The organism is Rhizobium altiplani (assembly GCF_001542405.1).
Classification (GTDB): Bacteria; Pseudomonadota; Alphaproteobacteria; order Rhizobiales; family Rhizobiaceae; genus Rhizobium; species Rhizobium altiplani.
On the sequence record NZ_LNCD01000140.1, the window covers coordinates 1 to 55308 of the forward strand.

Sequence of the window (55308 nt, forward strand, 5' to 3'; positions counted from 1 at the left end):
CTGTTCATCGGTTACCTGTTCGGCGTGCGCTCGGAGCGTCAGTTGGTGCGCGAGATCGAGGTCAACGTCGCCTACCGCTGGTTCTTGCGGCTGAAGCTGACGGATCCCGTGTTCGACGCCTCGACCCTGTCGCAGAACCGCCGCCGGCGCTTCAACGACACGTCGGTGGCCCAGGACATCTTTGATCATATCGTCAGCCAGGCGATCGCCCACAAGCTGGTCGATGGCACGGTGCTTTACACGGATTCAACGCATCTGAAGGCGAATGCCAACAAGGGCAAATACGATCTTGCGATGATCGAAAAGTCGCGGGCCGATTATTGGGCCGATCTCGACCGGGCGATCGAGGCGGAGCGGACGCTGCACGGGCAAAAGCCGCTGAAGGACAAAGAGCGTGAGCCGCAGGTGAAGGAAATCAAGGTGTCGCGCACCGATCCCGACAGCGGCTACATGGTGCGCGACGGCAAGCCGAAGGGCTTCTTCTATCTCGACCACCGCACGGTCGACGGCAAGCTTGCGATCATCACCGACACCCATGTGACGCCGGCCAATGTGCATGACAGTATCGTCTATCTCGAGCGGCTCGACCGGCAGCGGGAGCGGTTCGGCTTCGAGGTCGGCGCCGTCGGCCTGGATGCCGGCTATGCCACGTCCGGCATCGCCAAGGGGCTGGAGGACCGCCAGATCCTAGGCGTCACCGGCTATCGCAATCCGACCCCACCCAAAGATGGCATGATGCGCAAGTCGAAGTTCGACTATGAGCCCGAGACGGACGGTTATCGCTGCCCCGAAGGCCAACTGCTCGCCTATGCCACCACCGACCGCAACGGTTATCGCCACTACACATCCGACCCGGCGATCTGCCAAACCTGTCCGCTGCTCGCCTCCTGCACATCAAACACCAAGGCGGTGCGCACCATCACCCGCCATGTCTGGGCCGATGCCCGCCAGCGCACCGACGCCAACCGCCTGACCCCTTGGGGCAAGGCAATCTATAAGCGCCGCAAGGAGACGGTCGAGCGCTCGTTTGCCGATGCCAAGCAGCTTCACGGCCATCGCTATGCCCGCTTCCGAAGTCTCACCCGTGTCGCATGCCAGTGCCTGCTGGCCGCAGCCGCCCAAAACATCAAGAAGATCGCAATGGCGCTCACCAAGCCACCCAGACCAGCCATGGCATGAGGGCCAGAGACCGCCAACTTCGCCCCACCGCAGAACCCAACTTAAAACAACCAACGTCCAAAAAAACAAACCCGCCGAAAATATCGACGGGTTTGTCAGCGGTCTGAGGCCCTCCGATTGGAGGGCCTTTTTGTATTGGCGGCGATTTCTGCCGGTGGCTCAAGCCACCGCCTCCAGGCCGAGCGCGAACAATCGCTCGAGCTGCTTGATTTCGGCGGCGGTCAGCGCGATGCCGTCGGCCTCCGATTTTGCGCGCGCCGCATACCGGCGCTGCGAGGGAAGGCGGGCGCCCTGGCCGACGATGGCCTCGAACAGGGTCTCTGCCCGCGCAAACGGATTGCCTGGCCGGCCGGCGGCGAAGGCTTCCGGCGAGAAGGCGATGATCAATTCGCCATGGAAAGGGGCCAGCGTCGTCGTGCCGAGATAGTCCAGCACCTCGGGGCTTGTCAGGTCGCCGATCATGATTCCGGCCAGCAGCTCGATCATCGTCCCGATGGCCGAGCCCTTATGCCCGCCGAACGGCAGCATGGCGCCGGCAAGCGCAGCCTCCGGATCGGTCGTCGGATTGCCGTCGGCATCGATCGCCCAGCCCTCGGGCAGCGACTTTCCAGCCCGCCGGTGCAGTTCGATTTCCCCGCGCGCGGCAACCGACGTGGCAAAATCGAAGACGTAGGGCGGCTGGCCGACGCGCGGCCAGGCAAAGGCGAAGGGGTTGGTGCCTAGCAGCGGTTTGTTGCCGCCGGTCGGCGCAACGGTTGCATAGCTCGGGCACATGACCAGGCCGGCGAGGCCCTGTTCGGTCAGGGCTTCAGCTTCCGACCAGAGCGCGGAGAAATGCGTGCAGTCGTTGATGACGAGGGCTGCAAGCCCGCACGAGCGGGTGCGCTCCACGAGAGCCGGCAAGCCGAGTTCGAAGGCCGGATTGGCAAAGCCACCCTTGGCGTTGACCTTCACGATCGCGGAGCCCTCCTGCAGCATAAGTTCCGGCACCGCGTCCGGATTCACTTTGCCCGCTTTGACGGTCCGCAGCGCACCCTCGATCCTGTAGATGCCATGCGATTTGCAGGCATCCCGCTCTCCGGAGACGATCACGCGCGCGAGTGCGCCGGCCTGGATCTCGTTGAGGCCAGCCTTGCGGAAAATCGCATCGACCCGCTCCTGCAGGGCCGGTACGGTCAGGGTGGTGTTGTCGCTCATCTCGTGTCTCTCGTGAATGGCCCGGCCGCCGACGGCGATCGAGCGTTGATGTTATAAATACATAGAGTATACAAAGATCTGACATGCGCAATTCGCCTTTGGATGGATTTTCGCGTAAAGCACCACGGGCTCTCAAGAAAGGAATCGCAGATGGTCTTCACTCCCAATGGAAAACACCTCGTCGCGGGCGAATGGCTCGACGGAGCGGGTACTTTTGCATCCGCGCCGGCGCACGGTCCAGTCCACCAGTTTGCAGTCGGTACGGTAGATCTTGTCAATCGCGCCTGCGAGGCCGCCGAAGATGCGTTCTGGAGCTATGGCTACTCCACGCGCGCAGAACGCGCGGCGTTCTTGCGCGCCATCGCCGACGAGATCGAAGCCCGCGCCGAGGCGATTACCGCGATCGGTAGCCAGGAAACGGGCCTGCCGGAAGCTCGCCTGCAGGGCGAACGCGGCCGCACGACCGGTCAGCTACGGCTCTTCGCGGACCATATCGAAAAGGGCGAATATCTCGACCGCCGTCGTGATGCGGCACTGCCCGACCGCCAGCCCGCGGCACGGCCGGAAATCCGGCTTATCCAGCGCCCTGTCGGCCCGGTCGCCGTCTTCGGCGCCTCGAACTTCCCGCTGGCCTTCTCCACGGCCGGCGGTGATACCGCAGCCGCTCTGGCGGCAGGTTGCCCTGTTGTCGTCAAGGGTCACTCGGCGCATCCGGGAACCGGCGAAATCGTCGCGCAGGCAATCGAGGCCGCTATTCGCAAGACGGGTGTTCATCCCGGCGTCTTCTCGCTGATCCAGGGTGGCAACCGTGATGTCGGTCATGCACTCGTGCAGCATCCGCGGATCAAAGCTGTTGGCTTCACCGGTTCGCTTGCCGGCGGCCGCGCACTCTTCAATCTTTGCGCCGCGCGGCCGGAGCCGATCCCGTTCTTCGGTGAACTCGGTTCGGTCAATCCGATGTTCCTGCTGCCCGAGGCGCTGAAGGCACGCGCTGAAGCGCTCGGCCAGGGCTGGGCCGGGTCGCTGACGATGGGCGCCGGCCAGTTTTGCACCAACCCCGGCATTGCAGTTGTGACCGAAGGCGCCGAAGCCGATCGCTTCGTAGCCGCAACGGTCGAAGCGCTCGGCAAGGTCGCGCCGCAGACGATGCTGACGGATGGCATTGCGAAGGCCTACCAGGATGGGCAGTCACGCTTTGCAACTCGCAATACGGTCAAATCGCTGTTCGCCAGCGAGTCCTCTGGCCGCTCAGCCGCTCCGAACCTGTTTGAGACAACCGGCGCACAGTTCCTCGCCGATCACGCCCTGGGCGAAGAGGTCTTTGGACCGCTCGGCCTTGTCGTGCGTGTCCAGACGATCGATGAGATGGAGAAGCTCGCTCGTGGCTTCGAAGGTCAGTTGACGGCGACGATCCATATGGATGCAGGTGACATTGCCGACGCCCGTCGTCTGCGCCCCGTGATGGAACGCAAGGCAGGACGCGTCCTGGTCAATGGATTCCCGACCGGTGTCGAGGTGGTCGATTCGATGGTGCATGGCGGACCCTATCCGGCTTCGACCAACTTCGGCGCAACCAGCGTCGGCACAATGTCGATCCGGCGCTTCCTCCGCCCGGTTTCGTACCAGAACATGCCGGAAGATCTCCTGCCGGAAGATTTTCTCGGCTGATTCCTATCAAGGGTAGAAAAGCAAAGGGCGGCCACGACTTGGCCGCCCTTTTTTGTCGACATAACCGCTATTCAACTTATACTTTTTGCATACTTCATGTATTTTAGCATTGATTTGCGCGCGCCGAAGGGGAATAGTGCGCCTCGCTGTCAATCGACAATCCAACTCTGGGAGAGAGAATAGAATGAAACCTTCGGTCCTCGCCTTCGGCCTTCTGGCTGCCGCAACCGTTCTGACCAGCCCGGCGAAGGCCGACAAGTTGGACGACATCATCGGCTCGGGCACGCTGCGCTGCGCGGTAGTACTGGACTTCCCACCGATGGGTTCGCGCGACGAGAATAACAACCCGATCGGCTTCGACGTGGACTATTGCAGCGATCTGGCTAAGGCGCTGGGTGTAACCGCCGAAATCGTTGAGACCCCGTTCCCTGAGCGTATTCCGGCGCTGATGTCGGGTCGCGTTGATGTCGGCGTGGCCTCCACCTCCGACACGCTCGAGCGTGCCAAGACTGTCGGCATGACGGTTCCCTACTTCGCCTTCGAGATGGCGGTTACGGCCAACGAAAAGTCGGGCGTGAAGTCCTTCGAAGACATGAAGGGCAAGGTTGTCGGCGCAACCGCTGGCACTTACGAAGCGATCGCACTCGAACAACAGGTCAAGGCCTGGGGCGTCGGCGAGTTCCGTCCTTACCAGACGCAAGCCGACGTATTCCTGGCGTTGAGCCAGGGCCAAATCGATGCCACCGTTTCGACCTCGACCGTTGCCCAGGCCAACGTCAAGACCGGCAAGTTCGCCGGCATCGCTGTGGTCGGCAAGGCACCGTTCGACATCGACTACGTCTCGCTCTTCACCAACCGCGAGGAATACGGCCTGATCAACTACCTGAACCTGTTCATTAACCAGCAGGTTCGCACCGGCCGCTACGCCGAGCTCTACAAGAAGTGGGTTGGTGGCGACCTGCCGTCGCTCTCGGTCAATGGCGTTTACCGCTAATCCGCACCGTTTCTCCTGCGGCGCGAGGCATGACCTCGCGCCGCAGCTTTACGACAAGGTGAGACGGTAATGTTCAACTACACCTTCCACTGGAACCAGGCGCTCAAGGCATTGCCGCAGATGCTCGACGGTGCGCTGGTCACGATGCAGATTGCGCTCCTGTCCATGGTCATCGGACTGGCTTGTGCGATCGCGCTGACCTTGTTCCGGCTATCCGGCAACCGCATCCTTGGTGGCTTCGCCACGGCTTGGGTCGAGATCGCCCGAAATACGCCGGCGCTGTTCCAGATCTACATGGCTCATTTCGGACTCGGCAACTTTGGCATTCACCTCACGCCGTTTACCGCGCTCCTGGTTGGCATTGCCTTCAACAACGCTGGCTACCTGGCAGAAAATTTCCGCGGCGCGCTGAAGGCGATCCCGGACACGCAGACGCGCGCCGGACGCTCGCTCGGCATGACCTCGATGCAGGCCTTTCGCCTGATCGTGCTGCCGCAGATGCTGCGCGTGGCGTTTCTGCCGGCGACCAACCAGATGGTCTGGGCGGTCCTGATGACGTCGCTCGGCGTAACCGTCGGTATGAACACTGACCTTACCGGCGTGACGCAGGAACTGAATGCGCGCTCCTTCCGCACCTTTGAATTCTTCGCCTTGGCTGCCGTGATCTACTACGTCATCGCGAAGGTTCTGACCCTTGCCGCCCGGGCACTCTCCTGGCGCATGTTCCGTTATTGAGAGAGGTGAGAGATGTTTAGTACTGCCCTCACCTGGAGTGATCTGGCCTTTCTGGCGCAAGGCGCGGGAATGACGCTCGCGGTCACGGCCGTCTCGGTCGCTGCCGGAACCGTTCTCGGCATCTTCTTCGGGATGATCCGCGTCGAACTCGGACCTTACTGGTCCGCACCGCTGACCTTCGCGCTCGACGTCTTCCGCTCCGTGCCTTTGTTGATCCAGCTTGTGCTCGGAAATGCGCTGCAGTCGATCATGCGGCTTGGCTGGCCCCCATTCACGACCTCCTGCGTGGTGCTGTCGCTCTATACGGCTGCCTATTGCACGGAGATCGTCCGCGGTGGCATTTCCGCGGTGCCGCCGACCACGCGCCGTGCGGCTCGCTCGCTCGGCATGACCTGGTGGCAGGACATGCGCTATATTGTGGCCCCGCTCGCAACGCGCGTTTCGCTGCCGTCTTGGATCGGACTGACGCTCGGCGTCATGAAGGATTCCGCGCTGGTGCTCTGGCTCGGCCTGATCGAGTTGCTGCGCGCCTCGCAGATTCTCGTGACCCGGCTGCAGGAGCCGCTGTTCATCCTGATGATCTGCGGCACCGTCTACTTCATTATCAGCTTCCCCATCGCCCGGATTGGCGGGTATCTCGAAAAACGGTGGTCCCCCAATGATTGAGATTGAAAACGTCCGCAAATCCTTCGGCCCGTTGGAGGTTCTGAAGGGCATCAACCTCACTGTTCCGAAGGGCGAGGTGCTGACCATCATCGGTGGTTCCGGCTCGGGGAAGTCGACGCTGCTCACCTGCATCAATGGCCTTGAGGCCATCGACAGTGGCCGTATCGTTGTCGACGGGACGGATGTGCATGCCAAGGCGACCGACCTCAACAAGCTTCGCCGCAAGCTCGGCATCGTCTTCCAGCAGTGGAACGCTTTCCCGCATCTGACGGTGCTGGAAAACGTCATGCTTGCGCCGCGAAAAGTGCTCGGCCTTTCCAAGGCGGAAGCCGAGGCGATCGCGGTAAGGCAGCTCACCCACGTCGGCCTCGGGGAGAAGCTCAAGGTCTATCCTAACCGCATGTCGGGCGGCCAGCAGCAGCGCATGGCGATTGCGCGTGCGCTTGCCATGTCGCCAGAATACATGCTGTTCGACGAGGTCACCTCGGCGCTCGACCCACAGCTGGTTGGCGAAGTGCTCGACACACTGCGCATGCTGGCCTCCGAAGGCATGACGATGATCTGCGTCACGCACGAAATGAAGTTTGCGCGTGAGGTTTCAGACCGCGTCGCCTTCTTCCACAAGGGCGTGATGGCCGAGATCGCTCCCCCGGAAGAGCTGTTCGGTGCGCCGAAGGATCCGGAGTTGCAGGCTTTCCTCGCTGCCACCCATTGAGGCGATGATGAACGATCAAATTCAGACGGATGTCATCGTAATCGGCGCGGGGGTCGTTGGGCTATCCACTGCAATCGCGGCACAGGCAAGGGGGCTTTCGGTGGTCGTACTCGACCGGGAGGGTCCCGCTGCCGGCGCCTCGGCTGGCAATGCCGGCGCCTTCGCCTTTACCGACATCCTGCCGCTTGCTTCGCCGGGCATCCTCAAGAAAGCACCTAAGTGGCTGCTCGATCCGCTCGGCCCGCTTTCGGTGCCGCCAGCCTATGCCTTGCAGATCGCGCCATGGATGTTCCGCTTCTGGCGCGCCTGCGCGCCGGGCCGTGTCGCCCATTCGACTGCGGCGCAAACCGCGCTGATGGACCTTTCGAAGGCGGAGCTTGAGCCGTTCCTGCAGGAGACCGGCACCGTGGGCATGCTGCGCAAGGATGGCAATCTGCAGGTCTATGAGGGCGAAGCGGAACTGAAGGCTTCGCTTCCCGGCTGGAAAGCGCGGGAGGAGCATGGGATCGAGTTCCATCACCTCGATGCGGCCGGCATCAATGAGATCCAGCCTGGTATCGCGCCTCGCTTCACCCATGGCACCTTCACGCCTGGCTGGTACTCCATCGCCGATCCCAAGCTCTACACCCTTGCCCTGGCAGACCACTTCCGCGCCATCGGCGGCTCCATCGAGCGTGCGGAGGTCATCGCACTGCGTCCTGTTGATGGCGGCGTAGATGTCGTCAGTTCCGGCGGCGCTTCGCGACGGGCAGCACAGGTGGTCCTATCGGCGGGTGCATTTTCACATCAGGTGGCCCGTACGATCGGGGAGAATATCCCGCTCGAAACGGAAAGGGGCTACAATACCACGCTCCCTCCCGAGGCTTTCGATCTGCGCACGCAGGTTACCTTCGGCGGGCACGGATTTGTCGTTACCCGGCTGTCGACAGGCATCCGAGTGGGCGGCGCCGTCGAGCTTGGGGGCTTGAAGCTTCCGCCGAACTTCCGTCGATCGGAGGCGATGCTGAAGAAGGCACAGAGCTTCCTGCCCGGCCTGAAGCCTCAGGGCGGCGTCCAGTGGATGGGGTTCCGCCCATCCTTGCCGGACAGCCTGCCCGCCGTCGGTCACGCCCGCGCCACGCAGCGCGTCGTCTATGCCTTCGGTCACGGCCATCTTGGCCTGACTCAGTCGGCTGGCACCGCGCGCATCGTCGCGGATTTGCTCACGGGCAAGAAGCCGGCGATCGACATTGCATCCTTCTCACCCCAAAGATTCTGATGGAGGCGGGAGCGCGCTAATGACAGTTGGCCGCATCAGCCCCCATTGGTGAATGACTCACTCCGCTCAAGGCTTCGTGGTGAAATGAAAACCCTCGCACTCGATCGCAGCATTCTCGGCGGTACCGCGAATGGCCCCGTCATTGTCGCAAAGGAGGCATTGAGCTTCTGGGGCGGGGTCGATCCCGCTACTGGCTTGGTGATCGACGTCCACCACCCGCTTCACGGAACCCGCCTCACCGGTGGCATTCTGATGATGCCCTCGAGCCGCGGATCCTGCACGGGTTCCGGCGTACTCCTCGACCTCGTCCTGACGGGTCGCGCACCGGCCGCCCTGGTTTTTTCCGAAGCCGAGGATGTGTTGACGCTCGGCGCGCTGATCGCGTCCGAAATGTTCGGCAAGCCTCTGCCCGTCGTGCGGCTTGGGCCGGAGGCCTTCGCGGCGCTCTCGCGCGCGAAGACCGCCGAGATCAGCGATACGGCGGTTGTCGCAGACGAGGTGGAGATTCCGATCGCTCCTCCGGCAACCGCTGCGCTCGACCTCAACGATGCAGATCGCGCCATGCTTGACGGGCAGCAGGGCATCGCCCTGCAGCAGGCCATGCGCATCATCTGCGCCATGGCGGCGCAGCAGGGCGCGCGCGGCCTCGTGGATGTCACGCAGGGCCATATCGACGGCTGCATCTATGCGAGCCCCGCCAATCTCACCTTTGCGGAAAAGATGGCTGATATGGGCGCGCAGGTCCGCGTGCCGACGACGATGAACGCCATTTCCGTCGACCGCGCCAATTGGCAAGCGCAAGGCGTTCCGGAAAGCTTCGGCGACCCGGCTGCACGGCTTGCCGATGCCTATGTGCGCATGGGCTGTCGCCCGACCTTCACCTGCTCTCCCTACCTGCTGGATAGCGCACCGCAGGCGGGCGAATCGATTGCATGGGCAGAGTCCAACGCAGTGATCTTTGCCAACACCGTTCTCGGCGCGCGGACGGCAAAGCACCCGGATTTCCTCGATCTCTGCATCGCGCTAACGGGACGTGCGCCGCTGTCTGGCGTTTATCTCGACGAACCTCGTAAGGCACGACGGATCATTGATGTCGAATTGCCCGAGCGCGTCGATGACGCTTTCTGGCCGCTCATCGGTTATCTCGCAGGTCGCGCGGCGCCGGATCGCATCCCGCTTTTGCGCGGCCTAAGCTCCGCGCGGCCTTCGCAGGACGACCTCAAGGCGCTGTGCGCCGCTTTTGGCACCACGTCAGCTGCACCCATGCTGCATGTGGAGGGCGTTACGCCCGAAGCTGCCGGCTCGGCCCGCGACGATGCCGATCGGGTTGTCATCTCGCGCGCCGACATGGCTGCGGCCTGGACGGTTCTAAACGAGGGGCCGGAAGAGGTGGAACTCGTTGCCATTGGCAGCCCGCATGCCTCCCTGACCGAATGTCGAGCCTTGGAAGAAGCGCTTGCCGGCCGCAGCCGGCACGCGGATGTCACGGTAATCGTGACCGCCGGTCGCCAGGTCATCAGCGAAGCGCGCAACGAAGGCCTGTTGAAGAGATTGGAGGATGCAGGCGTGCAGGTCCTGCCCGATCTCTGCTGGTGTTCGATTTCCGAGCCTGTGTTCCCGACGCGAACCCGCTCCCTGATGACGAACTCGGGCAAATATGCCCACTATGGCCCCGGCCTTTCCGGTCGTGCCGTTCGCTTCGGCAGCCTTGCCGATTGCGTCACCGCCGCTCTGACTGGGCGCGTTCCGCCCCAGTTGCCCGATTGGCTTTCCTGAGGAGGTATCATGCACAGCACCAAGACCATCCATGTCGTTTCCGCCCATGCCGAGGGCGAAGTGGGCGATGTCATCGTCGGCGGTGTGACGCCGCCGCCCGGCGAAACGATCTGGGAGCAAAGCCGCTGGATTGCGCAAGACGGGACGTTGCGCAATTTCGTGCTGAACGAACCGCGCGGCGGCGTTTTCCGGCACGTCAATCTGCTGGTGCCACCGAAGCATCCCGACGCCGATGCCGCATTCATCATCATGGAGCCGGAAGATACGCCGCCCATGTCGGGATCGAATTCGATCTGCGTATCCACGGTGCTGCTGGACAGCGGCATCCTGCCGATGCAGGAGCCGATCACCGAGATCACCCTCGAAGCGCCCGGCGGGCTCGTCCGTGTGCGCGCCGAGTGCCGCAACGGCAAGGCCGAGCGCATCTTCGTGCATAACCTACCAAGCTTCGCGGAACGACTGGATGCGAAGCTGGAAGTCGAGGGCGTGGGTACGCTGACCGTCGATACCGCCTATGGCGGTGACAGCTTTGTCATCGTCGATGCGGCGGCGATGGGCTTCAGCCTGTCGCCCGACGAGGCCCATGACATTGCGAAGCTCGGCGTGCGCATTACCAATGCCGCCAACGCCGCGCTCGGATTTCATCACCCGGAAAATCCGGACTGGAATCATTTCTCCTTCTGCCTCTTTGCAGGTCCGGTGGAGCGTACCGCCGAAGGTCTACGTGCGGGTGCAGCCGTCGCGATCCAGCCCGGCAAGGTCGATCGCTCGCCCACGGGAACGGCGCTGTCGGCCCGCATGGCCGTATTGCACGCGCGTGGACAAATGACGCTCGAAGATCGTCTGACTGCGGTGTCGTTGATCGGCTCCACGTTCTCTGGCCGCATTCTCGGCACGACCGATGTTGGCGGTCGCCCGGCCATCCTGCCTGAGATCTCCGGCCGCGCCTGGATTACAGGTACCCATCAGCACATGCTCGATCCGTCCGACCCCTGGCCGGAAGGCTATCGGTTGACCGATACCTGGGGTGCCCGCTGATTGCCTGACCAGCCTTGAGCGGTACGGATAATCTCCGCTCAAGGCGCCTGCACACCTTTGATTGTGCAACAGACGTGGTACGCTCGCAGCATCAGCTGGGGGCAAGTCATGCGACGTCTTCTTTTCAGCATAGTGCTTGCAATCATCACCATTCTGTTCGGTCAGGTTGCTGCATTCGCCCAAACGAACGTCGAGGTCGGCGGGATCATGCCGAAGCCGAATACGGGCGATCTCGATGCTATGACCAAGATCCGCCTCGTTCGTATCCTGGTGCCATACAGCAAGACCATCTATTTCATCGACAAGGGACGCCAGTTCGGAACCGCGGTGGAGTTTGGGACGGCCCTGGAGGCCGAGCTCAACAAGGGCAGGAAAAAAGCGATCGAACACATCCGCGTCGCCTTCATTCCGACCGGGCGAGATCGATTGATTCCAGCCCTCAAGGAAGGGCTCGGCGACATCATCATGGCCAACTTGACGGTCACCCCTGCGCGGCTTCAGGACGTCGATTTCAGCGCGCCGATCTACAGCGACGCGAGCGAGGTGCTGGTATCAGGGCCATCCGCGGAGGCGGTTACCAACATCGCCCATCTGGCAGGCAAGGAAATCCGCGTCCGTCAGACGAGCAGCTACTACGAGCATCTTCTGTCGCTCAACGAGCAATTGAAGAAGGACGGAAAGCCGGAGATCCAAGTCAAGCCGATCGACGAGAACCTTGAGGACGAGGATCTCATGGAGATGGTGAATGCCGGCCTCCTGCCCTGGACGGTGGTCGATGAATACAAGGCCGACATATGGGCGAAGGTGTTCACGGAATTGAAGGTCCATCCTGATGTCGCCGTGGCCACTCATGGGCAGATCGCCTGGGCGATCCGCAAGAATAGTCCGCAGTTGAAAGCCGTCCTCGACAAGTTCGCCGAGCAGCACAAGGTTGGAACGACCTTCGGCAATCTGCTGCGCAACCGCTATTTCAAGAGCGATACGATGCTGCGGCGTGCCTATTCGCCTGCCGATGTCGATCGCTTCAAGGAACTGGTCGAAATCTTCCGCAAGCATGCGGGCACGTACTCGTTCGACTATCTGATGCTGATGGCGCAGGGCTATCAGGAATCCCAGCTTGACCAGTCGCGGCGTAGTCCGAGGGGCGCCGTCGGCGTGATGCAACTGCTTCCTGCCACGGCGGCGGGCAAGGAGATCGGCATAACCGGCATCGCCAAGAGCGAGGATCTCAATGTCGAGGCCGGCGCGAAATACCTGCGCTATCTGGTTGAAGTCTCCATCAAGGGGGAGGGTGTTTCGCCGCGTGACCAGCAGCTGATGGCGTTTGCCGCCTACAATGCAGGTCCGGGAAATCTCCGGAAGTTTCGCGCCAAGGCAAAGGATATGGGGCTCGATCCCAATGTCTGGTTCGGAAACGTCGAGAATGCCGCAGCTGCCATCGTCGGCCGGGAAACGGTCCAATATGTCAGCAACATCTTCAAATACTACATCGCCTACAGCCTGCTGATGGAGCGGGTCGAAGCACAGCGCGCCTCGATGAGCACGACCACACCTGCCAAGAACTAGCGACTATGCCTTCGGTGTCGAATAGGTCAAACGGCCCGCTGGAAAACGGGCGGGCCGTTTGCAGTTCTGTCGATGCCGGCTTACCGGTCCATGTGATAGCAGGCGGCGGTTTGCTCGGGCCTGACCTGCTCCGTTGGCGGCATCTCCGTGCGGCAGATGTCCGTGGCCTTCCAGCAACGCGGAGAGAAGACACAGCCGGGCGGCGGATTGAGCGGCGAGGGCGGGTCGCCCTGAAGCCGGATACGCTGCCGGTTGCGTGCAAGCTTCGGATCGGGCACTGGCGCGGCCGAGAAGAGCGCCTGCGTGTAGGGATGCGCCGGGCTGTCGAACACGGTGGCGCAATCGCCAGCCTCGACCACCTTGCCGAGATAGAGCACCAGCACATCGTCTGAGATCAGACGTACGACCGAAAGGTCGTGGCTGATGAAGATCAGCGTCAGCCCGAACTCCTTGCGAAGCTTGCGCAAGAGCGTGATGACCTGCCCCTGGATCGACACGTCGAGCGCCGAAACCGGCTCGTCGCAGATGATCAGCTTCGGCCGTGTTACGACTGCGCGGGCAATGCCGATGCGCTGTGCCTGGCCGCCCGAGAACTCGTGCGGATAGCGGTTGATCATTTCAGGCACGAGGCCGACGGCACCCATGATCTCCTGTACGCGCGCCACGCGTTCCGCTTTTGTAAGCTTCGGCTCGAAGACGGTGAGCGGTTCGGCGATAATGTCGCCGACCGTCATGCGCGGATCGAGGGAGGCAATCGGATCCTGGAAGATGATCTGCATGTCGCGTCGAGCCGCGCGCATTTCCTCATCCGACAGGTCGAGCAGATTGCGCCCCTGCCAGAGAATGCGGCCTTTCTGCGATTTCAACAGACGCAGGATCGAGCGGCCAAGTGTGGACTTGCCGCAACCGGACTCTCCGACGATCCCCAGCGTCCGGCCTTCTCTGAGGTCGAAGCTGACATTGTTCACCGCAGTCAGCGTCATCGGCGGTTTGAAGAAACTCTTCGACGGAATTTCGAACTGGGTGGTGAGGTTCTCGACCCTTAGGAGTGATCGTTCAGCCATGGTTCAAAACCTCCTCGCGGCGGGGGAAGGGATGGAAGCAGGCCGCGGAATGGCCTTTCGCCAACATCTCAAGTTTCGGCGACGCGTCGATACAATCGTTCTGGACCATGGGACAGCGCGGCGAGAAGCTGCAACCTTTCGGCAGGTGCTGCAGATTGGGCGGGCGGCCTGGAATGACGGCGAGCTGATCGACGTCCTGGTCCGGCCGCGGGATCGAAGCGTGCAGCGCAGCGGTATAGGGATGCGCCGGTACCTCGAAGAGCTCATCGACTGGCGCTTCCTCGACGATCCGCCCGGCATACATGACGGCCACGCGATCCGCGAGGCCCGCGACGACGCCCAGATCATGCGTGATCATGACGAGCGCCGTGTTCATTTCCGCCGTCAGGTCGTTGAAGAGATCGAGGATCTGCGCTTGGATCGTCACGTCAAGCGCCGTCGTCGGCTCGTCGGCAATGAGCAGCTTCGGTTTCGTCAACAGCGCCATGGCAATGACGATGCGCTGGCGCATGCCGCCCGACAGCTCGTGCGGGTAGAGGCTGAAGCGCCGCGTCGGGTCGGGGATACCGACGCGCTTCAGCATATCGAGCGCCTCGTTGGAGGCAGCCCGCGCGGTGAAGCCGCGGTGAACCTCAAGCTGCTCCGTCAATTGCCGGGAAATCCGTAGAGACGGATTGAGCGCGGTCATCGGGTCCTGGAACACCATGGCCATGTCCTTGCCGCGGACATGGTCGAGCTCGCGCGGCTTTAGCGCCAGCACGTCCTTGCCCTCGAGTAGTGCTTGGCCGCTGGTGCGGCCGTTCTTGGCAAGCAGACCCATGACGCCGAGGAAGGTCTGGCTCTTGCCCGAGCCGGACTCGCCGACGATTGCCACGCGCTCGCCGCGCCGGATCGACAGGTTCATGTTCGAGACGGCCTTCACCTCGCCATCCGGCGTCGCAAAGGTGATCGAATAGTCCTTCAGTTCGAGAAGCGTATCGTTTTTGGTTTCGTGTTGCATTCTATCGATCCTTCGGGTCGAACGCATCGCGCAGGCCGTCGCCGATGAAAAGCAGGCTCATCAGCAGGGCGACGAGGAAGCAGGCCGGGAAGGCCAAGAGCCACGGCATGCTTTCCATGGCGTCGGTGCCCTCGGCGATCAGCGTCCCGAGTGATGTCAGTGGTTCCTGAACACCGAAGCCGAGGTAGGACAGGAAGCTTTCGGTCGCGATGATTTCAGGAACGGTCAACGCGGCGAAAATCACCACTGGGCCGACCAGGTTCGGAATGATGTGCTTGAGGATGATCTTGAACGGTTTCTGGCCGGATGCACGTGCCGCCTCGATGAACTCGCGCTGCTTGATCGAGAGTGTTTGCCCGCGCACGATACGAGCCATGGTCAGCCACTCCAGCGCGCCGATTGCCGCAAATAGCAGGTAGACGTTTCGGCCGAACACCACCATCAGCAGGATGACGAAGAGGATGTAAGGCAGCGCATACATGATATCGACGAAGCGCATCATGAGCGCGTCGAGTCTGCCGCCGATGTATCCGGAGATCGCTCCATAGAGCACCCCGATGACCACCGAAACGATCGTGGCAGTTGCCGCAACCGCAAGCGAGACGCGGGTGCCGTAGAGCACGCGCGCAAGCAGGTCGCGGCCATTTGGATCTGTTCCGAAATAATGGCCGCTTTCCATATCCGGCGGCATGCGGAACGCCGCCCAATCCGGTTCCTCGTAGTCGAACGGGATCAGGTACGGGCCGATGAATGCGACCAGTATCAGGAGCAGCAACACGATGATGGCGACGACTGCTGCCTTGTTGCGGGAGAGGCGACGCAGCGCATCGCTGGTCAGCGAGCGGCTCTTGTGCGAAAGCCCTTCGGCCTCGAGAAGCTCGGCCGCGAGCAGCTCTCTCTTTGCTGGATTGAGGATCATCGGTTTCTCACTTTCGGATCGAGCCATGCATAGGCAATGTCGACGAGAAGGTTCAGAAAGACGATCAGGACCATGTAGAAGATGACCGTGCCGAGAACCATGCCGTAGTCGCGGTTCAGCGCTGCGTTGACGAAGTAGCGGCCGATGCCCGGCAGTCCGAAGATGCTCTCGACAACCAGCGAGCCGGTGAGAAGGTAGCTTGCCGCCGGACCGAGATAGGAAACGACAGGCATCATGGCGGGCTTTAGCGCGTGACGAATAACGGTTAGCCGTGGGCCGATGCCCTTGGCCTTTGCGGTGCGGATGTAATTCTGGTTCATCACCTCGATCATCGAGCCGCGGGTCATGCGCGAGATGCGGCCCGCATGTGGCAAAGCTAGCACAACGATCGGAATGACGAGATAGCGGAACGAGCCGTCACCCCATCCGCCGACAGGCAGCCAGCCGAGATGGATACCGAAGACCAGCTGCAGGATAGGCGCAATCAGAAAGTTCGGAAGAACGAGGCCAACGAGAACGAGCAGCCCGAGGAGGTAGTCAGGCGCTTTATTCTGATAAAGTGCCCCAAGACAGCCGACTGTCACGCCGATAAGGATGGCAAAAATGAAGGCGAGGCCCCCGATCGTGAACGTGTAAGGCACGCCGATCATGATTTGCTGGGCAACGCTGAAATCTTCGTTGGCGAACGACGGGCCTAGATCGCCCTTCAACACGTCGAAGACGTAGATCAGGTATTGTTCGATCAGCGGCTTGTCGAGATTGTAGTGAGCCGCGAGGTTCTTCAGGATCACCGGCGGCAATGGCCTCTCGCCATCGAACGGGCCGCCGGGAGCAAGGCGCAAGACAAAAAAGCTGAGTGTCACGGCGATCCACATCACGGGGATCGTCGACAGTAGGCGACGGAGTGCATATTTGATCATGGTCGTGGATCGGCCCTTCCCACATTCAGCGGGAAGGGCCGGTGTTCCTTATTCTTTGACCGACAGCCAGCGCGTGCGATGGATGTCCTGAATATTGTCGACGAAGCCCTGGACCTTCGGCGAGACCACGTTCTTCGAGACATAGTAATAAAGCGGAATGGCGGCGCTGTCGTCGAGCGCAAGCTGTTCGGCCTGCTTGAAGATTTCGGCGCGCTTCTTCAGGTCGGTTTGAGCGTTCGCTTCCTTGACGAGCTTGTCGAAGTCGGCATTGCTCCAGCGGCCATAGTTCATCGAAACGCCGGAAACGAGTAGACCCAGGAAGTTATCAGGATCGTTGTAGTCCGCGATCCAGCCTGCGCGGCCGATTTCGACCTGACCGTGCTGCATCTCGTCATAGTGGACCTTGGTTTCGGTGTTGTAGAGCTCGATCTGTACGCCGAGCGGCTTCCACATCGAGGCGATCGCCACAGCTACGCGCTTGTGGTTGTCATTGGTGTTGTAGCGGAGCTGTGCCTTCAGCGGGTGGTCAGGTCCGAAGCCTGCTTCCTTGAGCAGCTTTTTCGCCTCTTCCACCTTTTCCTTGTAGGGCATGTCCTTCCAGCTCACATAGGCCGGCTCACCATAATTCGCGGTGCCCGGCGGTACCCAGGAATAGGCCGGCAGTTCGCCGGTGCCGAGGATCTTCGGGCCGATGACTTCACGGTTGACGGCCATCGAGAGGGCCTGACGAACGCGCTTGTCGTCGAACGGCGGCTTCGTGGCGTTGAGGACGTAGTAGTAGCTGGCGAGGAACGGCGTGACATGGGCCTGGCCCGGCAGGTTCTTCTTCATCCATTCATACTGATCCGTCGGGAAGTCGGTCATGATGTCGAATTCGCCGGCGCGAAAGCGCTTCAGAGCCGCTTCCTGATCCTCGAGCGTGAAGAACTTCACGCCATCGATCTTCAGGTCCTTCTCGCCGTAGTACTGGTCGTTCTTGACTGTCGTGACGGACGCGCCCGGAATCCACTCGGTTGGCTTGTACGGGCCGTTGGTGACGATGTTGCCGATCTTCACCCAGTCATTGCCCTTGGCTTCAACCACATGCTTCGGCAGCGGATAGGCGGTGTAGTGCATCAGCGAATTGATGAAATAGGGGGTCGGGTTCTCAAGCGTGATCTCGAGCGTCTTGTCGTCGATCGCCTTGACGCCGAGCTGGCTGAAATCGGTGATTTCGCCCTTGTTGATCTTTTCCGCGTTCTTGATGGTGAATTGCAGATAGGCGTATTCCGCGGCGTTCTTCGGATCGACAAGGCGCTGGAAGGCGAAGACGAAGTCGCCGGCCGTCACCGGCTGCCCATCCGACCACTTGATGCCGTCGCGAAGCTTGAAGGTATAAACCTTGCCGTCCTGCGAGACGGTCCAGCTTTCAGCCTGTCCCGGGATCGGATCGTCCTTCGGGTCTTCGGTGACGAGGCCCTCGAAGATGTCGCCAGCAATGCGGTTCTCATAGTCGCTCGACAGCTTCTGCGGGTCGAGGGACTGCGGGTCGCCGCCATTGTGGATGTTGAGTGTCGCGGCGTGCGCGGTCACGGCCAGCAGTGAGCCAAGCACGGCTGAAGCCAGGAATTTTTTCGTGAGAAAGTTCATATGGGGGCCACCTTTCTAGGCTTTTCGCCTTTATTAGTCGTTTGTTCCCATGACCAGTTACGTTCAGGTCAGCGCACAACCTATCGTAAAGGCTTGCCGTTGCAAGTCCCCAAATGAAGCAGCGAGCGACACTCCTTGCCGCCGCGATAATTTCTAGTCTGTAGCCGCTCGGCCCGCCGCAGAAGGAGGGATTTCGCCCGTGCTGTGCCGTTTCGTACGATGGGCAAGCTTCAATGCATTCAATCAATGATTGCAAATACCGAGAGTAGCCGGCTCATCTTTTGATGCCTTTGCGGCGAATTACGTTGACTATTCAATGACCGATAGGGTCGTTTGCGACATCTTGCCGCCGTCTGTTTTTGAAATGCTGCGTTGTCCCGCGATTTCGGGGAACGACTGGATTAGGTGGCACCGGTCTTCGCCCGTGGCTTGCAGACGCTGACGGAAAACGGTGCGTTGATTCTGGTCGACAAGCGGGCCGGGGCGGAGGTGGGCCAGTGTGCACTCGATCCAAAGGTCGCTATCGCTTGGTCGCTGCCAGTGGCGCGAATATCCGCGCGATCATGGCTTTCCGATTCCTAGGAGGCGATGCCGGTTTGCCTGCCGCCGACAGTTTGACGCCGCGCCGCCTGCCGCTAGATTGAGTATGACGAAGGGAGGTCGCGATGACCGAAGTAAATCTACCTTGGACCGGTGGCTGCCGATGCGGCCGCGTGCGATTGAAGATCCGCGCAAAGCCGCTTTTGACCATGGCGTGCCATTGCACAGGGTGCCAGAAGATGTCGTCGAGCGCCTTTTCGCTGAGTGCCGCGATCCCGGCGGAGGCCTTCGAAATCACCGAAGGAGAGCCCGTCATCGGTGGGCTGCACGGCGTCGAGGCGCACCACTATTTCTGCGGCCACTGCATGACCTGGATGTTCACGCGATCGGACGGGATGGATTGGTTCGTCAACCTGCGTCCGACGATGCTGGACGATCCGCGCTGGTTCCGGCCGTTCATCGAGACCTGGACCCGCGAAAAACTGCCCTTCGCCGAAACCGGCGCGGTCCGCAGCTACGAGGCGCTGCCGTCGATGGACGCCTATCAAGGGCTGGTGAAGGAATACATGGCCTGCAGTTGAGGCAGCGCGGGATCAAAAAGCCCGGCCATGCTCGTGCGCCGGCCGGGCTGAAATGATGCTTTTATTCGTCGCCCATCTTGAGCGCGGCGATGAAGGCTTCCTGTGGAATCTCCACCTTTCCGAACTGGCGCATGCGCTTCTTGCCTTCCTTCTGCTTGTCCAGAAGTTTGCGCTTTCGGGTGGCGTCGCCGCCGTAGCACTTGGCCGTCACGTCCTTGCGCAGCGCCGAGATGGTCTCGCGGGCAATCACGTTGCCGCCGATCGCTGCCTGGATTGGGATCTTGAACATGTGCTTCGGGATCAGTTCCTTCAGCCGCTCGCACATGTCGCGGCCACGCTTCTCGGCAGACGCGCGGTGGACGAGCATGGAGAGCGCATCGACAGGCTCTCCATTGACGAGGATCGACAGCTTGACGAGGTTACCTTCGCGGTAGCCTTCGAGGTGATAGTCGAAGGAGGCGTAGCCCTTCGAAATCGACTTCAGCCGGTCGTAGAAGTCGAAGACAACTTCATTGAGCGGCAACTCGTAGGTCACCATTGCGCGGGTGCCGACATAGGTGAGTTCCGTCTGGATGCCGCGACGATCCTGACAGAGCTTGAGAATGCCGCCGAGGTAATCATCAGGCGTCATGATCGTCGCCTTGATCCAGGGCTCGCGGATCTCGTCGATCTTGACGACATCGGGCATGTCAGCCGGATTGTGCAGTTCGCGCTCGCTGCCGTCGGTCATCGTCAGCTGGTAGACGACCGAAGGCGCAGTGGCGATCAGGTCGAGGTCGAATTCGCGCTCAAGGCGTTCCTGGATGATCTCAAGGTGCAGCAGGCCAAGGAAGCCGCAACGGAAGCCGAAGCCGAGTGCGGCCGATGATTCCATTTCGAAGGAGAAGGAGGCATCATTCAGGCGAAGCTTGCCCATCGCCGCGCGCAGATCCTCGAAATCCGCGGCATCGACGGGGAAGAGACCGCAGAACACGACCGGTTGTGCCGGCTTGAAGCCCGGCAAGGCCTGCGCCGTTGGGCGCTTGTCCTCGGTGATGGTATCGCCGACGCGCGTATCGGCCACTTCCTTGATGGAGGCGGTGATGAAGCCGATTTCGCCAGGCCCGAGACTGTCGACATTGACCATCTTTGGCGTCAGCACGCCGACGCGTTCCACCTGGTACTTGGCGTCCGTGCCCATCATGCGGATCGTCTGGCCCTTGGTCAGCACGCCGTCGATGACGCGGACGAGGACCATGACGCCGAGATAGGTGTCGTACCAGCTGTCAACGAGCAGCGCCTTCAGCGGTGCCTTTTCACCGCCGGAGCTCTTCGGCGCCGGCAACTTCTGAACGATTGCCTCGAGGACATCGGGGATGCCGAGGCCGGTCTTTGCCGAAATCAACACGGCTTCCGAGGCATCGATACCGATCACTTCCTCGATCTGTTCCTTGATGCGATCAGGTTCGGCGGCCGGCAGGTCGATCTTGTTGAGGACGGTGACAAGCTCGTGGTTGTTGTCGATCGCCTGGTAGACGTTGGCGAGCGTCTGGGCTTCCACGCCTTGGCTGGCGTCAACGACGAGCAGCGAACCTTCGCAGGCCGAGAGCGAGCGCGAGACCTCATAGGCGAAGTCGACGTGTCCGGGCGTGTCGATCAAATTCAGGATATAGGTCTCGCCATCCTTGGCCTTGTAGTGCAGACGCACCGTCTGGGCCTTGATGGTGATGCCGCGCTCGCGCTCGATATCCATGTTGTCAAGCACCTGCTCGGACATCTCGCGCTCGGCCAGGCCGCCGGTCGATTGGATCAGGCGGTCGGCAAGCGTCGATTTGCCGTGGTCGATGTGGGCCACGATCGAGAAATTGCGGATATGGGAAAGCGGAGTCGTCGAATTGGTGCTCATGCGCGCCATATAGCAGCGCCGACCCTTGCCGCAAAGCGGAAAAGCAGGGGTTCGTTTACGATAAGTCGCCGTTTCGCGGACCGAAACATGATACTTGATTCTATTATCAGATCGTGAAATTCTATTATAAAAGAAAATCGGATCCAATGATGGAACAAGAACTCGAAACGGCGATCGGCCTTCGCATCCGCAGACTGCGGATCGAGCGGAATTTGACGCTGGAAGACCTGGCCAACGCCTCCGGCGTCAGCCGGGCGATGATCTCCCGCATCGAGCGCGGCGAAGCGAGCCCGACGGCCCCGCTCCTCGCCAGGGTTTGCGCAGCGCTCGGCCTGTCGCTGTCGGCCTTCTTTGCCGAGGACGGCGAGGTCTCGCCGCTGTCGCGCCGTCAGGACCAGCAGGTCTGGCGGGATCCGGAGACCGGTTACGTCAGGCGCTCCGTCTCGCCGCCGGGAGCCGCTTCGTCTGTCGATATCGTCGATGTCGAATTCCCGCCAGGCGGTCGCGTTAGTTTCCCGCCGCACGCGGCCAGCAACGGCATGACACAGCATGTCTGGCTGTTCGATGGCGAAATGGAAATGACGACGGGCGACACCGTCTACCGACTGCTGCCTGGCGACTGCCTGTTCATGCCGGTCGGCGAAGGCCATGTTTTTCATAACCCCGGCAACATTCCCGCCCGCTATTGCGTCGTACTCGATCGGCGCGGGCGCTAATTCATTTCAGGAGAAAAAGTGATGACAGCTACGATCCGCCTTCTTGATGCGGCAGAAGCCCATGCGGCGATCCCCGACCTCTGCGACGTGCTGACCGATTGCGTCAACGGCGGCGCCTCGGTCGGCTTCATGCAGCCTTATGGCAACGCGGATGCCGAGCCTTACTGGCAGGGCGTCGCCGATGCCGTCGCGTCCGGTGCAACGCTGCTCCTCGTGGCGGAGATCGACGGCAGAGCCGTTGGCACGGTGCAGGTCGGTGCCGCACAGATGCCGAATCAGCCGCATCGCGGCGATCTGAAGAAGCTGTTGGTGCATCGCTTGGCCCGGGGCAAGGGCCTTGCACGTCTGCTGATGGATGCTGCGGAACGAGAAGCCGCCGTCCGCGGCAAGACGCTCCTCGTGCTTGACACGGCAACCGGCAGCGATGCCGAGGCGATCTACCCCAGGCTGGGCTGGGAGCGGGTCGGTGTCATCCCGGATTATGCGCTGTGGCCGGAGGGCGGCCTCTGCGCCACCACATTTTTCTACAAGCGTGTCGCCTGAAGTGGCGCTCAGGCGGGTTTGGCCTGGGGCGCGTCGAGTGCTGGATTGTAGAACAGCGACAGCGTCAGGCTCTTGGCGATGCGTTCAGCGGTCGTCATGAACCAGGCCTTGGCCTCAGGGTTCGGCGCGATATCGCTGAGCGTCGCGGAAAACAGTGCCAGCCATTGCGGGAAGAGATCGGGCGTCAGGTTCGCGACGCCCGTGTGCGCCTGCACCGGCTTGCCGCCATAAGCGCCGTTGCGAAAGGCAATTGATGACCAGAAGCTCTTCATCTTCTGCATATGGTCGGGCCAGCGGCCGGAAAGCCGGGCATCAAACACGGGTCCAAGCGTCGCATGCTGCAGCACACGGGCGTAGAACGTCTCGACCAACCGATCGATGAACGCCTCGTCGACGCCCATCGCCGTCATCTCGGCTTCGGCACGCTCGCGTATGGCGGCGACATGTGCCGCGCGGCCCTGAATTTCTGTATCCATCGTCAACTCCGGCGCGTCGCAATCCGCGACAGCGCTCATATAGGCCATCTGCGTCTCGAGATGAAGGGACCGCGACGCAAGGCAGCATTGCGCGTCAGTAGCCGCTTCTGTCTTCGCTTCGGGGATCGTCCGCCATCCTCTCGCGATAGATATCACCCTGTCGCGCCTTGAGCCGCCACGGTCGGGCCTTCTGCAGCGGAATGTCGTATGCCGGGTCGTCTCGGTTCAACACCGCGGTTGCCAGGCCTGGTTCGGGAGTGGCAGCACACTGCGCCACCCATTTTCCATCCGGGCCGATGATGCTGGCCGGCCCCTTGGCGGCCTTCTGCGCCGGCGTTGCAGCGCCGATCCAGATGCAGTTCAGCCCCGCATGCGCGCGCAGCGCAATCTGGAAATATTCGGGAATGCCATAGGAGGAGAAGAACACGGCATCGACGCCGAGATTGGCATACTCCTGGAATACCTCCGGAAACGTAGCTTCGATGCAGATCGCGCAACCGAATCGGTAGCCGTTGATATCGAAAGTGATCGGCGCGGTGCCGGGAGAGTACCAGCCGCCAAGTTCGCTGTTTGACAGAAACCTCTTGTCATAGCGGGTAAGCAGCGCTCCGGTTTCGGAAAAGACATACAGGCTGTTGTGCGGGGGGTAGCCCTCTGCCAGCCGATGTGCTCCGCCGACAACCGCAAAGATGCGAAGATCACCACAGAGATCGGCGATTGCCCGAAGCTCGGCCTCCTGCTGCCGCCAATCGAAGCTGGCCCAGTCCTCGGGATGCAGGATCTGCGATTTCGAATATCCCGACAGTGCGCCTTCGCAGAAATTGATGACCCGCGCGCCATCAGCAGCGGTAGCCGCAATCATGCTCCGGATTGTTCGGCCATTCGCGGTAATGTCAGGCGAAACGATGGTCTGTGCTGCGGCTATCTTCAACGGCGCACCTCTCGCGATTCGGCCCGCATTTTTCAACTATTCGACGCTATTTGGAACCGCAAATTGGCGACGATGAAGGTGCACGGGGCGAAGCGCGTTAAGGGGCGCCGACAGCGCGCAGCACGCCGATCAGCGCCTTTCCATCGGTGAAATAGGGATCGCCGCCACCGTTGCGGCCGGTCCTCGTGGCGCCGATGCCCGCGATCTCGTAAGTCGACGACAATTGCCCGGCTGCCTGAAGATCGCCGATAACAAGATCTCGCTCAGCGTCGACATCAGGCGCGATGTGATGGGTGATCTGGCCGGTATCGTGGCTGAAGCCTACCCCGCGATCAAAACTCGCCGATCCAAGCCACAGCGGTTGCCCATCTGCACCGCTGTTCTTGGTTTGCCAGAAACGGACGTGGTGGCGCTCGTCGGCGCTCTTGCCCACGGCCTTTTCAAATGCCAGATCCTGCTGGCGGCCCTCGAACAGCAATGGGCTCACGGGAGCGTCGAGGTCGGGCCGATCGAGCACGACGCTCAAGCCGATTTCGGCTGATGTCCGCAGCGTGATCTTGTCGGCCGGGTCCCACCCAGCCGATGCAAACGCCCGAAGCACGTTCTCCTTCGAACCGACGAGCCCAACATTGATGGGGTCGCCGGGAATATCCTGCTTGGTGGTCGTCACCATTGGACCGAATTCCGCAATACGGCTGGCGTCGCGATGGATCCATATTTCGGGAATGAGGAAATAAGTGACAAGCAGATAGGCGACCAACAAGACCGCCACACCGCCGATCGCCATCCGTGTTTTCGTCAAACGTCTCATCGAAGTCCCCCCAACCTCGGCGTCATCATACGATTCTCCGGTCATGTGGCCAACATCCAGGTGCGCACCCATGCATCATCGGCATCCCGACTACACCCGCACCCTTGCCATCCGGCCCCGTTGCGCTTAGCTCTCGGGCACCACGAATCCGGATATCGAATGCCGCACAAGGTCTCCCTGTCCCGTCTCAAGCTGACCGACTTTCGCAACTACGCGTCTGTCTCGCTGTCGCTCGACGGTCGGCATGTGGTGCTGACGGGGGACAATGGCGCCGGCAAGACCAATCTGATGGAGGCCGTATCCTTCCTGTCGCCTGGCCGCGGCCTGCGTCGTGCCACCTATGGTGATGTCACCCGTGTCGGTGCGACGGCCGGATTTTCGATCTTCGCGGAGCTCGATGGCATGGACGGCGAGGTGGAAATCGGCACGGGTGTCGATATCACCGACGACAGCATTTCCCGCCGCCTGCGGATCAACGGCACGCCTGCAAAGTCGGCCGATGAACTGACCGACCATCTCCGTCTCCTGTGGCTGACGCCCTCGATGGATGGCCTCTTCACCGGTGGTTCGTCCGAGCGCCGCCGTTTCCTTGATCGGCTCGTGCTGTCGCTCGATCCGGCCCATGGCCGCCGTGCCAGCGATTTTGAACGCGCCATGCGCAGCCGCAACAAGCTGCTCGACGAGCGTCGCTTCGATCCCGCCTGGCTCTCCGGCCTCGAGCAGCAGATGGCAAGCCTCGGCATTGCCATGGCGATGGCACGCGAGGAGATGCTCGGTCTTCTTGCCCGCCTGATCGACGAGACGCACGAAACCTCGCCCTTTCCTGCCGCAACGCTGGAGCTCGCCGGCTTTATGGATGGTCAGTTCTCGCGCCCCGCCGTTGATCTTGAGGATGACTATTCGGCTATGCTTGCCGAGAGCCGCTACCGCGATGCCGCGGCCGGCCGCACGCTCGACGGCCCCCATCGCGCAGATCTGCTTGTCCGCCACCGGCAAAAGCAGATGGAAGCATCGCGCTGTTCCACCGGCGAGCAGAAGGCGCTGCTGGTCGGACTGATTCTTGCCCATGCCCGTCTGGTCGCCAATCTCACGGGCCATGCGCCGATTCTCTTGCTTGATGAGATTGCCGCGCATCTCGACGAAGGCAGGCGTGCTGCGCTCTTCGACCTCATTGACGCGCTCGGCGGCCAGGCCTTCATGACAGGCACGGACTGCGCCATGTTTTCCGCTCTCGGCGAGCGCGCGCAATTCTTCACCGTTGCCGATGGAAAGGTTTTCGAATGACCGATGCCGCTTCCCCCTCAACCAAAGGCCATGCTAGCATCGCGCCCATGGAACCGCTCAGCCCGGAAGAAATCGCGCGATATCAGCGCCATATCCTGCTTCCCGAGATCGGTGGCGCAGGCCAGCAGAAACTGAAATCCGCCCGCATGCTTGTCATCGGTGCCGGTGGGCTGGGAGCGCCGGTCCTGCAATATCTCGCAGCCGCCGGCGTCGGCACGCTCGGTATCGCCGATGACGACCGCGTTTCGCTTTCCAACCTGCAGCGGCAGGTGATCCACGATTCCGGCACGATCGGCGAACTGAAGACGCAGAGTGCCGCCTTCGCGATTGCAAGGTTGAACCCGCACGTCAACGTGATCCGCTTCGAAGAGCGCTTCTCGCCTGACACGGCGCGCCGCCATCTCTCAGGCTTCGATCTGCTGATCGACGGCTCCGACAATTTTGATACGCGCTATACGGCGGCCGACGCTGCCGAGACTGCGCAAATCCCCTTGGTGACAGGCGCGGTTGGTCGCTTCGATGGCTCCGTCACAGTGCTCAAGCCCTACGAGACGGCGGAGGATGGCACACCGAACCCAACCTATCGCGATCTCTTCCCCGAGAAGCCGCCGGCTGGTCTGATCCCGGCCTGTGCGGAGACCGGCATCATCGGTGCGCTGACCGGCGTGATCGGCACGCTGATGGCAATGGAAGCGATCAAGCTCGTCACCGGCACGGGCGAACCGCTGATTGGACGGCTGCTGCTCTATGATGCGCTTGCCGCCCGCTTCGACACGATCCGCTACAAGAGGCGTCGCCAGAAACAGAGCCCGGCGTCATGAACATCATTCGGATCGATGAAGACTTTCAACGCTGGGAGGAGTTGCTGGCGCTAGTCCTGTCGTCGTTCGCCTATATGAACGACCGGATCGATCCGCCATCCTCCGCCTTGAAGCTCACGCCGACGACGCTTGCCGATAAGGCGCGTTCTGAAATCGCCTATGCGGCAATGGAAGGCGATGCTTTATGTGGCTGCGTCTTTCTGCGACCAGAAGAAGCCTGCCTCTATGTCGGCAAGCTGGCGATCGCGCCCGACGCGCAGGGCCGGGGTATCGGCCGTCGGCTGCTGGCGGTCTCGGAAGAGGTGGCGCGGTCCCACTCCCTGCCATCACTGAGGCTCGAAACGCGCATCGAGCTTGTCGAAAACCACGATGTCTTTATCCGCTGGGGATTTGAGAAGACCGCTGAAAATGCCCATCCCGGATTCACCAGGACGACATCGATCGAGATGCGCAAGCCTGTTCCGGCCTAGCGGCCCGGCAGCACGCGGTTCGGCGGGCGATGGCCATCGATAAAGGTGCGGATGTTGATGATCACCTTGTCGCCCATGTCGATGCGGCCTTCGATCGTCGCCGAGCTCATGTGCGGCAGAAGTACGACCTTGCCTTCATTTGCGAGCTTGACGAGCTTCGGATTGACCGCCGGTTCATTCTCGAAGACGTCGAGACCGGCGCCCGCCAGCTTTCCCTCCCGCAGACTCTTGATCAGTGCCGCTTCGTCGATCACGTCGCCGCGGGCGGTGTTGACGAGGTAGGCCGTCGGCTGCAGCAGCGCCAGACGGCGGGCCGACAACAGATGGAACGTTGCCGGTGTCGAGGGGCAATTGACAGAAACGATGTCGACGCGGGCGAGCATCTGGTCGAGGCTCTCCCAGTAGGTCGCCTCCAGCTCATCTTCGGTCGCCGGGTTGACGCGCTTGCGGTTGTGATAGTGGATCGAGAGGCCGAAAGCCTTGGCGCGGCGCGCAACGGCGGTGCCGATCCGCCCCATGCCGACGATGCCGATGCGCTTGCCGTGGATCCGTCGCCCGAGCATCCAGGTTGGCGACCAGCCGGGCCACTCGCCGGGATGGTCGGTCAGCACCCGCGCGCCTTCACCCAAGCGGCGCGGAACGGCGAGGATCAGCGCCATGGTCATGTCGGCGGTGTCTTCGGTCAGCACGTTCGGCGTATTGGTGACGGTGATGCCTTTGCGAGCCGCCGCCTCGACGTCGATGTGATCGGTGCCGTTCGAGAAGCTGGCGATCAATTTCAGCTGCGGCCCGGCCTCCTCGATCACCGTGGCATCGATCCGGTCGGTGACGGTCGGAACGAGCACGTCGGCGCTTTTGACGGCGGCGATCAGCTCGGCTTTGGAGCGCGGTGCATCGTCGATATTGAGTTCCGCGTCGAAGAGTTCGCGCATGCGCGTCTCGACCGCATCGGGCAGCTTCCGCGTGATGTAGACCTTCGGTTTTTTCTTCGTCGTCATGTGCGCCGGCGCTAACTTGTTCAGAGGTCCTTAACCAAGACGCGGGATAATTTTCCCGTTCCGGGGAATTTCTACCAGACCCGCGCGCGAAGACAAACAAAACTCGCTCAGCGTGCGCAGGAATGTCGAATTCCCGGAATCAGGCAGCAGTCCTGCCCTCCTCTGAGCAAACGGAAGTCCCATGCATAGCAAAGTCCTGAAATCTTGCCTCGCCCTTGCGATCGGTTTCGTGCTTTCTGCGGGAACGGCTGAAATGGCCTCCGCACAGGCGGCAAAGGGACCGAGTGGCCTGCCGCTGCCGCGCTTCGTCACGCTCAAGTCCAAGCGCGTCAACCTGCGCATCGGCCCTGGCACCGACTATGCGGCCTCATGGATGTATCTGAAGGCCGGCCTGCCGGTCGAAATCATTCAGGAATACGACAACTGGCGCCAGATCCGCGATGCCGACGGCACCGAGGGTTGGGTCAACCAATCGCTGTTGTCGGGCTCGCGTGCGGCAATCGCCGCCCCATGGATGAAGGGCAAGGGTAAGTCTGTCTACGTCAACATGCGCCGCGATGCCCAGCCGTCGGCAAGCGTCGTCGCCAAGCTCGAGCCCGGCGTCATGATGAACATCGGCGAGTGCAATGGCGACTGGTGCTTTGCCAAGATAGACGGCGCCGAAGGATGGGTGGCGCAGTCGGAAATCTGGGGCGCTTATCCAGGCGAAGCCTTTAAATAAGGTTCGCCTGCTTGCCGGCCTCGGCCAGCGACTTCATCGGCCGCGGGCCGATCTGCTGGATCACGATGCCAGCCGCGAGGCAGCCGAGCTTGCCGCAGTCTTCCAGCGTCCGACCCTGTGTGTAGCCATAGAGGAAGCCGGCGGCAAAGAGATCGCCCGCGCCTGTGGTGTCGACCAGTTCCCTGATCTTGATCGCATCCACGTAGAAGCGCTCGCTGCCCTTGAGAATCACGGCGCCGTTCTCGCTCATCGTTACGGCCGCGATCTTGCAGTCCTTGGCGATAAGGATCAGCGCTTCTTCGAAGTCGTCGGTTTCATAGAGCGCCAGCGCTTCCTGACGATTGGCGAAGACGATGTCGACGGTGCCGGAGCGCATCAGGTCGAGGAATTCGCCGCGATAGCGGTTGACGCAGAAGCTGTCGGAAAGCGTCATCGACATCTCACGGCCGTTCTCGTGGGCGATACGGGCGCATTCGCGGATCGCTTCCTTGGCGCGCGGCGGATCCCAGAGGTAGCCTTCGAAATAGGTGACCTTGGACTGGGCGACGACCTCGGCCTCGACGTCTTCGGGCCCGAGCTCGACGCAGGCGCCGAGGTAGGTATTCATCGAGCGTTCGCCGTCTTCGGTGACAAAGATCATCGAGCGCGCGGTCGGCGGGAATGTCCCCTTCGGCTGTGTCTGATAGTGAACACCCTGCGCATGGATATCGTGCGCGAAGATTTCGCCGAGCTGGTCTTCCGCGACCTTGCCGAAATAGGCGGCCTTGCCGCCGAAGCTCGCCACACCCGCGGCCGTGTTGCCGGCGCTGCCGCCGGAAGCCTCCACCGCCGGTCCCATGCGCGCATAGAGAAGTTCTGCGCGCTCGGCATCGATGAGGTTCATCGCGGCCTTGGTGATCTCATTGTCAATGAGGAACTGGTCGTCGCAACGCGCGATGATATCGACGATCGCGTTGCCGACAGTCAGAACATCGAATTTGGTCATGAAAGGGAAGGTCCCGGGTTAGGTGATAGCCGGTGACCGGTCTTAGCGAATTTTCGCCGCATGGAAAGCGGAAATGCCGCTGGGCCGTCTATCTCATCGCAAAAATGCACTGTGACGGGTCAAATGTCGCCGGCCGCCCCCCGTGACCGCGGCGTTCAAAAGGCGCGTCTCAAGCAGCGGCAGCATAGATCAGGTCGGGCTTTACGAGCCACTCGTTCTTGCGCAAGGCAGTGACATCGAGCCTGCCACGTCGATCGCGACGGGCAATTCCAACGAAACGATAGCGGCTGCCCCTGGTGTCGACTACGCGAGCGGGGATCGGTGTGCCGTCGATATGGCCGATAACCGGTCCGTCGGAACGTGCGCCATTGAGGAAGAAATACTCATGGGGGAGGTTCCTGCTTACCATCCTACTATCTTTCGTCGTTTGGTCGTGTGCCCTGCGCAACCTCGCGGGCGCGCTTTTCGCCGTCGGGGCTGGCTTTCTCCAAATGAAAGTCGCTTTTTGATGGCGACCCTGGAAAAAGACGACGTGTTTTCTTGATCTCCACGACAAATGGCTTCCATTGGGGATGCATGTACGTTTCCTGCTGGTTGGCAAACAGGTCACGTGAATATGCCCTCGACGGGCGGCCGGGGTTCGTGACCTCTCGTCACAGGATGCGGACAAAGCCATAGCCGTTCCATTCGGACGACGGGCCTCCGACATTAGAATCTCATATCATCTGATAAGGGCGCATGGCCGACGGCGGCGAGCTAGTGTTCGATCTGCTGCTCTGCCACGGTGCTGGCGATGATCTGATCGGAACCCTTTGCATAGAGCGGGAGCGTCAAGGTGATCGCCTCGCTGCGCCCGTTGATGGTGGCGGTATATCGCTTGTAAACGCGATCCTGCCCTTGCTCTTCACCCGCCGAGACAGCGTTCACCTTCTCGACCAGCGCTTTCTCGAAAACATCCGCGTCGACGTCCCCCAGTGCCACCGTGCAGCCTTCGACGGTTTTGCCGCCGACATCCGCCCGCGAGACCACCAGCGCTTGAAAGCTCTCAGCTTCGCCGCCGCTGACGATCCATCCTTCCAGCGCTTCCGGATTCTCCATCGGGGTGAAGGTCAGCGCCATATCCTCTGCCATCGAAGGCCATTCGTCGGCTTTCGCACGCTCAGCCGTGCGCTCGAAGTCCGGGCCAGAAGAAACGCAGCTGTCGTAAAAAAATGAAAGTTTGGAACTCGCGTCATCGGCAAATGATGGCCCGGCGGCAAAGAGAATGACGAGGCCGGCAGCCAAAGTACGCTTCATGTCGTCTCCGAGCGGCGGAGTCAGTGCGGCCCTTCGGCCGCACTGACCGTTTTCAAACTTGCCGGACATTGTCGGCAGACGTTCTGCCGGTTCGACGGTCCTGAGCGACTTCGAACGCTATGCCCATTCCTTCTTTCACGGTGTCGATCCCGCCTCGTTGAGCGGCCGTGATGTGAAGAAAGACGTCGGTACCGCCGTCATCCGGAGTGATGAATCCGAAGCCCTTGTCCTGGTTGAACCACTTGACTTTACCTGTTGGCAAAATTTACCCCCATGTTGGTCTCCCCAGCCGGCATCGGACATCGCACGATTTTGCCCGTGGGCACAAGAGCATTTGAAAATACAGCGGGACACCGCGTTGCTCTGGTGGCCGTGGCCGACTTCTGAGCTTGCGCATGCCAAGACGACACGGTTGCGTCCCACCTATACGCGTGCGGCTGGTGGTCCCTCGCATTTCATATAGCGGGAATCCGTCATCCGCATGTCATTTCCCCGTCCTATAAGCATCCTCAACGACATTGGCATGAGCGGCTTCCGAGCGGCAGCCAATGAAGAAGGGAATGACGCCCTTCGACGATACCGGAGTGACGCTGACCACGGATGAACTGGCAGCATTTCAGACCGGCTATCCGGCAGGACCGGATGCGGAAAAGCGGGCAGAGCCCGCTTTTTTTGCTTTTATGCTTTGCCGGTTTGTCATCACGGCCGTTTTGCTGCTAGGCATGCTTATTCCCTCGCAAGGCAGCCGCATTGAATGTCAGCCATCATCTTCGACGTCCTTCCCATCTTTATCATGATCCTTATCGGCTGGCTGACCGTGAAACTACGGCTGATGAAGGCGGAGATCGGCGATGCGCTGAGCGAGTTCGTCTTCAAGATCGCCGTGCCGCTGTTGTTGTTCCGCACGATCGCCAACGCCGATTTTCACGGTGCCTCGCCCTTCCGTCTCTGGATCGCCTATTTCTCGGGCGTCGGAGTGACTTGGGTCGCGGCCCATATCGCCGCGACGCGCTTCTTCGGGCGCGATGACCGCATTGGCGTGCTTGCCGGTGTATCGTCAGCCTTCGCCAACACCATCTTCATCGGACTGCCGCTCGTTCAGCGCACGGTCGGTGACAAGGGGCTCGTGCCGCTCTCGATTCTGATCGCGGTCCATCTGCCTGTGATGATGATTATCGGAACCATCCTGATGGAGCGCGCCGAGCACAAGATCGCCGGCAAGAAGGAGCGCAGCATCGCCAAAGTGGTGCGCCAGATCGCCCACAATCTCGTCAAAAACCCGCTGGTGATCGGCTTGGCCGGCGGTGCTGCCATGCACCTGTTAGGGCTCACCATGCCGGGACCGGTAGGCGCCATAATCGATCAGATCGCCGGTGTCGCCGGGCCGGTCGCGCTGATTTCGCTCGGCATGGCGCTTGAGAAATACGGCATTTCAGGCAACGCCGGCATCGCCAGCGTCACCTCCGCCTTCAAGTTGTTGCTGTTGCCGGCCTGCGTCTGGGCGGCGAGCCATCTGGTCGGGCTTGCCAGTGACTGGACGGCGGCCCTGGTGCTGATTTCGTCGGTTCCAACGGGCGTCAACGCCTGGCTGATCGCCAACCGTTTCGGTGTCGGCCACAGCCTGGCAGCTTCGACGATCACGCTAACGACGGCGCTTGGCGCCATCTCCGTTTCGTTCTGGGCCTTTTTGCTCGGCGGCTAGGCAAAGAAAAAGCCCGGCGCCAGCCGGGCTTCGATTTTCGTCTGGAACCGAGCAGCTACTTACTGCGTCGCGCTATCCGGTGCGTTCGGATCCGGAAGCGGAACCGGCGAATCGGCCAGCGTGTGAAGGTAAAGGATGACGTTGGCGCGATCCGTGTCCTTCGGGAGACCGGCAAAGCCCATTGCCGTGCCGGCAACGTACTTCTTCGGTGCTGCCAGGAAGTGGTTCAGATGATCGAAGGTCCACTTCTCGCTGCCGCCCTTGGAGAAGTCCTTCATGCCCGACGAGTAGGCAAAGCCTTCATGCGTGGCGATCGGACGATCGACGAGACCGAAGAGGTTCGGACCAACCTTGTTCGGTCCCCCCTTGGTCGCGTCATGACAGGCCTGACACTTCTTGAAAACAGCCTCGCCAGCCTTGGCGTCCGCCTTTGCAAGTAGCTGTGCGATCGGAACGGCTGCAGCCGGTGCGGCCTCGCCGCCACCAGCGGCAGCGGCCTCTTCGGCGACGATCGCGAAACCTTCCTTCTCCGGGCTCTCCGAATGAAAGATTCCCTCCGACGCGATGGAGACGGTCATCAGAACGAAAACCGTTCCGAGCAGTGCCCCCACAGCCATATTCACGTATGAATTCATCTGCAATGCTCCCCTTGCAGCCGGCAGACATAAAACCGGACCATCTTGAAATCGCGCGGAACCTATGTCTTTTGGCTATTCGTTGCAACAGTCTAAATGGCCTGTTGCGTGAGACTTTTTGACACCTTTCCGCCCGGATTAGAAGGCCCGAACAATGACCAGTCCAAATTTAGATGACGTGCTCGTGCTGATCCCGGCCCGCATGGCATCGACCCGTCTTCCAGGCAAGCCGCTCGCCGATATTTGCGGGCTGCCGATGATCGTGCAGGTGGCGCTGCGGGCGAAGGAAGCCGAAATTGGCCGCGTCGTTGTCGCGGTTGATGACCAACAGGTCCATGATGTCGTGGCCGCGGCAGGCTTTGAAGTCATCATGACCAGCAAGGACCATCAGTCCGGTTCGGATCGCATTTACGAGGCGCTCATGAAGGTGGATCCGGAGGGGAAAGCCAAGTTCGTCGTCAACGTGCAGGGCGATCTGCCGACGATCGAGCCGGAAACCGTTCGCGCCGCGCTGCGCCCGCTGGAGGATCCGAGCGTCGACATCGCAACACTGACGATCGAGATCGAGGACGAGGCCGACAAGACGGCACCGCATATCGTCAAGGTCGTCGGCTCGCCGATCTCGGAAAGCCGCCTGAAGGCGCTCTACTTCACCCGCACGACGGCACCCTACGGTGATGGACCGCTTTATCACCATATCGGCCTCTATGCTTACCGCCGCTCGGCCTTGGAGCGTTTCGTTACGCTCGGACCATCGGTCTTGGAAAAGCGCGAGTCGCTGGAGCAGCTGCGCGCGCTGGAAGCCGGCATGCGCATCGATGTCGAGATCGTTGACACGGTTCCGCTCGGTGTCGATACTCCCGCCGACCTTGAAAAGGCGCGGCGCATTCTCTCCGCAAGAACGAAGTGACGGATTTTCCATGAACATCACCACCAACAGGATCGCCTTCCAGGGCGAGTTCGGCGCGAACTCCGACATGGCGTGCCGTGACATGTTTCCGACCATGGAGCCGCTGCCGTGCCAGACGTTCGAGGATGCCTTCGTGGCGGTCGAGAACGGCGATGCCGATATCGGAATGATCCCGATCGAGAACACGATCGCTGGCCGCGTCGCCGACATTCATCACTTGCTGCCGGAGTCGCGCCTGCACATCATCGGCGAGTATTTCATGCCGATCCGCTTCCAGTTGATGGTGCTCCCGGGCGTCACCAAGGATGAGATCCGCACGGTTCACAGCCACATCCACGCCCTTGGGCAGTGCCGCAAGATCGTGCGTTCGCACGGCTGGAAGCCGGTGATCGCTGGCGACACGGCAGGTGCTGCAAAGCTCGTCATGGAAACCGGGGACCGCTCGATGGCGGCGCTGGCGCCGCGCCTTGCCGCCGATCTCTACGGTCTCGACATCGTTGCCGAGAATGTCGAGGACACGGAAAACAATGTCACCCGCTTCGTCATCCTTTCACGCGACGAGGAATGGGCGCATCGCGGCTCGGCCGAGGAGAAGCTCGTCACGACGTTTGTCTTCAACGTCCGAAACATCCCGGCCGCACTCTACAAGGCGCTTGGCGGCTTTGCGACCAACACCATCAACATGACCAAGCTGGAGAGCTATCAGCTCGGCGGCAAGTTCGTCGCAACGCAGTTCTATGCTGACATTGAGGGTCACCCGAACGATCCGAATGTCCGGCGTGCATTGGAGGAGCTGCGCTTCTTTTCCGAGAAGGTGCGCATCCTCGGCGTCTACAAGGGCCACCCAATGCGGGGCCAACTGCAGAAATGAAAAAGGGCGCCCTTCGGGCAGCGCCTTCGGGCGCCCTTTTCTTTGTGATTTACTTGTCCGGCTCACACACCCGCAGGCGATGGCCGTCCGGGTCGAGCACGACGAAGGTCGGGCCGAAATCCATGTCCGTAAGGTCCTGCGCGATCGGCAACTGGCGCTTGCGCCAATCCTCGTAAAGCGTCGACACGCCGTTCTCGCCGGGAACCATGAAGGCGATCTCGGCGCGGCTGCCCGTAGCGGACGGCTGCGGGGTAACCTTGCTCAGCCGCCAGAGGCCGAGCGTGAAGCCGCCATCAAGCGCGAAGGCGACAAAGTTCGGGGCTTCGGCGACAGGCTCTCGGCCGAGCAAGGACCGGTAGAAACCGGCACTTGTGGCCGGGTCCTTGACGTAGAGAATGATGAGGTTCGGGCTGTTCATCGGGTCGTCCTCGTTGTGACAGGGTGGCAGGCGAAGGAACGCCGCTGCCTCGTTGGCAGCGGCGGCGGTCGGTCATGCGTCTTGGGAGTTGTGTCGTGTGCGACTAGCCTTCGTGGCAGGGGCTGCCCCAATCGACGAAGCCGAGATCGCGTTTCTTCCACTCGGGCATGGTGTCCGGATCGAGGCGCGAACACCTGCGATGCGCCATCTGGCGCGACGCGTTCAGCATCATGCGCAGCAGCGTGGATTGCGGATATCCTGTATCGGAAGAGGTCTCGTCGACAGCATGGTTGCCGCGCGTAGATCGGCTCAGGTTCAGGGTCATCATCATCGGTCCTCCTATTGGATTGGTACCGATAATAGCGCTGACCACTGTCAGTTTATGGCAGTAGTGTCGCGGTCAGGATGCAATATCTTGCTGGCCTCGCCATTCCTTGAGCAGGACCGCGCGCCGGCGCGGATAACGGCCGTCCTGAGGGATCATTTCGACGATCCGGTCGGTGCGGAAGTGGCGGTAATCCTGACGCAATTCGCACCAGGCAACGACAACCCGCACCTGCTCGAAATAGCTCAGCGCGAAAGGCCAGATATTGCGGACGGAGACGGTTCCGCCCTCATCCGAGTAGGTCAACTTGAGGATTCGTTCGGCGCGAATCGCCTTGCGAATGGCACTGAGATCAGCCTTGTCGGCAACGGGCGGTCGGAGATGGACGAGCAGCGTCGAGGTCTCGATCTCGTCTCGCATCTCCTGCGGCAGCACGTCGGCGATCTTGGCGAGGGCATCGGCGCCGGCGGCGGCAAGGCGTGGATCGGCGGCACGCGCAACCCATCGCGAACCGAGGACGAGCGCCTCGATCTCGTCCTGCGAAAACATCATCGGTGGCAGCATGAAACCCGGCTTCAACACGTAGCCGAGACCTGGCTCTCCTTCGATCAAGGCGCCCTGTGCCTGCAGGCTCGAAATATCGCGATAAAGCGTGCGGATGCTGACGCCAGTTTCGGTGGCAAGCACAGCGCCGCTGACCGGCCGGCGATAGCGCCGCAGGGTTTGCAGCAACGTTAGAAGGCGTTCGGAGCGTGCCATGTCTGGGCCTCGTTCTGTCAGGCCTTATTGCTTTTCCACTCTATCCAATCGCGCATCAGCCGATGGGCGATCGCCCCCTTGGGCGGTGGTGCCTTGCCGGTCACGCCGGGGCGTTCAAGCATCTCAAGCGTTTCTTCACGCGTGAACCAGCGGCAGTCCTCCAGCTCCTGGGTATCGTACTTGACGTCCTTGGACTTGGCTTCGGCGAAGCAACCAAGCATCAGCGTATGGGGCATCGGCCAGGGTTGCGAAGCGTGATAGCGGATCCGTCCGGTATGAATTCCGGATTCTTCCAGCGTCTCACGGCGCACAGCGTTCTCGATCGTCTCACCCGGTTCTACGAAACCGGCAAGACAGGAATACATGCCCGGAGCGAAATGCGGGCTGCGGCCAAGAAGGCAGAGGTCGCGCTCCTCGTCGATCGTGAGCATGATGACGACGGGGTCGGTGCGCGGGAAGATTTCATGTCCGCAGGCTGTGCAGACGCGCTTGTAGCCGCCGATATGGATCTCCATGGTAGAGCCGCAGCGGCCGCAGAACTTGTTGTCGCGGTTCCAGCGGATGAGGCTCGCTCCCTGCGCAAACTCCCCGAGTAGAACCTCGTCGATCAGCATCTCGCGAAATAGCGAACGGCCATCCGAAGGTTTGTAATGGCTGGCCAACTCTTCTTCCGGAACACCCACCGGCACGGCAAGGCGCGGCTCCCCGGTTTTTCGATAGCCGAGCAGGACGGTCTCATCCCAGTTGGGCCGCAGGTCCTTCAGCTCGTAGCGTGCAAACAGCGGATCAAGCACCTGCCCGTCATGCTTCAAGACCAGCTTGTCGCCGGCAAAGGCGAAGATATGCGTTCCTTCCTTGGCAAGCGCCTTGTCGACGGATGTCTCGTCGCGATGTTCGGAATCACGGATCAGGTCATTGGCTGCGAAGGCAGTCAGGCTACTGGGTTCCGGATGCGGAACATCCGAATCGAAAAGCGAACGGCTCATGATGAAAGGGCTTCCCGCAACTTCTTTATAAGGTCATCTCTCTTATCCGCCGCGTAAGGTTCAGCCTTGCCAAAACCCCAGACGGGATTTGGCCAATTGGCATCGCCTTCGAAGCGGGCAATGACATGAACATGAAGCTGACGGACGATGTTGCCAAGGGCCCCAATATTGATTTTTGTGGCGCCGGTGATCTTCTTCAGGGCGGAGGCGACCATCTCCGTCTCGAATGTCAGCAACACCTGATCGAGGGGCGTCAGTTCGAAGACTTCGCTGATACCCGTTCTGCGTGGCACGAGAATCAGCCACGGCCAGCGGGCGTCCTTCGACAGCCTGAGATCGCAGAGCCCGGTCTGAATAACTCGGTCGCTATCGCTCTCCAGCCGACGGTCGAGTTTGAATTCGTCCAACAGGCATTCCTCCATGTTTTCCTGAGGCTAGCAGTTTTTTTTGAGCTTGGCTTGCTTTTGATGGCGATATTGCCGATATGTGCATCCGGGAGGTTGGTGGTGGACGAGCCACTCGCCAACCGGGTCAGGTCCGGAAGGAAGCAGCCCTAACGAGCCCGGCACGGGTCATCGTGCCAGCCTCCCACCTTTCTCTCCATTCTTGCTCGGGCAGTCCGGGTGATAAGCAGGGCGATGAGCGACACCGAGCGACAGTCACAAGATGCCGCCTCGACGGGCACCGGATACCGGGTGCTGGCACGCAAATACCGCCCCAAGGATTTCACGGATCTGATGGTCGGCCAGGAGCCGATGGTTCAGACCCTGACCAACGCCTTCGAGACCGGCCGTATTGCCCAAGCCTACATGCTGACCGGCGTGCGCGGGGTCGGCAAGACGACGACCGCCCGCATCCTCGCTCGCGCGCTGAATTACAAGACCGCTGACATCGACAAGCCGACGATCGATCTGCGGATCCCGGGTGAGCATTGCCAGGCGATCATGGAAGGCCGGCATGTCGACGTCATCGAGATGGACGCTGCATCCCACACGGGTATCGACGATATCCGCGAGATCATCGAGCAGGTGCGCTATCGCCCGGTTTCGGCGCGCTACAAGGTCTACATCATCGACGAAGTGCACATGCTCTCGACACAGGCCTTCAACGGCCTGCTGAAGACGCTCGAAGAGCCGCCGGAGCATGTGAAGTTCATCTTCGCTACCACCGAAATCCGCAAGGTCCCGATCACCGTCCTGTCGCGCTGCCAGCGTTTCGACTTGCGCCGCATCAGTGCCTCCGATCTCGTTGGGCTCTTTGCCACGATCGCATCGAAGGAAGGCATCGAGGCGGAGCCGGATGCGCTGGCGATGATTGCCCGTGCCGCCGAAGGTTCGGCGCGCGACGGTCTCTCGCTGCTCGACCAGGCGATCGCCCATGGCGGCGGCGCGGTGCTGGCGGAAACGGTGCGCGGGATGCTCGGCCTTGCCGACCGCGCCCGCATCGTCGATCTCTTTCATCATATCGTAAAAGGCGATGTCGCAGCAGCGCTCGGCGAATTCGAAAGCCAGTATGAAGCCGGTGCCAATCCCGTTGCCGTGCTGACCGATCTCGCCGATTTCACGCATCTGGTCACGCGGTTGAAATACGTGCCGGATGCCGCGAACGATCCTTCGCTCAGCGAAATCGAACGTACCAAGGCCGCCGAATTCGCGCAGAGCGTGGCGGTAACGACGCTGTCGCGCATCTGGCAGATGTTACTGAAGGGCATTCCGGAAGCCGAAGGCTCCTCGCGCCCGGCCGGCGCCGCTGAGATGGTGCTGATCCGACTGACACATGCCGCCCATCTGCCGGCGCCGGAAGATGCCGCCCGTCGCCTCGCGGAGTTTTCCGAGACGAACGGTGGCGGCCGTCCATCCGTCCCATCGGGCAACGGCGGTGGCGGCGCAACGGTGAACTATCAAGGCAATCTGGCGGCACGATCGACCGAGTCGATCCCGCGCCCGCAGCCCGCCGGCCCGACCGCGATGCTGCGCGCCGTCCCTAATCCCGACCCGCAGAACGTGCCGGTCGGCCGCGTCGAGACGAAGCCGGCCGAGGCGCCGAAACCACTGGTTTCGGTAAACTCGATCACCGATATCGCCAATCTGGCCGGTGAAAAGCGCGATGTGAAGGTCAAGGCGCTCGTGCGCAACTTCGTACGCCCGGTTCGCATCGAGCCCGGCCGCCTCGACGTCAATCTGACCGAAGGCGCCCCCGGTACGCTGCTGAACGAACTGGCTGTCAAGCTCAAGGACTGGACAGGCATCCATTGGATCGTCAGCCTCAGCCGCGAGGAAGCTCAGCCGACGATCGTCGAGGCCGAAGCCAACGCCAAGGCGCAGCAGGTCAGCGACGCGCGCCAAGATCCGGATGTGGCGGCGATCCTCGCCCAGTTTCCGGGCGCCAAGATCATCGACGTCCGCGTAAGGGCGCCCGAGCCGGATGAGGAAGAGGAAGTCAAGGCGCCTGCCGCTGCCGAATCCGAAGAGGGCGACATCTTGCCCGGCGACGACATAATTTTCTAGAGTATCGAGAAGGAGCGAGACGATGCGCGACATCATGGGCATGATGGGCAAAGTCAAGGAAATGCAGGCCAAGATGGAGAAGATGCAGGCGGAGATCGCCGAACTCCAGGCGGAAGGCAAGTCGGGTGGCGGTCTCGTCACCGTGATCCTCAATGGCAAGGGCGAGATGCAGAGCCTGAAGATCGACCCGTCCCTCTTCAAGGAAGACGATGTCGAAATCCTCGAAGACCTGATCGTGGCCGCGCATAAGGATGCCAAGGACAAGGCGGAAGCCGCCGCTGCCGAAAAGACCAAGGCGCTGACCGCCGGCCTGCCGATTCCTCCCGGCTTCAAGATGCCGTTCTGACCAGCCGGTAGACCAAGAGAGCGGTGTCAGCTGCGCTGGCATTGCTTCCGTCACGCAACAGGAGGATTGCCGATGACGTTGACCAGTCTGTTTGTCTTTGCCTGCGCATTGTTCGTGGCCGCCGGCTCTCCCGGTCCGAGCGTTGCCGCACTCGTCGCCCGGGTGATTTCCAAGGGCGCCCGTGACGTTCTGCCTTTCCTGTCAGCTATGTGGCTCGGCGAAGCAATTTGGCTGACCTGCGCCGTCGCCGGCTTGGCGGCGATCGCCGAAACCTTCCACTATGCCTTCGTTGCCATCAAGTGGCTCGGCGTCTGCTACCTGCTCTATCTTGCCTGGAAAATGTGGTTCGCCTCGCCCGATAGTGATGGCGAAGCGTTGCCCGAGGCGCAATCACCCACAAGGCTTTTCCTCGCCGGCATGACGGTGACGCTCGGCAACCCGAAGATCATGATGTTCTACATGGCGCTGCTGCCCTCGATCATCGACGTTCGCGGGGTAACGATCGTCGGTTGGGCAGAACTCGTGGCCACCATGCTCTTCGTGCTGATCTTCATCGACTTCAGTTGGACGCTGCTTGCTGCCAAAGCCCGGCGGTTCCTGAGGAGCCGTCGTGCTATTCGCGCGGCCAACCGCGCCAGCGCCGGAACGATGGCCGGTGCCGCTTTGGCGATCGCGATGCGCTAGGCTATCGCTGTGACACATGCCGCCTGGGAGCTGGTGGCGGTGGTGCCGGCGGCACCCAGGTCAGGATCATATTGGCAACGCCTGCCGCGATGTTGAGACCGGACGTGCCCTCAGCCGAGACAGGTTGCAGAGCAATCGAGCCCTCGAAACCGCCGATCAGGACATTCGCCCCGACGCCGAGGCCGACCGTCGCATTGGCTGCGACGCCGGAGTAGCTGCCCTGCAGGGCGCCGTCGAGCCGGTTTGTCGGCGCGTAGACGAGCCAGATCAATCCGCCGCCGGCGAGAGCGCCGATATCGACACCAAACTTGGTGATCGTGCCGGTGTAGCGTTCGCTTGGTCGATCGGGCGAGGACGGCGTGAATATGCAGTTTAGCGTCCGTTTCGAGCCGATGATGACGCCGAATCCGGGAGAAATATCACAGCCCAACGAGCCGACCTTGACGCGGGCTGCAGCCGGCGTTGCTGATAGGAAGGTAGTGGCCGTTGCGGCGATGACTGCCGCCGCGATAAGTCTTGCGATGGACATGCGAGCCTCCTTCGATTTGCACCCCGTGGATGAAAAACTAGGAGGCTCCTTCTCGTCAGCAAGTGGCAGCCGTTGAAATCACCTCAGAGGTGGTTTCGCGCCAATTTCATCAGTTCGCGACCGAAGGGTTTGGTCGGCTCCCCACGCAAGACGAGCGAGGTGGTGACCGCACCATAGCGCGCGATGCTATCGACGATGACTTCAAGCTCGGAGGGCGAGGGGACGAGGACCTTCAAGACGAAGCAATCCTCTCCTGTCAGCCTGAGAACTTCGATGATCTGCGGCATGTCGGCAAATTGCTTGAGGCAGGTGCGGATATGTTCGTGGGTGGTGCGTAGCCGGATCACGGCCATCATGCCCAGCCCGAGCGCCGCGGTATTGATACGGGCGCCGTAGCCTTCGATGATCCCCCGTTCCTCCAGGCGTTTCAGCCGCTCGGAGGCTGCCGGCTGCGACAGGCCGACCTTGCGCCCCAGCTCGGAAACGGAAATGCGCCCATCAGCCTGCATGATCTCGATAATCGTCATGTCAGTTGGGTCGAGTTGTCGGCTCATGAAATCGGCCATGAATGTCCGCCTTTAATCTATCGGCTGAGCGATGACTTTGCCGATGATTTCTTATGTCATTTGCGGACCCTCTCGCGCAACTTGTCCGTCGAGCAACAGGAAGGAAGCGATGAGAGAAATCATCACGGTGCCCGGCATTGGCGGGTCTGGCGAAACCCACTGGCAGTCCCGATGGGAGACGGCCGACCGTCGCATTCGGCGCTTTTCACCCTCGAGTTGGGATCAGCCGGACCTTGAGGACTGGATTGAGGCGCTGGACAGGGCAGTCGGACAGGCGCAGGCCGAACCGCTTCTCGTTGCCCATAGTCTCTCTTGCCTGCTGGTGGCGCATTGGGCACGGCGGGCCAGGCATCGCGCCAGCGGCGCCTTGCTCGTAGCGCCGCCGGACCCGCGCGCCGCAGCCTACCCGCCGGAAGCAGCCGGCTTTGCCGAAACACCTCTCGGGGCGCTTCCGTTCCCCTCGCTTGTCGTAGCCAGCAGCGACGACCCGTACGGTTCGCTCGACTACGCACGTGCCAGGGCTGATGAGTGGGGTAGCCAATTCACAAATATTGGTGCCCACGGTCACATCAACGGAGCCAGTGGGCTTGGCGATTGGCCGGAGGGACGGGCGGCTTTGGCGGCCCTTGAGGTGCGCTTGCGCTAGGCGCCGGCCTGCACTTCCAGAATATTCCGAAGTTTGTAGTGGATCGGAGCCGCCAGATAGCGGTTGCGATCTTGGGCGGCGAGTGTCTTGCCAAAGGTGGCGATCATCTCCGGCATCGTAACCTTTTCGCCGTCATAAGGCTGATAGTCGACCGTTGATCTGGCGGTGATTGCTCCACCGTGAAGCACCCGGCAATAGATGCCCGGCCGGGCAGCTCGCGCGTAGCGCTTGGCGAACCGCGGGTCACCCATCCGGGCGGCAAAGGTCGCACAGGGAATGCGCGCACTGGTAACCTCCAGAACAAGATCGCCGGCTATGAATCGATCGCCGACCGAAACGGTGCGGTTGTCGAGACCGTCGATCACCAGGTTTTCTCCGAATGTGCCTGGCACGATCGGCCGCCCAAGCTCTTTCGACCACCAGTCGAGCGTCAGCGACCCCTCGAGATAGACGGCCTGGTCGACGCCGCCATGATGCTTCCGGTTGCAGATCGCATCACCGACCACGCCCTCCGCATCGACGAGCACGCTGCCGGTGATGGGATGCTTGTAGATGCCCGTCTTGTAGCTCTTGCCGGGCAGCCGCTCGGTACTGCCGATGCAGACGGCGAGGATTTTCATCAAGCGGCGCTCCCAACATGTTTCCGTTTTTGCAGCATATGGGCTAATAACCGCTCATGGCAAAGCGAGTCACCGGCCCCGAAATCGAAAAACTGATCCAGCTTCTGGCAAAGGTCCCCGGCCTCGGTCCGCGGTCCGCGCGCCGCGCTGCCTTGCATCTCATCAAGAAGAAAGACCAACTGCTCGGCCCGCTGTCGAACGCGATGGGCGAGGCCTACGACAAGGTCAAGATCTGCTCTCTCTGCGGCAATGTCGATACGGTAGATCCCTGCACGGTCTGCACGGACGACCGGCGCGACCATTCCGTCATCATCGTCGTCGAAGATGTCTCCGACCTATGGGCGTTGGAGCGCGCCGGCGCGCTGAACGCCGCCTATCATGTCCTCGGTGGCACTTTGTCTCCCTTGGATGGCGTCGGCCCGGATGATCTCAACATTCGCGGCCTGATCGAGCGCGTCACGGCCGGCGGCATCCGCGAACTGATCATCGCGGTCAACGCCACCGTCGAGGGGCAGACAACAGCACACTATATAACCGACCAGCTGACCGGACTGGACGTCAAGATCACGCGCCTTGCCCATGGCGTCCCGGTCGGTGGCGAACTCGACTATCTCGATGAAGGAACGCTGCAGGCGGCGCTCAGAGCCCGCACGGCAATCTAGGGGGAAGCATGAGCAAGCGCATTTTCGGGCGCCTCTTGATCGCGACGGCGGCACTGCTGGCACTGTCAGGCCCGCCGGCTTTTTCCGCTTCCAAGGCCGATGTTGAAGCGCAGTTCGAAAAGTGGGTCAGGGCCGATCTCTGGCCGGAGGCGCAGCGCAATGGCATTTCCGAGAAGGCGTTTCAAGCAGCCTTTGCGGGCGTCGAGCTGAACTGGACCTTGACCGATCTCGCCCCTCCCGGCTTCCCACCTGCCAAGGAGCAGAAGCAGACGCAGGCCGAATTCTCCTCGCCCGCGCCGTACTTCAACGAGGATCGGCTGAAGCGGCTGGGGAGCACCGGCCGCGGCTTTGCCGCGCAATATGCCTCGACGCTGAAGAAGATTGAAAAAGCCTACGGGGTTCCCGGCTCGATCGTCCTTGCCGTCTGGGGGCGCGAAACCGGCTTCGGGGCTGCCAAGATCCCGAATTCCGCCATCGAGGTGCTGGCGACCAAGGCCTTTATGTCGACGCGCAAGGACATGTTCCGCACCGAATTGCTCGCCGCTCTGCATATCATCGATCGCGGTGACGCGACGCCGGCCGAATTCAAGGGGTCATCTGCCGGCGCGCTCGGACAGCCGCAGTTCATGCCGACCAGCTATCTGAAATATGCGGTCGATTTCGATGGCGACGGCCACCCCAACATCTGGACATCGGTTCCCGATACGCTTGCCTCTATTGCGAACTTCCTTGCCCAGAAGAGCTGGCAGCGCGGTCGTGGCTGGGGATACGAAGTGAGCATCCCCGATGGCGTATCCTGCGCGCAAGAGGGGCCTGACCTCGCCAAGCCCGTGTCGCACTGGGCCTCACTCGGTATCACGCGCATATCAGGCAAGGCTTTCCCTTCCGGCGAGGGCAAGGCGTCCGGCATGATGCTCGTCCCTGCCGGGCGCGACGGTCCGCAGTTTGTCGTCACGCCGAACTTCTACGTGCTGAAGGAATACAACAACTCCGACCTCTATGCGCTTTTTATCGGCAACCTGGCCGATCGCATCGCCTATGGGTCCGGGGCTTTCCAGGGGCCTTGGGGCGATGTCGGCAAAATGCTGCGCTCCGACGTCGCGACGATGCAGAAGGCGTTGGAGAAAAAGGGATACGACGTCGGCGGCTCCGATGGTCTCCCCGGTTACAAGACCCGCCGTTCCATCGGCCAGTGGCAGGAGAAGAACGGCTTGACGCCGACCTGCTATCCCGAGGCATCGATGATCGGAAGGTTGAAGTAGCTAGAGCCTAGAGGTTGCGCTTCAGCCCCTCGTGGCTCGCGACAAATCCCAGTTTCTCGTAGAAACGGATGGCATTGCGCCGTGATTTGTCCGAGGTCAGCTGTACCAAACCGCAACCGCGCTCGGCGCAGCGTGCAACAGCCCACTCAATGAAATCGGAGCCTAGGCCCGTGCCACGCGCGCTCTTGGCGACGCGCACGCTTTCGATCTGCCCACGCCAAACACCTGTTCGGGACAGGCCGGGAATGAAAGTCAGCTGCAAGCAGCCAAGGACGCGATCGCGCCCATCCACCGCGACCGCCAGCAGCTGATTGGCGTCGGCTTCGATGGCATCAAACGCAGCGACATATCTCGCATCCGGCGGATCCGAAACGATTTCGCGCGCGCTGCCGAGGTCGTCCTCGGCGAGCAAGCCAATGATATCAGCCAGATCCGAACGGCGCGCGGGGCGGAAGGAATGCATGTCTTGCCTCAATGATGCAGGTCGATCGGTGCCTTGTAGAAGACGTCATCGTTGGGCGGAATGGCCTGGCGCTCGATCAGTCGATGCACCTGCGGCAGTTCTTCGCCTCGGTGGAGCGCCCGCAACTGTTCGATATTTTCCGCATCGGCCTGCGTGCGGCGCTGATTGTGCCTGATGTATTCGACCCAGGTCGGCGCGTGGTAGGTCTCCGTCCACCGGCCCGGTTTTTCGAGATCGCGCATCAGCGCCCAATTGCGCGCGCCGTCGCGAATGCGGATGCGCCGCCGCTCGCCCATCAGGGCCAGAAAGTCGGCAATGTCCGCGTCTGCGATTTCGTAATCGATCTGGACGACGATTGGACCGCTGCGCGGCGTGATATCGAGGCCGAGCGCCGGTTCGATGAAGCGGTTCAGCGGGTCCAGGTTGAGCGAGGCAAAGGCCGGCATGGCAAAGCGCAGGCCGATGACGATGCCGAAGAGCATGACGAAGGCCGAGATGAGCAGGGCATTGGCAACGCCATAGCGGTCGGCTGCCGCGCCCCAGAGCCAGCTGCCGCCGGCAATGCCGCCGAAGGTCACCGTCTGATAGAGCGACAGGGCGCGGCCGACGACCCAACGCGGCGTCGACAGCTGCACGATCGTATTGAACAGCGAGAGCGCCAGCACCCAACATGCGCCTGCGATCACCAGCCCGGCACAGGTCAGCGCGGCAATCGGACTGGAGGCGGCGATCACTGCGCTCAGCGCAAAGCCGGTAAAGGAAATCCGCACGATCGCCTCGCTCGAAAAGCGTTCGCGCAGCCGGTCGTTCAGGATAGCCCCGCCGATGGCGCCGATGCCGAAAGAGCCGAGCATGAGACCGTAGGTCAGCGGACCGCCGACAACAAGGTTGATCGCCACGATCGGCAGCAGTGCAAGGATCGAGCTGGCGCTGATCCCGAAGACGAGCCCGCGCAGCAGCACCTTTTGCAGGTTGGGCGACATCGACACGTAACGAAGGCCGGCAAAGACGGCGCTGCCGAGCGTCTCCCTCGGGAGGGTCGAGGCCGGCGGGGTCGGCTTCCAGCGCCATAGCGCATAGATCAGCGCGAAGTAGCTCAGTGTATTGACGGCAAAGGCTGCAGCCGCGCCGGCAGCGGCGACGATGGCGCCGCCGATCGCGGGTCCGACACTGCGGGTGATATTGAAGCCGACGCTGTTCAACGTCACCGCACCCGGCAGATCCACGCGCGGCACCATGTCGCCGACCGAGGCTTGCCAGGACGGGTTGTTCAACGCCGTGCCGCAGCCGATGAGGAAGGTGAAAAAGAGGAGCAGCCAGGGCGAAAGCCAGCCGAAGTAGGCGGAGATGCTGAGCACGGCCGAAACCGCAAACATGAAGTATTGCGCAATCAGCATCACCCGGCGGCGATCAAAGCTGTCTGCAAGGGCGCCCGATGCAAGCGAAAAGAGCATGATTGGCAGTGCCGTCGATGTCTGCACGAGCGCAACCATATTGTCCGATGCCGTGATGGTCGTCATCATCCAGGCGGCGCCGACCGCCTGGATCAGTCCCCCGAAGTTCGAAGCGAGGCTTGCAAACCAGATCCTTCGGTAGGTTTCGTGCCGTAGCGGCGCCAGTGTCGACGAAGTGTAAGGCACGATCCCTCCCGATGACGGTCCTCGGAGCCAATATATGCTGAATGACGCCGCTGGCTACCTCGGGCGCCCGTTAGGCCGAAGGTTGGCGACGGACCTTGCAATTTTTTGAAAACGGGCCTATATGGCTCTCAAATCTTGATCGTTTTGATGAAGAGTGGGCCGCAAGGACCCGCTCTTTTTTATTACCGCGATCATCCAAAAAGCATGAAATTGCGAGGAGCGTATCGCTTGTCGGATCCGACGAAAGCAGACAATGAACTTGAGCCGCGGCTGATCACCGAGACCGGTCTCGACCAGCGCCTTGCCGACATCGTCGAGCCTGTGCTCATCGACCTTGGTTATCGCCTGGTCCGTGTACGCATGCTCAACCAGAACGGCGCCACCATGCAGATCATGGCCGAACGTAATGATGGAACGATGGATGTCGAAGGCTGCGAAGAGGTCTCGATGGCCGTTTCTCCGGTTCTCGATGTGGAAGATCCGATCGATAGAGAGTATCATCTCGAAGTGTCTTCGCCGGGTATCGACCGCCCGATGGTGCGGAAATCCGATTTCGTGCGCTGGCAGGGACACCTTTTGAAGTGCGAAACGTCGATCATGGTCGGCAACCGCAAGCGCTTCCGTGGCAAGATCGTTGCGACCGACGCAGACGGTTTCACGCTCGAGCGTGACCAGGTTTCCGAGGGTGAAGAGCAGAATATCGTTATTCCGTTCACGGCTCTCGCCGATGCAAAGCTCATTCTGACCGACGATCTGATCCGTGATGCCCTGCGCGCCGACAAGCTGGCGAAGGCAGAGGCCGCGAACCAGAACGAAGCGGAAGACGAAGAATAACCGATCAACTTGTGGCTCCAGGGACGGGAACCCGGGACGCCAAGACGGAGAGATAAGACAATGGCAGTCAGTGCGAACCGGCTCGAACTTCTGCAGATCGCAGATGCAGTGGCGCGCGAAAAGGTCATCGACCGCGAGATCGTACTTGCCGCAATGGCAGACGCGATCCAGAAGGCAGCGCGCTCCCGCTACGGCACCGAGTCCAACATCCGCGCCGACATCAACCCGAAGACCGGTGAAATCCGTCTTCAGCGTCTGCTCGAAGTTGTCGACAAGGCCGAAGACTATTCGACCCAGATTCCACTTGAGCTGGCCCGCGACCGCAACCCGGATGCAGCCCTTGGCGATTTCATTGCCGATCCGCTGCCGCCGATGGATTTCGGCCGTATCGCTGCTCAGTCCGCCAAGCAGGTTATCGTTCAGAAGGTTCGTGAAGCCGAGCGCGACCGCCAGTTCGACGAGTTCAAGGATCGCGTCGGCGAAATCGTCAACGGCACCGTCAAGCGCGTCGAATATGGCAACGTCATCGTCGACCTCGGCCGCGGCGAAGGCATCATCCGCCGCGACGAAATGATCCCGCGCGAGAACGTCCGCTATGGCGATCGCGTCCGCGCATACGTATATGATGTTCGTCGTGAACAGCGCGGCCCGCAGATCTTCCTGTCGCGCACGCATCCGCAGTTCATGGTCAAGCTCTTCACGATGGAAGTGCCTGAAATCTACGACGGCATCATCCAGGTGAAGTCGGTTGCCCGCGATCCGGGTTCGCGCGCCAAGATCGCCGTGATCTCGAACGACAGCTCGATCGATCCGGTCGGCGCCTGCGTCGGTATGCGCGGTTCGCGTGTTCAGGCCGTCGTCGGCGAACTCCAAGGCGAAAAGATCGACATCATTCCGTGGTCGCAGGACCCGGCGACCTTCGTCGTCAACGCCCTGCAGCCGGCTGAGGTCGCCAAGGTCGTTCTCGACGAAGATGCAGAGCGCATTGAAGTCGTGGTTCCGGACGAGCAGCTGTCGCTGGCCATCGGCCGCCGCGGCCAGAACGTCCGCCTGGCATCGCAACTGACTGGCTGGGACATCGATATCATGACGGAAGCCGAGGAATCCGAGCGCCGTCAGAAGGAATTCAACGAGCGCACCAATCTGTTCATGGATTCGCTCGACGTTGACGAAATGGTCGGCCAGGTTCTGGCGTCGGAAGGCTTTGCGGCAGTTGAAGAACTGGCTTACGTCGATCTCGACGAAATTGCCTCGATCGACGGTTTTGACGAAGACACCGCACAGGAAATCCAGACGCGCGCCCGCGAATATCTGGAGCGCCTGGAAGCCGAAATGGACGAGAAGCGCAAGGCGCTCGGTGTTTCCGACGAACTGCGTCAGATCGACGGCATGACCGCTCAGATGATGGTCGCGCTCGGCGAAGACGGCATCAAGACGATCGAGGACTTCGCCGGCTGCGCCGCTGACGATCTCGTCGGCTGGAGCGAGCGCAAGAACGGCGAGACCAAGAAGTTCGAAGGCCTGTTCTCCAAGTTCGACGTTTCGCGCGTCGAGGCGGAGCAGATGGTTGTCCAGGCCCGCCTCGCGGCTGGTTGGATCACCGAGGAGGACCTCGCAAAGGACGCGGAAGCTGAAGAAGCTCCCGAGGCCGAGCAGGAAGTATAATGTCCGCGCGTGAGCCGAGCGTCTCTCCTGAGGACGACGATCTTGCAGGATATGACGTGAATGGTCGCATGTGCATCGTGACGCGCGAAAGCGGATCGCAGGATGAGCTGATCCGCTTCGTTGCTGCTCCTGATGGGACTGTGGTCGCCGACCTGAAGCGCCAGCTTCCGGGACGCGGCTGTTGGGTCAAGATCGATCGCTCGCTGGTCGACAAGGCCGTGGCGAAGAAGCTCTTTGCGCGTGCCTTGAAGGCGGATGTGAAGGCGGCAGCCGAGCTCGGCGAAACCGTCGATACGCTGCTCGTACAGCAGCTGATGCAGATGATGAACATGGCTCGCAAGGCGGGGCAGTTCGTTACCGGCTCCGCGAAAGTGGATGCCGCAGTCAGGAGTGGAGCCGCGATCGCCGTGTTCCACGCAACGAATGCCGCCGAAGATGGCGTGAGAAAAATCGACCAGGCCCGCAAGGCCTGGCACCTCGGAATGGAGACCGAGGAGGAAGTACCTTCCTACCGTCTCTTCTCGGAGAGCGAAATGGAAGGCCTGATGGGCCAGAACGCTTTTATCCATGCTGCAGTGCTTGCAGGGCAGGCGGGTGAGGGTGTAGTGAAGCGCGCAAAGATGCTCGAACAGTACCGCAATGGCGGTCAGTCCCGGGCAGCGGGCGGCGCTGGCCGGCAAAAACAATGATGCGGTCACCGGACTTGTCCGGTCCCCAGATCATTGATCGACATATTTGATTGACAGGGCCTGATGACGTCATCGCTCCCTGTCCGAAGGAACGGGAACGAATGACCGATAGCAATGACGACAAGACACTGAACGGACCGGGCAAGAAGACTCTGACCCTGAAGCCGTCGGGCATGAGCCAGGGCACCGTGCGCCAGGATATGGGCCGCGGCCGCACCAAGGCGGTCGTTGTCGAGACCCGCAAGCGGCGTCCGATGCGTCCGGAAGACGAGCGCCCGATTACGCCGGGCACTGCGGCGGCGCCCGCCCGTGCCGCCGAGCCGGCCCCGGTCGCGCATCAGCCGCGCGCACCGCAGGCCCCTGCCCCACGCATCCATCCGTCCGGCCAGCAGTCACGTCCGCAGCAGCCGTCTTCGCAGCCGCGCCAGCAGGATCGTCCGCGTCCGGTAGTCTTGAACCACCTCTCGCCGGAAGAAATGGATGCCCGCCGGCGCGCGCTTGCCATGGCACAAGTTCGCGATGCCGAGGATGCGGTTCGCCGCGCCGAGGAAGAAAAGCGCCGCGCTGCCGAAGAGGCTGTGCGCCAGGCCGCGGAAGCCGAAGAGGCTAAGCGTCGCGCTGCCGAAGAGGCTCAGCGCGTTGCCGAAGCTGCCACGGCCGTTGCAACTCCCGCACCCGCTGCGGTCGAGGCGCGCACTGAAGCGCCGCGTGTTCAGGCCCAGACTCCGCCCGCACGCCGCCCCGATGCGGCGCCGTCCGCGGCTCCGGCGAGGCCGTCTCCGGCCGCGGCCGCAGCGCCGGGCGCTCGTCGCCGTGACAGCGAAGATGAGGACCGCGGCGCCCCGCGCGGCGTTCCCGCTCGTGGTCGCGTCGTACGCCCGGAACCGGCAAAGCCGGTGACGACACGTCCAAAGACCGACGACGAACGTCGCCGCGGGAAGCTGACGATCGGTACTGCCGGCGTCGACGAAGATGGCACGGCACGTGGCCGTTCCATGGCCGCCATGCGCCGCCGCCAGGAAAAGTTCCGCCGCAGCCAGATGCAGGAAACCCGCGAAAAGGTTGTTCGCGAAGTCATCCTGCCGGAGACCATCACCATCCAGGAACTGTCGCAGCGCATGTCCGAACGTGCGGTCGACGTTATCAAGTACTTGATGAAGGAAGGCCAGATGATGAAGCCGGGCGACGTCATCGACGCCGACCTCGCTGAACTCATCGCCGGCGAATTCGGCCACACCGTCAAGCGCGTTTCGGAATCCGACGTCGAACTCGGTATTTTCAACGTTGCCGACGAAGAGGGCGATCGCGTTTCGCGTCCGCCTGTTGTGACCATCATGGGCCACGTTGACCACGGCAAGACCTCGTTGCTCGATGCCATCCGCCATGCCAACGTGGTTGCCGGCGAAGCTGGCGGCATCACGCAGCATATCGGCGCCTATCAGGTCGAGCAGAACGGTCAGAAGATCACCTTCATCGACACCCCCGGCCACGCCGCCTTCACGGCGATGCGTGCCCGTGGTGCGCAGGCGACCGACATTGCGATCCTGGTCGTTGCCGCTGACGACAGCGTCATGCCGCAGACGATTGAATCGATCAACCACGCCAAGGCCGCTGGTGTTCCGATCATCGTGGCGATCAACAAGGTCGACAAGCCGACCGCCGATCCGCAGAAGGTGCGCACGCAACTCCTGCAGCACGAAGTCTTCGTGGAATCGATGGGCGGTGAAGTTCTTGACGTCGAAGTTTCCGCCAAGACGGGCCTGAACCTCGACAAGCTGCTGGAAGCCATCCTGCTGCAGGCCGAAATCCTGGACCTCAAGGCCAACCCGAACCGCACCGCGGAAGGCACGGTCATCGAAGCCCAGCTCGATCGCGGCCGTGGATCGGTTGCCACCGTTCTGGTTCAGAACGGTACGCTTAAGCCCGGCCAGATCATCGTTGCCGGCGATGTCTGGGGTCGTGTCCGCGCCCTCGTCACCGACAAGGGCGATCATGTCAAGGAAGCCCCGCCGGCCATGCCGGTCGAGGTGCTCGGCCTTTCCGGCACGCCGCAGGCAGGTGACAAGTTCGCCGTCGTCGAAAACGAAGGCCGCGCCCGCGAGATCTCGGAATATCGTCAGCGCCTCGCTCGCGACAAGGCTGCCGCCCGCCATTCGGGCCAGCGCGGCTCGCTGGAACAGATGATGACGCAGCTGCAGTCCGCAGGCGTCAAGGAGTTCCCGCTGGTCATCAAGGGCGACGTGCAGGGTTCGATTGAAGCGATCGCCGGCGCACTCGAAAAGCTCGGTACGGACGAAGTTCGTGCCCGCATCGTTCACTCGGCTGTCGGCGGTGTGACGGAATCGGATATCTCGCTTGCCGAGGCATCTGGCGCCGCGATCATCGGCTTCAACGTCCGTGCGAACGCACAGGCTCGTACGCTGGCAGAGCGCCAGGGCATTGAAATCCGCTACTACAACATCATCTACGATCTGGTGGATGACGTGAAGGCAGCGATGTCGGGCCTGCTGTCGCCAGAGCGTCGCGAAACCTTCCTCGGCAATGCCGAGATCCTCGAGGTGTTCAACATCACGAAGGTCGGCAAGGTCGCGGGTTGCCGCGTTACCGAAGGCAAGGTCGAACGTGGTGTCGGCGTTCGCCTCGTCCGCGACCACGTCGTCATCCACGAAGGCAAGCTCAAGACGCTCAAGCGCTTCAAGGATGAAGTCTCGGAAGTGCATTCCGGCCAGGAATGCGGTATGGCTTTCGAGAATTACGAAGACATCCGCGCCGGCGACACGATCGAGTGCTTCCGTGTCGAGCACATCACCCGTACGCTCTGATCGTGTGATATTGGAAATTTGGACGGGCGCCGGATCAACTGAGGCCGGCGCCCGAACCTTTTGAGGCAAAGAAAAATGGCAACAAGACCAACAACCTCCGCACCTTCGCAGCGCATGCTGCGCGTCGGCGAGCAGGTTCGCGCCGCGATCACGCAGGTTCTGCAGCGCGGCGAAGTGCGCGATGACGTGATCGAGAAGACCGTCATTTCCATCTCCGAAGTCCGCATGTCGCCCGATCTGAAGATCGCGACGGCCTATGTGACGCCACTTGGTGTGACGGATCATGATGCGGTGATTGGCGCGCTGAACCGCAATGCAAAATACATTCGCGGCCGCCTCGGGTCCCAGCTTCGGCAGATGAAGTACATGCCGGAGGTCCGCTTCCGCGACGATACGAGCTTCGACAATTACAAGAAGATCGACGAGTTGCTGCGCTCGCCTGAGGTGAGTCGCGATCTCGATCACGGCGATACCGAAGAAGAATAGTAGAAGAGACTGATGTCCAAACCACGTAAACCGAAGGGCCGCCCGATCTCGGGTTGGCTGATCCTTGATAAGCCGGTCGATTTCGGCTCCACCGAAGCCGTTTCCAAGATCAAATGGCTGTTCAAGGCGCAGAAATGCGGTCACGCCGGCACGCTTGACCCGCTGGCCTCGGGCATGCTGCCGATCGCCCTTGGCGATGCGACGAAGACCGTTCCCTACGTGATGGACGGTCGCAAGATCTACGAATTCACCGTGACCTGGGGCGAGGAGCGCGCAACCGACGATCTTGAGGGCGATGTAACGCAGAGCTCCGACAAGCGCCCGAGCGAACAGCAGATCCGCGACCTCCTGCCGAAGTACACCGGTGTGATCAGCCAGGTTCCGCCGCAGTTTTCCGCCATCAAGATATCAGGCGAGCGCGCCTACGATCTGGCGCGCGACGGTGAGGCAGTGGAAATCCCCTCTCGCGAAGTCGAGATCTTTCGCCTGACGCTGCTGTCCTGCCAGGATGCCAATACGGCGCATTTCGAAGTCGAATGCGGCAAGGGTACCTATGTGCGTGCGCTGGCGCGCGATTTCGGCCGCGAGCTCGGCTGCTATGGCCATATCTCCGGCCTGCGTCGCAGCTTTGTCGCGCCCTTTGCCGAAGAGACCATGATACCGCTTGCCGATCTCGTCGCGATCGAGGCAGTCGAAGACGCGGACGAACGGCTTGCAGCGCTGGATGCCCTGCTGATCGACACCAGCGAAGCGCTCTCCTCACTGCCGCACCTCGTTGTCAATGACGACCAGGCGCATCGTTTGAAGATGGGCAATCCGATCCTCGTGCGGGGTCGCGATGCGCCGGTTGCCGAAAGCGAAGCCTATGCCACGTCCCGCGGCAAGCTGATCGCGATCGG

The 55308-nt window shown here is 61.5% G+C and carries 59 protein-coding genes and 1 other RNA gene (1 of these 60 only partly in view); 34 read left to right on the forward strand and 26 right to left on the reverse strand.

Annotated features, from left to right (window positions below; translation table 11 throughout):
- The coding region (locus tag AS026_RS35075; RefSeq protein WP_062371485.1) for an IS1182 family transposase at nt 1–1179 on the forward strand (1179 nt) is incomplete at its 5' end.
- Nucleotides 1180–1338: 159 nt separating this feature from the next.
- On the opposite strand, the gene AS026_RS35080 is transcribed toward AS026_RS35075, so the two are convergent.
- Nucleotides 1339–2376 (reverse strand): Ldh family oxidoreductase, encoded by a 1038-nt coding sequence (locus AS026_RS35080; RefSeq protein ID WP_062375505.1) that lies wholly within the window; start codon nt 2374–2376, stop codon nt 1339–1341.
- A gap of 150 nt (nt 2377–2526) precedes the next feature.
- Here AS026_RS35080 and AS026_RS35085 point away from each other — a divergent pair, with 150 nt between their 5' ends.
- The 9 genes from AS026_RS35085 to AS026_RS35125 all read left to right on the forward strand — a co-directional run bounded on the left by AS026_RS35085 (nt 2527) and on the right by AS026_RS35125 (nt 12792).
- Nucleotides 2527–4044: an aldehyde dehydrogenase (NADP(+)) gene (locus AS026_RS35085; protein WP_062375507.1), complete on the forward strand. Its 1518-nt coding sequence runs from the start codon at nt 2527–2529 to the stop codon at nt 4042–4044.
- A 184-nt stretch (nt 4045–4228) separates the two neighbouring features.
- Nucleotides 4229–5038, forward strand: a complete 810-nt coding sequence (locus AS026_RS35090; RefSeq protein WP_062375510.1) for an ABC transporter substrate-binding protein — start codon at nt 4229–4231, stop codon at nt 5036–5038.
- Between the two features lie 69 nt (nt 5039–5107).
- Nucleotides 5108–5773, forward strand: a complete 666-nt coding sequence (locus tag AS026_RS35095; protein ID WP_062375512.1) for an amino acid ABC transporter permease — start codon at nt 5108–5110, stop codon at nt 5771–5773.
- A 12-nt stretch (nt 5774–5785) separates the two neighbouring features.
- Nucleotides 5786–6439 carry an amino acid ABC transporter permease gene (locus AS026_RS35100; protein ID WP_018859737.1) on the forward strand — a complete coding sequence of 218 codons (654 nt, stop codon included), beginning with the start codon at nt 5786–5788 and terminating at the stop codon, nt 6437–6439.
- The gene (locus AS026_RS35105) at nt 6432–7154 is read left to right on the forward strand and encodes an amino acid ABC transporter ATP-binding protein (protein ID WP_018859738.1); all 723 of its coding nucleotides are present in this window, start codon (nt 6432–6434) and stop codon (nt 7152–7154) included. The genes AS026_RS35100 and AS026_RS35105 overlap by 8 nt, the downstream gene beginning before the upstream one ends.
- A 7-nt stretch (nt 7155–7161) precedes the next feature.
- Nucleotides 7162–8412 (forward strand): NAD(P)/FAD-dependent oxidoreductase, encoded by a 1251-nt coding sequence (locus tag AS026_RS35110; RefSeq protein ID WP_062375515.1) that lies wholly within the window; start codon nt 7162–7164, stop codon nt 8410–8412.
- Between the two features lie 84 nt (nt 8413–8496).
- Complete coding sequence (gene lhpI, locus AS026_RS35115; RefSeq protein WP_062375518.1) at nt 8497–10188, forward strand: cis-3-hydroxy-L-proline dehydratase; 1692 nt, start codon at nt 8497–8499, stop codon at nt 10186–10188.
- Nucleotides 10189–10197: 9 nt separating this feature from the next.
- Nucleotides 10198–11226, forward strand: a complete 1029-nt coding sequence (locus tag AS026_RS35120) for a trans-3-hydroxy-L-proline dehydratase (protein ID WP_062375520.1) — start codon at nt 10198–10200, stop codon at nt 11224–11226.
- 108 nt (nt 11227–11334) lie between these two features.
- Entirely contained in the window at nt 11335–12792 is a 1458-nt protein-coding gene (locus AS026_RS35125; protein ID WP_062375522.1) for an MltF family protein, read from the forward strand.
- Between the two features lie 80 nt (nt 12793–12872).
- Here AS026_RS35125 and AS026_RS35130 read toward each other — a convergent pair whose 3' ends face one another.
- The 5 genes from AS026_RS35130 to AS026_RS35150 are packed head-to-tail and all read right to left on the reverse strand — an operon-like array spanning nt 12873 to nt 18324.
- Nucleotides 12873–13856, reverse strand: coding sequence for an ABC transporter ATP-binding protein (locus tag AS026_RS35130; protein WP_018859743.1), 984 nt, complete (start codon nt 13854–13856; stop codon nt 12873–12875).
- Entirely contained in the window at nt 13849–14856 is a 1008-nt protein-coding gene (locus AS026_RS35135; protein WP_025659705.1) for an ABC transporter ATP-binding protein, read from the reverse strand. Before AS026_RS35135 ends, AS026_RS35130 begins: the two co-directional genes overlap by 8 nt.
- Before the next feature lies 1 nt (nt 14857).
- Nucleotides 14858–15775: an ABC transporter permease gene (locus AS026_RS35140; protein WP_062375524.1), complete on the reverse strand. Its 918-nt coding sequence runs from the start codon at nt 15773–15775 to the stop codon at nt 14858–14860.
- The gene (locus AS026_RS35145; protein WP_018859746.1) at nt 15772–16695 is read right to left on the reverse strand and encodes an ABC transporter permease subunit; all 924 of its coding nucleotides are present in this window, start codon (nt 16693–16695) and stop codon (nt 15772–15774) included. Before AS026_RS35145 ends, AS026_RS35140 begins: the two co-directional genes overlap by 4 nt.
- A 48-nt stretch (nt 16696–16743) precedes the next feature.
- The gene (locus AS026_RS35150) at nt 16744–18324 is read right to left on the reverse strand and encodes a peptide ABC transporter substrate-binding protein (protein WP_018859747.1); all 1581 of its coding nucleotides are present in this window, start codon (nt 18322–18324) and stop codon (nt 16744–16746) included.
- A gap of 665 nt (nt 18325–18989) precedes the next feature.
- Here AS026_RS35150 and AS026_RS35155 point away from each other — a divergent pair.
- On the forward strand, nt 18990–19445 hold the full coding sequence (locus tag AS026_RS35155; protein ID WP_018859749.1) for a GFA family protein: 456 nt from the start codon (nt 18990–18992) through the stop codon (nt 19443–19445).
- A gap of 61 nt (nt 19446–19506) precedes the next feature.
- Here AS026_RS35155 and lepA read toward each other — a convergent pair whose 3' ends face one another.
- On the reverse strand, nt 19507–21339 hold the full coding sequence (gene lepA / locus AS026_RS35160; protein WP_062375527.1) for a translation elongation factor 4: 1833 nt from the start codon (nt 21337–21339) through the stop codon (nt 19507–19509).
- A gap of 140 nt (nt 21340–21479) precedes the next feature.
- Between lepA and AS026_RS35165 the strand changes: the two genes are divergently transcribed.
- Nucleotides 21480–22046 (forward strand): helix-turn-helix domain-containing protein, encoded by a 567-nt coding sequence (locus AS026_RS35165; RefSeq protein WP_062375810.1) that lies wholly within the window; start codon nt 21480–21482, stop codon nt 22044–22046.
- Between the two features lie 21 nt (nt 22047–22067).
- Nucleotides 22068–22589: a GNAT family N-acetyltransferase gene (locus AS026_RS35170; RefSeq protein ID WP_062375530.1), complete on the forward strand. Its 522-nt coding sequence runs from the start codon at nt 22068–22070 to the stop codon at nt 22587–22589.
- Between the two features lie 8 nt (nt 22590–22597).
- Here AS026_RS35170 and AS026_RS35175 read toward each other — a convergent pair whose 3' ends face one another.
- The 3 genes from AS026_RS35175 to AS026_RS35185 all read right to left on the reverse strand — a co-directional run bounded on the left by AS026_RS35175 (nt 22598) and on the right by AS026_RS35185 (nt 24807).
- Nucleotides 22598–23065, reverse strand: a complete 468-nt coding sequence (locus tag AS026_RS35175) for a group III truncated hemoglobin (RefSeq protein WP_025659710.1) — start codon at nt 23063–23065, stop codon at nt 22598–22600.
- A gap of 94 nt (nt 23066–23159) precedes the next feature.
- Nucleotides 23160–23996, reverse strand: coding sequence for a carbon-nitrogen hydrolase family protein (locus AS026_RS35180; RefSeq protein ID WP_062375532.1), 837 nt, complete (start codon nt 23994–23996; stop codon nt 23160–23162).
- Nucleotides 23997–24093: 97 nt separating this feature from the next.
- Entirely contained in the window at nt 24094–24807 is a 714-nt protein-coding gene (locus AS026_RS35185; RefSeq protein ID WP_025659712.1) for an LssY C-terminal domain-containing protein, read from the reverse strand.
- Between the two features lie 159 nt (nt 24808–24966).
- Between AS026_RS35185 and recF the strand changes: the two genes are divergently transcribed.
- The 3 genes from recF to AS026_RS35200 are packed head-to-tail and all read left to right on the forward strand — an operon-like array spanning nt 24967 to nt 27382.
- Nucleotides 24967–26091, forward strand: a complete 1125-nt coding sequence (recF, locus tag AS026_RS35190; RefSeq protein WP_062375535.1) for a DNA replication/repair protein RecF — start codon at nt 24967–24969, stop codon at nt 26089–26091.
- Nucleotides 26088–26912 (forward strand): molybdopterin-synthase adenylyltransferase MoeB, encoded by an 825-nt coding sequence (locus AS026_RS35195; protein ID WP_025659714.1) that lies wholly within the window; start codon nt 26088–26090, stop codon nt 26910–26912. Before recF ends, AS026_RS35195 begins: the two co-directional genes overlap by 4 nt.
- A complete protein-coding gene (locus tag AS026_RS35200) occupies nt 26909–27382 on the forward strand; it encodes a GNAT family N-acetyltransferase (RefSeq protein WP_025659715.1) in 474 nt (157 codons plus the stop codon). Before AS026_RS35195 ends, AS026_RS35200 begins: the two co-directional genes overlap by 4 nt.
- Here AS026_RS35200 and AS026_RS35205 read toward each other — a convergent pair.
- Complete coding sequence (locus tag AS026_RS35205) at nt 27379–28380, reverse strand: 2-hydroxyacid dehydrogenase (RefSeq protein ID WP_018859759.1); 1002 nt, start codon at nt 28378–28380, stop codon at nt 27379–27381. The genes AS026_RS35200 and AS026_RS35205 overlap by 4 nt on opposite strands.
- A 181-nt stretch (nt 28381–28561) precedes the next feature.
- Here AS026_RS35205 and AS026_RS35210 point away from each other — a divergent pair, with 181 nt between their 5' ends.
- Nucleotides 28562–29101, forward strand: a complete 540-nt coding sequence (locus tag AS026_RS35210) for an SH3 domain-containing protein (RefSeq protein WP_018859760.1) — start codon at nt 28562–28564, stop codon at nt 29099–29101.
- Here the strand turns inward: AS026_RS35210 and AS026_RS35215 are convergent.
- The 4 genes from AS026_RS35215 to AS026_RS35230 form a co-directional block, all read right to left on the reverse strand.
- Nucleotides 29094–30086: an adenosine kinase gene (locus AS026_RS35215; protein WP_062375537.1), complete on the reverse strand. Its 993-nt coding sequence runs from the start codon at nt 30084–30086 to the stop codon at nt 29094–29096. The genes AS026_RS35210 and AS026_RS35215 overlap by 8 nt on opposite strands.
- Nucleotides 30087–30255: 169 nt before the next feature.
- The gene (locus tag AS026_RS35220; RefSeq protein ID WP_062375539.1) at nt 30256–30495 is read right to left on the reverse strand and encodes a hypothetical protein; all 240 of its coding nucleotides are present in this window, start codon (nt 30493–30495) and stop codon (nt 30256–30258) included.
- 347 nt (nt 30496–30842) lie between these two features.
- A complete protein-coding gene (locus AS026_RS35225; RefSeq protein WP_062375814.1) occupies nt 30843–31382 on the reverse strand; it encodes a hypothetical protein in 540 nt (179 codons plus the stop codon).
- 52 nt (nt 31383–31434) lie between these two features.
- Complete coding sequence (locus AS026_RS35230; RefSeq protein ID WP_018859764.1) at nt 31435–31644, reverse strand: cold-shock protein; 210 nt, start codon at nt 31642–31644, stop codon at nt 31435–31437.
- Between the two features lie 286 nt (nt 31645–31930).
- On the opposite strand from AS026_RS35230, the gene AS026_RS41835 reads away from it, so the two are divergent.
- Nucleotides 31931–32179 (forward strand): hypothetical protein, encoded by a 249-nt coding sequence (locus tag AS026_RS41835; RefSeq protein WP_144443511.1) that lies wholly within the window; start codon nt 31931–31933, stop codon nt 32177–32179.
- Nucleotides 32137–33084: an AEC family transporter gene (locus AS026_RS35235; protein WP_018859765.1), complete on the forward strand. Its 948-nt coding sequence runs from the start codon at nt 32137–32139 to the stop codon at nt 33082–33084. Before AS026_RS41835 ends, AS026_RS35235 begins: the two co-directional genes overlap by 43 nt.
- A 59-nt stretch (nt 33085–33143) precedes the next feature.
- On the opposite strand, the gene AS026_RS35240 is transcribed toward AS026_RS35235, so the two are convergent.
- Entirely contained in the window at nt 33144–33719 is a 576-nt protein-coding gene (locus AS026_RS35240; RefSeq protein ID WP_018859766.1) for a c-type cytochrome, read from the reverse strand.
- 154 nt (nt 33720–33873) lie between these two features.
- Between AS026_RS35240 and AS026_RS35245 the strand changes: the two genes are divergently transcribed.
- Nucleotides 33874–34629: a 3-deoxy-manno-octulosonate cytidylyltransferase gene (locus AS026_RS35245; protein ID WP_018859767.1), complete on the forward strand. Its 756-nt coding sequence runs from the start codon at nt 33874–33876 to the stop codon at nt 34627–34629.
- Nucleotides 34630–34639: 10 nt separating this feature from the next.
- A complete protein-coding gene (locus AS026_RS35250) occupies nt 34640–35500 on the forward strand; it encodes a prephenate dehydratase (protein WP_025659718.1) in 861 nt (286 codons plus the stop codon).
- A 49-nt stretch (nt 35501–35549) separates the two neighbouring features.
- Here AS026_RS35250 and AS026_RS35255 read toward each other — a convergent pair whose 3' ends face one another.
- The 5 genes from AS026_RS35255 to AS026_RS35275 form a co-directional block, all read right to left on the reverse strand.
- The gene (locus tag AS026_RS35255; protein ID WP_018855404.1) at nt 35550–35918 is read right to left on the reverse strand and encodes a VOC family protein; all 369 of its coding nucleotides are present in this window, start codon (nt 35916–35918) and stop codon (nt 35550–35552) included.
- Nucleotides 35919–36021: 103 nt separating this feature from the next.
- On the reverse strand, nt 36022–36249 hold the full coding sequence (locus AS026_RS35260; RefSeq protein WP_062375540.1) for a hypothetical protein: 228 nt from the start codon (nt 36247–36249) through the stop codon (nt 36022–36024).
- A gap of 69 nt (nt 36250–36318) precedes the next feature.
- Nucleotides 36319–37002, reverse strand: a complete 684-nt coding sequence (locus AS026_RS35265; protein ID WP_062375541.1) for a helix-turn-helix transcriptional regulator — start codon at nt 37000–37002, stop codon at nt 36319–36321.
- Between the two features lie 17 nt (nt 37003–37019).
- Nucleotides 37020–37988 (reverse strand): NAD(+) diphosphatase, encoded by a 969-nt coding sequence (gene nudC / locus AS026_RS35270; RefSeq protein WP_018855401.1) that lies wholly within the window; start codon nt 37986–37988, stop codon nt 37020–37022.
- Complete coding sequence (locus AS026_RS35275; protein WP_025659719.1) at nt 37985–38395, reverse strand: HIT domain-containing protein; 411 nt, start codon at nt 38393–38395, stop codon at nt 37985–37987. The genes nudC and AS026_RS35275 overlap by 4 nt, the downstream gene beginning before the upstream one ends.
- 88 nt (nt 38396–38483) lie before the next feature.
- Here AS026_RS35275 and ffs point away from each other — a divergent pair.
- The 4 genes from ffs (at nt 38484) to AS026_RS35295 (ending at nt 41525) form a co-directional block, all read left to right on the forward strand.
- An RNA gene (gene ffs, locus AS026_RS35280) (signal recognition particle sRNA small type) lies at nt 38484–38580 on the forward strand.
- Between the two features lie 46 nt (nt 38581–38626).
- The gene (locus tag AS026_RS35285) at nt 38627–40495 is read left to right on the forward strand and encodes a DNA polymerase III subunit gamma/tau (protein ID WP_062375542.1); all 1869 of its coding nucleotides are present in this window, start codon (nt 38627–38629) and stop codon (nt 40493–40495) included.
- A 22-nt stretch (nt 40496–40517) separates the two neighbouring features.
- Nucleotides 40518–40841, forward strand: coding sequence for a YbaB/EbfC family nucleoid-associated protein (locus AS026_RS35290; protein WP_018855398.1), 324 nt, complete (start codon nt 40518–40520; stop codon nt 40839–40841).
- A gap of 72 nt (nt 40842–40913) precedes the next feature.
- On the forward strand, nt 40914–41525 hold the full coding sequence (locus tag AS026_RS35295; protein WP_018855397.1) for a LysE family translocator: 612 nt from the start codon (nt 40914–40916) through the stop codon (nt 41523–41525).
- 1 nt (nt 41526) lies between these two features.
- Here the strand turns inward: AS026_RS35295 and AS026_RS35300 are convergent, their stop codons facing one another.
- Together AS026_RS35300 and AS026_RS35305 are read right to left on the reverse strand one after the other, a co-directional pair.
- Nucleotides 41527–42054: a DUF992 domain-containing protein gene (locus AS026_RS35300; RefSeq protein ID WP_018855396.1), complete on the reverse strand. Its 528-nt coding sequence runs from the start codon at nt 42052–42054 to the stop codon at nt 41527–41529.
- An 83-nt stretch (nt 42055–42137) separates the two neighbouring features.
- Nucleotides 42138–42620 carry an Lrp/AsnC family transcriptional regulator gene (locus tag AS026_RS35305; protein ID WP_082728672.1) on the reverse strand — a complete coding sequence of 161 codons (483 nt, stop codon included), beginning with the start codon at nt 42618–42620 and terminating at the stop codon, nt 42138–42140.
- A gap of 109 nt (nt 42621–42729) precedes the next feature.
- Here AS026_RS35305 and AS026_RS35310 point away from each other — a divergent pair, with 109 nt between their 5' ends.
- Nucleotides 42730–43266: an RBBP9/YdeN family alpha/beta hydrolase gene (locus tag AS026_RS35310; protein ID WP_082728673.1), complete on the forward strand. Its 537-nt coding sequence runs from the start codon at nt 42730–42732 to the stop codon at nt 43264–43266.
- On the opposite strand, the gene AS026_RS35315 is transcribed toward AS026_RS35310, so the two are convergent.
- Nucleotides 43263–43886 carry an MOSC domain-containing protein gene (locus AS026_RS35315; protein WP_025659723.1) on the reverse strand — a complete coding sequence of 208 codons (624 nt, stop codon included), beginning with the start codon at nt 43884–43886 and terminating at the stop codon, nt 43263–43265. The genes AS026_RS35310 and AS026_RS35315 overlap by 4 nt on opposite strands.
- Before the next feature lie 56 nt (nt 43887–43942).
- Between AS026_RS35315 and recR the strand changes: the two genes are divergently transcribed.
- Nucleotides 43943–44548 carry a recombination mediator RecR gene (gene recR, locus AS026_RS35320; RefSeq protein WP_025659724.1) on the forward strand — a complete coding sequence of 202 codons (606 nt, stop codon included), beginning with the start codon at nt 43943–43945 and terminating at the stop codon, nt 44546–44548.
- Nucleotides 44549–44556: 8 nt separating this feature from the next.
- Nucleotides 44557–45810, forward strand: a complete 1254-nt coding sequence (locus AS026_RS35325) for a lytic murein transglycosylase (RefSeq protein ID WP_062375543.1) — start codon at nt 44557–44559, stop codon at nt 45808–45810.
- A gap of 7 nt (nt 45811–45817) precedes the next feature.
- Here the strand turns inward: AS026_RS35325 and AS026_RS35330 are convergent, their stop codons facing one another.
- Together AS026_RS35330 and AS026_RS35335 are read right to left on the reverse strand one after the other, a co-directional pair.
- Complete coding sequence (locus AS026_RS35330; protein WP_062375544.1) at nt 45818–46273, reverse strand: GNAT family N-acetyltransferase; 456 nt, start codon at nt 46271–46273, stop codon at nt 45818–45820.
- A gap of 8 nt (nt 46274–46281) precedes the next feature.
- A complete protein-coding gene (locus AS026_RS35335; RefSeq protein ID WP_062375546.1) occupies nt 46282–47913 on the reverse strand; it encodes an MFS transporter in 1632 nt (543 codons plus the stop codon).
- Nucleotides 47914–48141: 228 nt separating this feature from the next.
- Here AS026_RS35335 and rimP point away from each other — a divergent pair, with 228 nt between their 5' ends.
- The 6 genes from rimP to truB form a co-directional block, all read left to right on the forward strand.
- On the forward strand, nt 48142–48747 hold the full coding sequence (rimP, locus tag AS026_RS35340; RefSeq protein WP_018855388.1) for a ribosome maturation factor RimP: 606 nt from the start codon (nt 48142–48144) through the stop codon (nt 48745–48747).
- A 60-nt stretch (nt 48748–48807) separates the two neighbouring features.
- Entirely contained in the window at nt 48808–50412 is a 1605-nt protein-coding gene (gene nusA / locus AS026_RS35345; protein ID WP_007798988.1) for a transcription termination factor NusA, read from the forward strand.
- Nucleotides 50412–51101: an RNA-binding protein gene (locus AS026_RS35350; RefSeq protein WP_018855387.1), complete on the forward strand. Its 690-nt coding sequence runs from the start codon at nt 50412–50414 to the stop codon at nt 51099–51101. Before nusA ends, AS026_RS35350 begins: the two co-directional genes overlap by 1 nt.
- Before the next feature lie 101 nt (nt 51102–51202).
- Nucleotides 51203–53923, forward strand: a complete 2721-nt coding sequence (infB, locus tag AS026_RS35355; RefSeq protein WP_025659729.1) for a translation initiation factor IF-2 — start codon at nt 51203–51205, stop codon at nt 53921–53923.
- Between the two features lie 75 nt (nt 53924–53998).
- Complete coding sequence (rbfA, locus tag AS026_RS35360; protein ID WP_018855385.1) at nt 53999–54409, forward strand: 30S ribosome-binding factor RbfA; 411 nt, start codon at nt 53999–54001, stop codon at nt 54407–54409.
- Nucleotides 54410–54421: 12 nt separating this feature from the next.
- Nucleotides 54422–55308: the 5' portion of a tRNA pseudouridine(55) synthase TruB gene (gene truB / locus AS026_RS35365; protein ID WP_018855384.1), read on the forward strand. The gene runs 46 nt beyond the window's last position; the window shows 887 of its 933 coding nt (coding positions 1–887); it begins with the start codon at nt 54422–54424; its stop codon lies off the right edge, out of view.

Excerpts from the sequence above, each read along its gene's own strand:
- AS026_RS35195 (WP_025659714.1), top strand. The coding sequence starts at position 26,088 with ATGACCGATGCCGCTTCCCCCTCAACCAAAGGCCATGCTAGCATCGCG.
- AS026_RS35185 (WP_025659712.1), bottom strand. The coding sequence starts at position 24,807 with ATGAGACGTTTGACGAAAACACGGATGGCGATCGGCGGTGTGGCGGTC.
- lepA (WP_062375527.1), bottom strand. The coding sequence starts at position 21,339 with ATGGCGCGCATGAGCACCAATTCGACGACTCCGCTTTCCCATATCCGC.
- AS026_RS35310 (WP_082728673.1), top strand. The coding sequence starts at position 42,730 with ATGAGAGAAATCATCACGGTGCCCGGCATTGGCGGGTCTGGCGAAACC.
- AS026_RS35120 (WP_062375520.1), top strand. The coding sequence starts at position 10,198 with ATGCACAGCACCAAGACCATCCATGTCGTTTCCGCCCATGCCGAGGGC.
- AS026_RS35095 (WP_062375512.1), top strand. The coding sequence starts at position 5,108 with ATGTTCAACTACACCTTCCACTGGAACCAGGCGCTCAAGGCATTGCCG.
- AS026_RS35200 (WP_025659715.1), top strand. The coding sequence starts at position 26,909 with ATGAACATCATTCGGATCGATGAAGACTTTCAACGCTGGGAGGAGTTG.
- recR (WP_025659724.1), top strand. The coding sequence starts at position 43,943 with ATGGCAAAGCGAGTCACCGGCCCCGAAATCGAAAAACTGATCCAGCTT.
- AS026_RS35240 (WP_018859766.1), bottom strand. The coding sequence starts at position 33,719 with ATGAATTCATACGTGAATATGGCTGTGGGGGCACTGCTCGGAACGGTT.
- lhpI (WP_062375518.1), top strand. The coding sequence starts at position 8,497 with ATGAAAACCCTCGCACTCGATCGCAGCATTCTCGGCGGTACCGCGAAT.
- AS026_RS35220 (WP_062375539.1), bottom strand. The coding sequence starts at position 30,495 with ATGGTAAGCAGGAACCTCCCCCATGAGTATTTCTTCCTCAATGGCGCA.
- AS026_RS35255 (WP_018855404.1), bottom strand. The coding sequence starts at position 35,918 with ATGAACAGCCCGAACCTCATCATTCTCTACGTCAAGGACCCGGCCACA.
- AS026_RS35300 (WP_018855396.1), bottom strand. The coding sequence starts at position 42,054 with ATGTCCATCGCAAGACTTATCGCGGCGGCAGTCATCGCCGCAACGGCC.
- rbfA (WP_018855385.1), top strand. The coding sequence starts at position 53,999 with ATGGCAACAAGACCAACAACCTCCGCACCTTCGCAGCGCATGCTGCGC.
- AS026_RS35140 (WP_062375524.1), bottom strand. The coding sequence starts at position 15,775 with ATGATCCTCAATCCAGCAAAGAGAGAGCTGCTCGCGGCCGAGCTTCTC.
- AS026_RS35235 (WP_018859765.1), top strand. The coding sequence starts at position 32,137 with ATGTCAGCCATCATCTTCGACGTCCTTCCCATCTTTATCATGATCCTT.
- AS026_RS35155 (WP_018859749.1), top strand. The coding sequence starts at position 18,990 with ATGACCGAAGTAAATCTACCTTGGACCGGTGGCTGCCGATGCGGCCGC.
- AS026_RS35210 (WP_018859760.1), top strand. The coding sequence starts at position 28,562 with ATGCATAGCAAAGTCCTGAAATCTTGCCTCGCCCTTGCGATCGGTTTC.
- AS026_RS35330 (WP_062375544.1), bottom strand. The coding sequence starts at position 46,273 with ATGCATTCCTTCCGCCCCGCGCGCCGTTCGGATCTGGCTGATATCATT.
- AS026_RS35130 (WP_018859743.1), bottom strand. The coding sequence starts at position 13,856 with ATGGCTGAACGATCACTCCTAAGGGTCGAGAACCTCACCACCCAGTTC.
- AS026_RS35315 (WP_025659723.1), bottom strand. The coding sequence starts at position 43,886 with ATGAAAATCCTCGCCGTCTGCATCGGCAGTACCGAGCGGCTGCCCGGC.
- AS026_RS35295 (WP_018855397.1), top strand. The coding sequence starts at position 40,914 with ATGACGTTGACCAGTCTGTTTGTCTTTGCCTGCGCATTGTTCGTGGCC.
- AS026_RS35245 (WP_018859767.1), top strand. The coding sequence starts at position 33,874 with ATGACCAGTCCAAATTTAGATGACGTGCTCGTGCTGATCCCGGCCCGC.
- AS026_RS35090 (WP_062375510.1), top strand. The coding sequence starts at position 4,229 with ATGAAACCTTCGGTCCTCGCCTTCGGCCTTCTGGCTGCCGCAACCGTT.
- AS026_RS35135 (WP_025659705.1), bottom strand. The coding sequence starts at position 14,856 with ATGCAACACGAAACCAAAAACGATACGCTTCTCGAACTGAAGGACTAT.
- AS026_RS35100 (WP_018859737.1), top strand. The coding sequence starts at position 5,786 with ATGTTTAGTACTGCCCTCACCTGGAGTGATCTGGCCTTTCTGGCGCAA.
- AS026_RS35165 (WP_062375810.1), top strand. The coding sequence starts at position 21,480 with ATGGAACAAGAACTCGAAACGGCGATCGGCCTTCGCATCCGCAGACTG.
- AS026_RS41835 (WP_144443511.1), top strand. The coding sequence starts at position 31,931 with ATGAAGAAGGGAATGACGCCCTTCGACGATACCGGAGTGACGCTGACC.
- AS026_RS35265 (WP_062375541.1), bottom strand. The coding sequence starts at position 37,002 with ATGGCACGCTCCGAACGCCTTCTAACGTTGCTGCAAACCCTGCGGCGC.
- AS026_RS35225 (WP_062375814.1), bottom strand. The coding sequence starts at position 31,382 with ATGAAGCGTACTTTGGCTGCCGGCCTCGTCATTCTCTTTGCCGCCGGG.
- AS026_RS35170 (WP_062375530.1), top strand. The coding sequence starts at position 22,068 with ATGACAGCTACGATCCGCCTTCTTGATGCGGCAGAAGCCCATGCGGCG.
- AS026_RS35215 (WP_062375537.1), bottom strand. The coding sequence starts at position 30,086 with ATGACCAAATTCGATGTTCTGACTGTCGGCAACGCGATCGTCGATATC.
- nusA (WP_007798988.1), top strand. The coding sequence starts at position 48,808 with ATGGCAGTCAGTGCGAACCGGCTCGAACTTCTGCAGATCGCAGATGCA.
- AS026_RS35325 (WP_062375543.1), top strand. The coding sequence starts at position 44,557 with ATGAGCAAGCGCATTTTCGGGCGCCTCTTGATCGCGACGGCGGCACTG.
- AS026_RS35085 (WP_062375507.1), top strand. The coding sequence starts at position 2,527 with ATGGTCTTCACTCCCAATGGAAAACACCTCGTCGCGGGCGAATGGCTC.
- AS026_RS35285 (WP_062375542.1), top strand. The coding sequence starts at position 38,627 with ATGAGCGACACCGAGCGACAGTCACAAGATGCCGCCTCGACGGGCACC.
- AS026_RS35150 (WP_018859747.1), bottom strand. The coding sequence starts at position 18,324 with ATGAACTTTCTCACGAAAAAATTCCTGGCTTCAGCCGTGCTTGGCTCA.
- AS026_RS35290 (WP_018855398.1), top strand. The coding sequence starts at position 40,518 with ATGCGCGACATCATGGGCATGATGGGCAAAGTCAAGGAAATGCAGGCC.
- AS026_RS35080 (WP_062375505.1), bottom strand. The coding sequence starts at position 2,376 with ATGAGCGACAACACCACCCTGACCGTACCGGCCCTGCAGGAGCGGGTC.
- AS026_RS35175 (WP_025659710.1), bottom strand. The coding sequence starts at position 23,065 with ATGGATACAGAAATTCAGGGCCGCGCGGCACATGTCGCCGCCATACGC.
- AS026_RS35125 (WP_062375522.1), top strand. The coding sequence starts at position 11,335 with ATGCGACGTCTTCTTTTCAGCATAGTGCTTGCAATCATCACCATTCTG.
- infB (WP_025659729.1), top strand. The coding sequence starts at position 51,203 with ATGACCGATAGCAATGACGACAAGACACTGAACGGACCGGGCAAGAAG.
- recF (WP_062375535.1), top strand. The coding sequence starts at position 24,967 with ATGCCGCACAAGGTCTCCCTGTCCCGTCTCAAGCTGACCGACTTTCGC.
- AS026_RS35250 (WP_025659718.1), top strand. The coding sequence starts at position 34,640 with ATGAACATCACCACCAACAGGATCGCCTTCCAGGGCGAGTTCGGCGCG.
- AS026_RS35105 (WP_018859738.1), top strand. The coding sequence starts at position 6,432 with ATGATTGAGATTGAAAACGTCCGCAAATCCTTCGGCCCGTTGGAGGTT.
- AS026_RS35260 (WP_062375540.1), bottom strand. The coding sequence starts at position 36,249 with ATGATGATGACCCTGAACCTGAGCCGATCTACGCGCGGCAACCATGCT.
- AS026_RS35205 (WP_018859759.1), bottom strand. The coding sequence starts at position 28,380 with ATGACGACGAAGAAAAAACCGAAGGTCTACATCACGCGGAAGCTGCCC.
- AS026_RS35305 (WP_082728672.1), bottom strand. The coding sequence starts at position 42,620 with ATGGCCGATTTCATGAGCCGACAACTCGACCCAACTGACATGACGATT.
- AS026_RS35145 (WP_018859746.1), bottom strand. The coding sequence starts at position 16,695 with ATGATCAAATATGCACTCCGTCGCCTACTGTCGACGATCCCCGTGATG.
- AS026_RS35350 (WP_018855387.1), top strand. The coding sequence starts at position 50,412 with ATGTCCGCGCGTGAGCCGAGCGTCTCTCCTGAGGACGACGATCTTGCA.
- nudC (WP_018855401.1), bottom strand. The coding sequence starts at position 37,988 with ATGAGCCGTTCGCTTTTCGATTCGGATGTTCCGCATCCGGAACCCAGT.
- AS026_RS35110 (WP_062375515.1), top strand. The coding sequence starts at position 7,162 with ATGAACGATCAAATTCAGACGGATGTCATCGTAATCGGCGCGGGGGTC.